Raw genomic sequence first — 57,671 nt, 5'->3', positions numbered from 1 at the left:
CTCTCCGGCAACCGGGACGAGGGCGCGCTGCTGGGGACGGTCAAGCCGCAGGCGCTGCCGCCGGGCCGGGGCGTCTACGTGTCACGCCGGGTGACCAGCGGGCAGATGGTCCAGACGGGCTGGCTGCCGGTGGCGTAGCCGCGTCGGCCGTCACGGACGGTGAGCGAAGGGGTCGGACCCGTGGGGTCCGGCCCCTTCGGCGTCCCAGGTTCCGAAACGTTACCTGGCACTTTCCGGGTGGGGGCTGCGGTTCCCGTACCCGGCCGGGGAGTTGCCGGGCGCTTCGGGGGCACCTGGGCGTGTCGCCGTCCATCCGGAGTACGGCCTTTGAATCACGCTGCTCCCCCTTTGTTCACCTTCGATTCAATTGCAATGTGGCCGAGGTAACAAGTCGGACAAAGCTCGCAATGACCGAAAGTGATCATCGGATCGCATGTCCGCACCCCTCACCGCAACGGATTCCGAAGCAGTTCCGGCGTTGACGCAATCAATACGCCCAAGGTTCCATGGCGGCCAGGGAGCGACTGGAACCGGACACCGAGCAACCAGCCAGCGGAGGCGATACCGCTCCCACTCCAGCACCGCAGAGCCGATCGGAAGCCACATGACCGACACGCTTCGTCCGCCACAGAACGTAGCCGCCCCGGCGGCCGAGGCGGCCGCGCCCCAGCAGCTCAAGCGCTCGATCGGCGTGGTGGGCGGGACCCTGCTCACGCTGTCCTGCGTCACGCCCGCCTCGACGCTCTTCGTGATCGTGCCGGAACTGTTCTCCAGCATCGGCAGCGCCACCGCACTGGCCATCGCGATCGGCACCGTGCTCTGCGTCGCGGTCGCGTTCTGCTACTCCGAGCTCGGCACCCTGATCCCCAGCGCCGGCGGCGAGTACGCGATGGTCGGCACCCTCGCCGGACGGCTGATGGGCTGGCTGGTCTTCGTGCTCTCGCTGATCGTGGTGATGATCGTCCCGTCGGTCATCGCCCTCGGCACCGCCGACTACCTCGCCCCCGTCCTGCACCTGGACAAGGCCATGACCGGCGCCGCCGTGATGCTGGCCGCCACTCTGGCCGGCCTGCTCGACCTGCGCGCCAACGCCTGGATCACCGGCATCTTCCTGGTCCTGGAGGTCATCGCGGCCGGCGTGGTCTCGGTGCTCGGCTTCGCCCACACCAACAGCGGGGCCCCCAGCCTGCTGCACGGCGTGGTCACCGGGGACAACGGCGCCACCACCACGGTCAGCGTGGGCGCCATCGTCGGCGCGCTCGGCATCGCCCTGTTCATCACCCAGGGCTTCTCCACCGCGGTCTACCTGTCGGAGGAGCTGGAGAACCCCCGCCGCAACGTCTCGCGCACCGTGCTGTGGACGCTCGGCATCTCCTCGGCCATCATCCTGGTCCCGGTCGTCGCCATCACCATGGGCGCCCCCGACCTCCAGACCCTGTCCGCCGGCGACATCTCCGGCATGGTCACCGCCTGGAGCAACTCCGCGGTCGGCACCTTCATCAGCCTCTGCGTCGCGCTGGCCATCATCAACGCCGGCATCGTCATGGTCATCCAGAACTCCCGGGTGCTGTTCGCCTCCGCCCGCGACAAGGCCTGGCCGGAGCCGGTCAACAAGGCCTTCGGCACCCTCGGCCGCTTCGGCTCGCCGTGGATCGCCACCCTCGCGGTCGGCCTGCCCGGCGCCGCGCTCTGCTTCGTCAAGGGCGAACTGCTGAGCAACATCACCGGCGTCGCCGTCACCGGGATGTACCTGCTGGTCGCGATCGCCGCGCTGCTCTCCCGCCGCGCCCACCACAAGCACGCCGCCGCCTGGCGGATGCCGCTGTGGCCGGCCGTCCCGGTCGTGCTGATCGCCGTCCTGGTCTACGTCATGACCAAGCTGGACACCGAGCCCCTGCTGTGGACCGGCGGCATCACCGCCGCCGCCACCCTCTACTGGCTGTTCTACCTGCGCCCCCGGCAGGACACCCGCTGGGTGATCAGCCTCCCCGAGGACCAGCAGGACTGACCCCCACCCCTCCCCCACACGGCGGTGCCCCGGGCCTCCCCCAGCCCGGGGCACCGCCGTGTCCCGCTACTTCCCGGGCTTCCACTGCGGGCTGGTGGCGATCGCCCGCAGTTGCGCCGCGGTCATCAGCGGATCGCCCTTCGACGCCAGCGTGACCAGGACCTCCATGCCGTCCGGCCGCATCGCGTCCACGACCAGCACTCCCTTCGGGGCGCTGGCCACCGCGCCGCGCACGAGAAGCTTCGTCCCGTCCGGCAGGGTCTCCGCGTCCTGGTACGACTCCGGTCCCGGCCGGTCGTCGGGGGCCTTCGCCCAGTTCTCGACCGTCAGCGTCAGGGTCCCGGTCCGCCCGCCCCCGGCCAGCTCGAAGTCCGCCCGCAGCTCCCGGTTCCTGCGGTCGGTCACGGTCACCCCGGAGGGCAACAGCCCGGTCAGGACGGTCTCGCGGTCCTGCAGCGACAGGCCCGGGTCGATCGCCTCGGTGTCGACGCCGTCGAACCTGAGGGCCGCGACGACCCGGTCCCAGGACTTGTCCGTGACGACGGCCTTCAGCTGGTCCAGCGTGAGCGGCGGGTTGGGCCGGCTGTCCGGCGCGTCCTTCTCCTGGGGGGAGTTCCACTCGCTGAAGCCGATCAGCCCGCCGTCCGGACGGGCCACCGAGGCGCGCCACTCCTTGGTGGTGGCCCGGTGGTCCGGATACTCGTAGCCCTGGGTGAGCATGAGCTTCGATCCGTCCGGCAGGACGGTGACGGTGCAGGAGTCCAAGGAGGCGATCTTGAGGTTCGTCGGGCAGGTCTGCGGCTGGACGTCCTTGGGGCGGTGCTTCTGGATGCTGAGGCCCATCAGCGACCGGCCCTGGCCATCGTCGAAGACCAGGTTGGCGTCCGCGTAACTCCCCCTGTTCTCGTCCGTTCCATGCCCCTTCGCGTCGGACACCTGGCCCTTGGGCAGCAGCGCCCGGAAGGTGGCCACCATCTCGTCACCGGAGACCACCGTCGGAGCGGAGGACTTCACCGAGGTCGGGGTGGCCGCGGCGGCGGCGCTGCCGGTGGCGTCGGAGGCGGTGGCGTCGGGGGTGGCGCCCGCCGGGGCGGAGGCCGCGCTCACCGAGCCCGCGTCCTTGCCGGCCGGGGCGCCCAGGAACACCGCGCCGGTGCCCACCAGGGCCAGGGCGGCCGCGCCGCCCACCACGGCGGCGGTCGAACGGCGGCGCCAGCGGCGGCGGCCGCGCCGGTAGCCGCCCGCGACCAGGTCCGCCTGTTCGGTGCGGAAGCCTTCGCCCGTACGGGTGAGGGCGTAGAGAAGATCGTCCTCGAACTTGTCCGGTTCGGACATGGGTGTTCACCGTCTCCTTGCGTCGCGGGTTGCGGGAAAGTGCCGTGTCACGGATGGCGGGAAGCGCCGCACGGCCGGGCGCCCGTCGGCCTCAGCGGGCGGCGAGCTCGGCCAGCGAGTCGCCGAGCAGGGCGCGCAGCCGGTTCAGGGCCCTGGTGGTGCGGGTGCGGACGGCGCCGGAGGAGACCCGCATCGCCTCGGCGGTCTCCTCGACGCTGCGGTCCTCCCAGTAGCGCAGCACCAGGACCGCGCGGTCCTTGGGCGGCATCCGGCCGAGCGCGTCGAGGAGGGTCAGCCGCAGGGTGCTGTCGGTGTCGCGTCCCGCCGGCTCCGGCAGGACGTCACTGGGACGCTCGCCGCTGGAACGGCGGCGCTGCTGGGCGAGGAAGATGCGCACCATGACGGTGTGGGTGTAGGCCGCCGGGTTGTCGATCCGGCCCCGGCCGGTGAAGGCGCTGCGCCGCCACAGCACGTACATCCGGCTGAGGGCCTCCTGCACGAGGTCCTCGGCGTAGTGGGTGTCGCCGCTGGTGAGCAGGCAGGCCGAGCGGTACAGGTGGCCGGTGCGGCCGGAGACGAGTTCCAGGAACTCCGCGTCCTTGGCCTCCCGGCCCGCCCCGATCCACCTCATGCGCCCTGCCCCCCGCGGTCCGCCCTCCCTGACACTTCATCGATGCGGCGGGCGGGCGGCGGTGTTACAGGGTCCCGGCGGATTTTCGGTGAGCCCGGCCCGCGCCGGGCACCGGGCGGGCACCGATCGGGCGGGCGTCGGGCGGTCAGGCGGTCAGGCGCCGGCCGGGCGTCAGTCGGCGGACTTGCGCCGGTGGTCGCGCAGCACCACGCCGCCGCCGATCAGCAGGGCCACCAGCAGTGCGCCGACGCCCACGACGTACGTCGCGGTACGGCCGTCGCGGTCGGCCTGGGTCTCGCCGAGGCCCACCGGGCGCGGCACGATCGGCGCGGCGGCGAGCTGCACCGGGGCGTCCGGGGTGGGCTCGTAGGGCGCGTCCTCGGGAGCCTTGGTGACGGCCTTGACCGGGTCCACCACACCCCAGCCGATGAACTTGTCCGGCTCGCGCTGGGTCCGCTGCGCGGTCTGCTCGATCCAGGCCCGCACCTGGGCCGCCTTCCACTTCGGGTGGGCGCTCCTCAGCAGCGCGGCGAGGCCGGAGACGTACGGGGCGGCGAAGCTGGTGCCGTTGTCCACGCACTGGCCGCTCCCCGGCACGGTGGACAGCATGTCGACACCGGGCGCGGCGACCTTCACGAAGCTGCCGTACTGGGAGAACGGCGCGCGCTCGTTGTTGCGGTCGGAGGCGCCGACGGCCAGCACGGTCGGGAAGGCGCCCGGGTAGGTGTCGCCCTCCTTGCCGTCGTTCCCGGTGGAGGCGACCACCACGACGTTGCGCGACTCCGCGTACTCGACGGCGGCCTTCAGGTCCTGGTACCCGCCGAAGCGGGCGTCGCCCGCGCCGCGCACGTCCTGGGAGATGTTGATGACCCCGGCTCCCTTGTCGACCGCCTCCCTGATCGCCTGGACCAGGGTGGAGACGTCGCCGTTGCCGTCGCTGTCGTTCTGCCGGATCGACAGGATCTGGGCGTCGGGAGCCAGTCCGACGAAACCGGTCTGCGGCCTGACCCGGGCGGCGATGATGCCGGCCACCTTGGTGCCGTGACCGACCGGGTCCTCGACGGACGCGCCCTTGACCGGCTCCTTGGTCTCCCGGTTGACCAGCAGGTTGGGGCCCGCCTGGAGCTTGTCGACGAACTTCTGACCGGAGGAGTCGGCCGGGACCTGGCCCGCCAACTGCGGGTTGCCCAGGTCGACCCCGGTGTCGATGACCGCGACCTTCACGCCCACGCCGGTGGCCTTCCCGCCCTGCCACAGCTCGTTGAGCAGCAGCCGCTGGAGCGACCACGGCACGGTCGGCACATCGGGCGCGTTCTTGGGGCAGTCGCCGGCCGCGGCCAGCGCGGGCCCGCCCTCGGCGTACGCCGGGGCGGCGAGCGGGCCGCCCAGCACCGTGAGCGCGGCGATCGCCGCGGCCGCCTTCCGGTACCCGTGTCGGGACACCCTGCCACCCCTCATGTCGTTCACCCGTGCCGCGCGTCGGGGGCGGGTGCCCGGAATCCGGGTACCCGCCCCCTGCCGTTCCTCAAGGAACCCGAACGTCAGCCCCAGAGCTTGGCGTTGGCGTCCTCGGTCGTCCGGTAGCTCTGCGCGGCGTTCTCCAGCGAGGTCGCGATCTGCGCGCAGGCCTGCTGGAGGTCGTTGGCCTTGGCGTCCCACTTGGCCTGGTGGGCCTGGTAGCCCTGCTGGGCGGCACCCTGCCAGCTGGTGGCGATGCGGGTGACGTTGCCCTTGAGGTCGTTCAGCAGGTGGTCGATGCGGCTCGCCGAGGCCTTGACCTCCTCGGCCGCCTGGTGAACGGTCTGGAAGTTGACGAGAATGTGGTCGGACACGTTGTCTCCCTTGACGAGGGTGCGGAGCGCCGCGCGGTCAGTGGCGGACGCTCCGCAGAGCGGTGGAGCGGGGCAGAGCGGCGGTCGGCGCGGGTGCGTCGATCAGCGCGAGTGCGCTGATCAGCCCTGGGCCGAGGAGAACATCGCCTTCTGCTCCTCTTCGGTGCTCGCGTAGTGCTTGGTGGTCAGCTCGATCGCGTGCTTGATCGCGTTCAGCGACTCCTTGAGCGCCGCGATGTCCTCGTTGACCCGGTTCTGCAGGCTCGCGTAGGCCGTCGCGGCCGTGCCCTGCCAACCGCCGGTGATGCCGGAGACCGTGCTGATCAGCTTGTTCTTCTCAGCCTCGATCTTGCCGATGGCCTCTTCGATCTGCTTGGCGAACGCCAGCATCTCCTGCGCGGTCATCGTGAACTGACCCTGAGCCATGCTCCACCGTCCCCCATGAGACAACATTTGCGTGTACGGAGGGCCCTGCGGGCCGACCGCCGCCATCACCGGTGTGATGTCCAGCAGCACTGTAGTCGGCACACGCAACTCGCCCAACATCGATCACCGAGTAGTTACCAGACCATGACACTGAGGCCAATTCGGTTGCCGCGCTTGGCCCGTCAGGCGTTCTGCGGCTGAACGGCGCCCGTCGCCGTCAACGGCGGGCCGGCCGGCACCAGGTTCGACCACTCCTTCGGCACCGGCAGCGGCTTGACCCCCTGGTAGCCCAACCGGGCCTGGTTGCCGCCGGGTTCCTCCGGCTGCTGGCCGGAACCCTGGGCCGTGGCCCCGGGGGTCGGCGTGGCACCGGCCGGCGGGGCCGGCGGCTTCGGGGTGCCGCTCTGACCGGGCTGGGGCGAGGCGCCGGGGCGCGGGCCGCCGTCGCCGTTGGACGGGACGGAGTAGCGCAACCCCGTCTCGGTGATCAGGAAGTCGCTTCCGGAGCCGGCGGCCGAGTGGTCCAGCGAGCGGTAGAACAGTCCGTGACCGGGGGTCACGTACGCCGCCCCGGCACCGTTGTTGTACGGCGCGGGGTACAACGTCCCGGCCCAGACACTGCGCTTGGGCGTGGTGCCGTCCTCGGCGACGCCGTCGTAGGTGCTGCACACGACCATCCGGGCGTCCTGGCGGTCCTGTTGGTTGTTCACCGGCGCGCCGGTCTTCAGCGGCCAGTCCGCCACGGTGCCCTTCAGCGGTGCGTCGACGCCCCACTGGGCGTTGTCGGCCGGGGTCATCTCGTCGCTGCGCGGCTTCTTGTCCTGGTCGTACTTGTAGAGCATCTGGTACGCCGGGTTCTGCCGGATCAGGTCCGCCTGGAACGGCGTGACCAGGTACAGCTGCTCCTTGCCGACCACGTAGTGGCGGTCCTGGTAGTGCACCAGCCGGCCGACCCGGCGGTCGGCCTGGTTGCTCAGCTCCACCTTGGAGTTGGCACCCTGGCTGTCGGCGACCCCGTCGACCGACGGGAAGGTGACCGGGGTGGCGTCCACCAGGGTCTCCAGCCATTCCCGCTTGACCCGCTGCGGCACCGCGTTGGGCCCGAACACCGCGGTGATCAGCGCCTTGCGCTCCCTGTCGTCCGACTGCGGGGTGCCGATCAGGTGCCTGCGGCCCTGCGCGTCCACCAGGTACACCGCCGCGCCCGCGGCGGCCGGCTGACCCGGCACCGGCGCGGCCGAGACCTGCTGCTCGTCGGCCTGCTGCACCAGCAGCAGCTGGTCCGGGCCGAGCATCCGGTCCTTGGCCGCCAGCACCGCCGCGTCCTCGCCGGCCGCCACGAACACCGCCTGGTTGACGGTCTCCTGCTTGTCGTCCGAGCCCGGACGGTCGCACACCGCCCACTTCATCTGCTTGCTCGCGTTGTCCGTGGTCGGCAGCTTGTCCGGCGCGTACGGGATGCCGATCGTCGGCCCGTGGTTCGGGTACCGGTCGAGCACCCCGTCGTCCACCACCACGACCTTGGCGCCCGCGGGCAGCACCAGCCGCGCCGAGGACATGTTGAGCACCTGGTGCAGCCGCTTGGTCTTCTGGTCCTGGTCGATGAGCACCACGTACCGGGTCGTCGACTGCTTGCCCTGGATGATGTTCTTGCCGTCGTCCCACTTCACCGGCGCGCTCGGCTTGAAGACCCCCCAGAGCCCGAACCCGGCCACGAACACCGCCCCGGCCAGCACACTCGGCAGCACCGCCTTCACCGGACGCGGCGCGTCCTCGTCACTGCCGCCGCCGGCGGGCAGCAGGAAGGCCCCCACCGTGCGCTTGCGGGCGAAGGTGTACGCGTTCAGCTCGTCCCGGCGCGATGCCATACCTCGTCGTCCCCCTTGTCAGACGTTGTCGGGCGTTGTCAGACCGACCGGCCCCGTGGTCACCCGCCGGGCACGAACCGGCGCGAACCCTCTACGATGCGGCAGCAGACGGTGAGTACGGTACGGGTACGGTCCGCGACACAGCCAGCCGGGCCGCGACAACGGATCAGAGAGGGCCACCGGGGGATGCCAAGCCAGACCGCTCCAGGACGCCGCCGCAGTACGGGCGGCGGGAGGCCGCGCCGGTCCGGCCGGGCGCAGCACAGCGCGCCGGCGAACGAGACGGGACCGGGGACCGGGACCGCCGGACCGCAGCCGACCGGCAGCGGGGGCGGCGGGGCCGTCCAGGTCCGGGTCAACCCCCGACCGGGGCTGCTCGCAGGGCGGTTGAAGCTCCAACAGCTCGTCCTGGTCGAGGTCGCGGCGGCCCTGGTCGCGGTCGGCTGGACGATCAGCCGACCGGTCGCGGCCGGCTTCGGCGCGGTCGCGCTGGTGCTGCTCGTGCTCGCGCTCGTCCCGGTGCGCGGCCGCACCGTCCCGGAACTGCTGCGGGTCCGCGCCGCCCTCAAGTCCCGCCGCAAGCAGGCCAGGACGCTGCTGCCGCCGGCCGGCACCGACCCGGCGCTGGCGCCGGCCCTGGAGCTCGAACCGGGGCTGCGCACCTGCACCCACGCCACCGAGGCCGAGTTCGGCGGCCGCCCGGTCCGCCGGGAGACCGGCATGGTCGGCGACGGGACCTTCCTCAGCTCGGTGCTGCTCGTCCAGGCCAAGGACCAGCCGCTGCGCCCGGTGCGCACCGCCCTGCCGCTGCCGCTGGACGTGATCTGCTCGGCGCTCACGGTGGACGACATCACCCTGGAGTCGGTGCAGCTCGTCCAGCACACCCAGCCCGCCCCGGCCCAGCACCTGCCCGAGCAGTCGCTGGCCGCCCGCGCCTACCGCGAACTGCCGGACGGCACCGCCACTCCCGGGCTGCGGCTGACCTGGATCGCGCTCAAGCTCGACCCGGAACGCGCGGCGACCGCCGTCCGGGCCCGCGGCGGCGGCGAGGAGGGCGCCCGCAAGGCGCTGCAGCGGGTCACCGACCAGCTGGCCGGCCGGCTCAACAGCGCCGGTTTCAACGCGACCGTGCTGGACGAGCGCGAGCTGATCGCCGCACTGGCCATCGCCACCTGCGCCAACCCGATCGCGGTGGCGGGCCGTCAGGGCACCGGCAGCGGCGGCGGCACCACCCGCCGCACCCAGGAGGGCAACCGGTTCTGGCGGATCGACGACCGCTGGCACACCACGTACTGGATCTCCCGCTGGCCGCAGCTGAGCCGCCCCGGCGGCGCCCCCGGCCGGGTCGCCGCGCCCGACCTGGTCAACCTGATCACCGGCTCCCCGGCCCTCGCCAGCACCTTCAGCCTGACCGCCGGACACGGCACCGGCGGCTCGGTGACGGTCAGCGGGCACGTGCGGGTGACCGGCCGCAACGAGAGCGAGGTCGGCCAGATCGGCCGCCAGGTGGAGAGCCGCGCCCAGAGCACCGGGCTCGGCCTGGTCCGGCTCGACCTGGAGCAGGCCCCCGGCATGCTCGCCACCCTGCCGCTCGGAGGGGCTTCCTGATGGCCTACCAGACCTACCCCACCGCCGGTCCCCAGCCCGGCGCCGAGCAGCGCCGGACCCGGCCGCGGATCCTGCCCGGCTTCGGGCTGCGCGGCCCGCGCCGGGAGAAGCACGTGCTGGAGCCGGCCGACCTCGCGTCGCTGGCCTTCCCGGTCGGCGACGACGGCGTGGTGATCGGCGTCGACCCGCAGGGACTGCCCGCGGTGCTCGGCCTGTTCCGCCCGACCTCGTACGACCTGGTGCTGGTCGGCGGCATGTGGACGGCGCAGGTCATCGCGCTGCGGGCGGCCGCGATCGGCGCCCGCGTCGCGGTGGAGACCGCCCGCGGACAGCTGTGGGGTCCGATGGCCCAGGCGGCCGGCGGCGGCCAGCCGTGCGTGACGGTCCACCAGGTCGGCCGGCTCGGCCCGCAGGGCGCCTCGGTGGCCTCGCCGGTGCTGGTGGTGCGCGACCTCGGCGCCCGCCCGCCGCGCAGCCGGCTCTCCGCCGCCCCCTGGCAGACCACCCTGACCCTGCTGCCCTACCTGGGCCCGAACGCCTCCCGGGTGCTGAACGCGGCCGACCTGGTCGGCGTGCAGCGGATCTCGCCGCAGGAGGCGGAACTGACCGGCCGGATCCTGTCGCTGCCGCCGGAGGACGTGGCCGCCCTGCCCACCCTCGGCGACGACCTGACCCTGTGGGCCACCAGGATGCGCCGCCAGTACGTACGGGCCGTGGCCGGGCAGGCCGAACAGCAGGTGCTCGGCGGGCCGCGCCGGATGGACTGAGCGCCGGCTCGCCGCACCGGGCGGGCCGGCGGGGATGCGAAGCCGCCTTCAACGGGGGTTGCCGTACGGCCTAGTCTTTGATGTGGCAACGGCACCGCTGAACAAGCGGCGGCGAACACGAGGGAGCCAGAGTGAGCAGCGATCGGGACGGCGTCTACGTCGGCGACAACGCGGCGGAGGACGACGACGACTGGTCGGACGCGCCTGACTACACTCCCCCGTCCTGGTACGTCCAGACCGAGCCCGCGGCGGCCGCGAACGCACCGGCGGCGGGCGCTCCGGCTCCGCACGCACCGGCTCCGAACACACCGGCTCCGCACGCACCGGAGGCGGTCGCTCCGACGGCTCCGGGCGCTGCCGCTGCGGCCGCGACCGCGGCACCCGGTGCCCCGACGCCCGCCGCCGCTCCGGCGCAGGCCCAGCAGGCCCCGGCTCCGGTGCCCGCTCCGGCGCAGCAGCAGGCCCAGGCTCCGGTGCCCGGCCAGGCCGCGCCCCCGGCGGCCGGGGCCGTACCGGCCGCGGTCCAGGCTCCGGCACCCTCGCCGGCACCCGCTCCCCTGCCCGCGGCGCCCGCCCCGCCGGTGCAGGCCGAGGCGCAGCACGTCCCCTTCCCGGCGCCCTCCCCGACTCCGCCGGTCCCCGAGCAGCCTCAGCCCGGTGCCCCGGCGTGGGCGCTGCCGGAGACCGCGGCGCCGCAGCCCGTCCCGCAGCCCTACCCGGCGCCGCCCGCCATGACCGCCGCGACCGCGGCGCCGGGACAGCCCGTCCAGCCGGGCCAGCCGCAGAACTTCGCGCAGCCGCCGGTCCACCCGGTCCAGCCGGCCCCGCCGCAGCACCCCCAGGACCCCCAGGGCCCGGCGGCGACCTGGGACCCGCAGGCCGCGTGGGCGGCCCAGCAGGCCCAGCAGGCGCAGCAGGCCGCCGTCCCGCCGCAGCCCGGTCCGGTGCCGCAGCCCGGCCCGGTGGACCCGCGCCAGGGCGGCTGGCCGCAGCCCGCCGCGTACCAGCAGCCGGCCCAGCCGCACCCAGGCCCGCCGGGCCAGCCCGTGCCCGGCCAGCCCCAGCCGCAGCCGTGGCAGCAGCAGCCGCAGGCCCCGCAGCCCAGCGCGTTCCAGCAGGCCGCCGCCCCGCAGCAGACGGCGCACGGCGCGCCGCTCGGCTACACCGCCGCCGTCGAGCTGTCCTCGGACCGGCTGCTGCGCAGCCAGCCCAAGCAGCAGCGCCAGCAGCCGCGCTTCCAGTTCGGCGGCAAGGCCGCGGCGGCCGAGAAGGCCCGCCGGCTGGAGATCATCCGCACCCCGGTGCTGAGCTGCTACCGGATCGCCGTGATCAGCCTCAAGGGCGGTGTCGGCAAGACCACGACCACCACCGCGCTCGGCGCGACCCTGGCCAGCGAGCGCCAGGACAAGGTGATCGCGATCGACGCCAACCCGGACGCGGGCACCCTGGGCCGCCGGGTCAAGCGCCAGACCGGCGCGACCATCCGCGACCTGGTGACGGCCATCCCGCACCTGCGCAGCTACATGGACATCCGTCAGTTCACCTCGCAGGACCTGAACTCGGGCCTGGAGATCCTGGCGAACGACGTCGACCCGGCGGTCTCGACCACCTTCAACGACTCGGACTACCGCCAGGTGATCGACGTGCTGGGCCGCCAGTACCCGATCATCCTGACCGACTCCGGCACCGGTCTGCTGTACAGCGCGATGCGCGGCGTGCTGGACCTGGCCGACCAGCTGATCATCGTCTCGACCCCCAGCGTGGACGGCGCCTCCAGCGCCTCGACCACCCTGGACTGGCTCTCCGCGCACGGTTACGCGGACCTGGTGCAGCGCAGCATCACGGTGGTCTCCGGGGTGCGCGAGACCAGCAAGATGATCAAGGTCGAGGACATCGTCGCGCACTTCCAGACCCGCTGCCGCGGCGTGGTCGTGGTGCCGTTCGACGAGAGCCTGGCGGCCGGTGCCGAGGTCAACCTCGACATGATGCGGCCCAAGGTCCGCGAGGCCTACTTCGATCTGGCCACCCTGGTCGGCGAGGACATCGTCCGGGCCCAGCAGGCCGCCGCCCAGCAGGCCGGCTGGCAGCAGCAGGCCCAGGCCCAGGCCCAGTCGGCCTACCAGCAGTCGAGCGGCCCGCAGCCGTACGCCGACCCGCAGCAGCAGCCCCAGCCGTACCCGCAGCAGGCCGGCCAGCCCGCCCCGGGGGCGCCGTGGGCGCCGCAGCCCGGCCAGGCCCCGCCGCCCCCGCCCGGGTACGGCTACCCGCAGCAGCCCGCTCCCGGGGCGCCCTGGGGGCAGCAGCCGGGACCGGGCTACGGCTACCCGCAGCAGGCTCCCCAGCAGTGAAACCGCGGAAGGGGCCCACCGACCTGCTGTCGGTGGGCCCCTTCCGGCGTTGCGGCGCTCAGACGCCGTCGGTCAGCTCACGGGCCCGCTTGACGTCGTCGGCCATCCGGTCCAGCAGCGCGTCGATGGAGTCGAACTTCTCCATCCCCCGCAGGTAGGCCAGGAAGTCCACGGCCACGTGCATCCCGTACAGGTCCAGGCCGACCCGGTCGATGGCGTAGGCCTCCACGGTGCGGGCGGTGCCGTCGAAGGTCGGGTTGGTGCCGACCGAGATCGCCGCCGGCATCCGCTCGCCGTCCGCGGTCAGCCAGCCCGCGTACACGCCGTCGGCCGGGATCGCGCTGTGCGGCACGGTCTCGACGTTGGCCGTCGGGTAGCCCAGCTCGCGGCCGCGCTGCGCGCCGCGCACCACCACGCCCTCGACCCGGTGCGGGCGGCCCAGCACCTCGCCCGCGCCGGCCATGTCCCCGGTCTCGACCAGCCGGCGGGTCAGGCTGGAGGAGAACGGCTCGCCGGCCCCGGCCGTACCGCACACCTGGAGGTCGACCACCTCGACCTCGAAGTCGTCCGCCCGGCCCAGCTCGCCGAGCAGCGCGACGTTCCCGGCGGCCCGGTGGCCGAAGCGGAAGTTGGGGCCCTCGATGACGACCCGCGCGCGCAGCGCGTCCACCAGCACCTGCCGGACGAAGGTCTCCGGGGACTCCTGGGAGAACTCCGTGGTGAACGGCAGCACCAGCACCGCGTCCACGCCCAGCTCCGCGATCAGCTCGGCGCGGCGCGGGTGCGGCGCGAGCAGCGGCGGGTGGCTGCCCGGCCGGATGACCTCGCGCGGGTGCGGGTCGAAGGTCACCACGACCGCCGGGAGACCGAGTTCGCGGGCCCGCTCGACCGCCCGCCCGATGATCAGCTGATGCCCGCGGTGCACCCCGTCGAACGAGCCGATGGTGACGACGCTGCGTCCCCAGTCCCCGGGGATCTCCTCCAGGCCACGCCAGCGCTGCACCTGACCGCTCCTTGTTCCGTACGGCGCGTACCCTCTGTACGCTCAAACGCTCAAAACCCGAACCCCTATAGCGTGCCATGCGCCTGCCCCGGCTCAGGCACCGGAATACGGGTTGAGCCCGCCGAGGGCCCCGCCGACCGCCCGGACACGGCCCGCTCGGCCTCGGCGGCGGCGTACTGAGGGTCCCGTCCGGCCGCCGTCAGGGCCCGCATCCGGGCCAGTCGGGGGCCGTCCGGGGCGGTCGGCGCGGCGCCGGACGGCCAGCGGGCGAGCAGCCGGGCGAAGGCCGCCGACCGCCCGGCGCAGCGCACCAGCAGCTCGTCCGCGCCCGGCAGCCCCGGGATGGCCCGGGCCAGCACCGCCCGGGCCCGGGCGGGATTCTCGGCCGCGCAGTGCTCGGCGAGCCCTTCCACGGCGGCGGTCAGCACCACCGGGTCGGCCTCGGTGGCGAGCAGGGTGTCCAGCAGCTCGCAGCGCAGCGCGTCCGCCGCCGGGTCGGCCACCGGGACGGACAGCACCTCGGCGAACGGCCGCCGGACCTCCGCCCCGCGGGCGGCCAGCGCGACGCCGAGCAGCACCCGCAGCTCCAGCCGGTCGGCCGGGCCGACGGCGCCGGCGCGCCCCAGCCGGCGGCCGAGGTAGTCGACGGCGACCGGCCCGGCCGGCGCCGGGTCCGTCCGCAGCAGCCCGGCGGCCAGCTCGGCGCCCCGCCGCACGGCCGCCGGGGCGGTGGCGTCGGCGAGCACCCGCAGCGTCTCGGCGAGGGCCGCGCCGGGGCCGGCCGAGCGGTCGGCGAACGCGGCCAGGACGGGCTCCGGGTCGCTCTCCAGGGCCGGGGCGAGCGCCCGCGGGGTGAGGAAGGCGTCGCCGCCGGCCCGGAGCCGGGCGAGGGCGGCCGGCAGGTACGCGGAGCGGGTCGCCGGGTCACCGACCAGCAGTGCCAGCGCGGCCCCGTGCAGGCCGGGCTCGTCCTCCCGGGCGAGCAGGGTCAGCGCGGTGTACCGCAGCAGCTCCGTCCCGGCACCGGAGGCGTACGGGGCGGTCCGCAGCGCGTGCACGGCGGCCGCGACGTGCCGTTCGGGCCTCCGGTCGTGGCTCCAGCGGTCCACCGCTCGGCAGAGCGCGGACGGCTCCTCGGCGGCGAGCACGGTCAACAGCGCGTCCGCCCTCGGGTGCGCGGCCGCGGCCAGCGCGTCGGCCAGCTCGTCCAGGGCGAGCCGGCGGTGGGCGCGCAGCAGGTCGTGGGCGACGTCGGCGACGGTGCGGCCGGGCCGCCCCGGCAGGCCGCGCACGTCCTCGAACCAGGCGCAGAGCAGCGGGAACACCGCGACCGGGTCGGCGCGCAGCCGCTCGGCCACCGCGGCGAGGTAGCGCTGCCCGGGGCCGTCGGCGGGCATCAGGCGGCGCAGCAGGTCGAGTTCGGCCTCGACGGGCAGGCCGAGGCCGGTCCAGAAGCCCGGCCCGAAGCGGCCGAGCCCGGCCGCCCGGAGCCCCGCCGGGCCCGCCCGTTCGGCGATCCGGGACGCCAACTGGTCGAGCAGTGCCCGGTGTTCGGCCGGGTCCGGGCCGACGGCCAGACCCGCGGCGAGCAACCCGGCCGCCCACCAGGCGGGTTCACTGCCCGGCGGGCGGAGGTCCAGGGCGCGCCAGATCCGGTGCAGCCACGGGTCGAGGGCGCCGGCGCCCCAGGTCTCGGCCACCCGGCGCAGCGCGGCGACGACCGGGCCGATCCGGTGCCGGGGGACGGCGCTCGCCCCGGCGGCCGGCTCCCCCGCGCGGTGGCCGCCGGGCTCCTCCGGCTCGTCGGCCGGCCAGGGCGGGGTGTCCTCGGCCTCGCCGAGCAGCAGCCGCAGCGCCGCGTCCAGGTCCAGGTGCCGGCCCTGCAGCCAGTCCGCGAACTCCCCGTGCGCGAAGCGGAATCCGGGCCCGGCCGGGACGAACAGGCCCTCGGCGAGCACCGCCGCGGCCCAGCCGCCCTCGACCGGGAACAGCTCCTCGAAGACGGCGTGGTCCAGCCCGCCGTCCGACCGGTCGCCGAGCATCCGCCGGGCCGCCTCGTGCACCCGCCCGGCCACCGCCGCCGCGAGCCGGCGCACCCGCCGGTGCCGCGGCGTGCCGGGCCGCACCGCGCCCCGGCGGTGGGCGCCCGGGCGGCGCGGCCGAGCGTCCTCGGCCAGCCGCTGGGCCACCCGCAGGCAGCGCAGGTCCAGGAAGGCGCCGAACAGGTCGCCCCGGCGCACCGGCCCGTCGTGCAGCCCCTGGGCCCACAGCTCCCCGGCCAGCCGGACGGCCAGCGGGTGCCGGGCGTCCTCGGCGGCGGCCGGGTGCCCCGGGGGCAGCCCGTACCGGCGGCGGACCCGCTCGGCCGCCTCGGGGGGCAGCGGGCCGAGCCGCTGTCCGGCCAGGCTCGGCCCGCCGTGGCCGCGGCCGTCCATCCGCACGGTGGGGGCGCTGCCCAGGTCCCCGTGCGGGTGCGGCTCCTCCGTCCGGCGGGGGCCCGGGGTGCCGCTGCCCCAGGTCTCGGCCGCGAGCAGTTCCCACAGCTCCTCCCCGCAGGCCGTCACCAGCCGGGCCCCACAGCCGGTCAGCCACTGGCCGGCGCCGCGCAGCCAGCGCGCGTCCACCGGCAGCGGGGCCTCCTCGGGGCCGTCCAGGACCACCAGCAGCGGCCGGCCGGCCGCCGCGCACAGCGCGGCCACCGGCTCGGGCGCGGGCGCCGGGGTGCCGAGTCCGGCCGCCGCGGCGGCCAGCGCCCGCTGCACCGGCTCGGCGAGCGACCGGTCGTCGGCGTGCAGGTCGGCGCCGCGCAGCCAGAGGGTGGGCAGCGGGTGGGCGCCGCCGTGGCGGCGGGCGGCGAGGGCGGCCAGTTCGGTGGTGCGCCCGCTGCCGGGGGCACCGACCAGCACGGTGACGGTCGCGGCCGGAGCGTCCCCGGCCAGGCCGTCCGGCCGGTCCACCCGGTCGGCGGCCAGGTGGGCCACCCGGCCCGGCCCGGCACCGGCCGCCGTCACCTGGGCGGCGGTCAGCCGCAGAACCCCGGCCAGGTTGAGCGCCGGGCCGTAGCCGGGCACCGCGGCCGCGTTGCCCGCCAGCAGCCCGGCCAGCGCCTCGGCTCCGCCCGTCCGGTCCGACGGGCCCGCCCCCACCCCCACCGCCACGGCCCCCACCGCCACGGCCGGCAGCGCCCCGCCGTGCCGGGGCCCGCCCAGGGCGGGCGCGGCCAGGGCGACCACCGCCCCGCTGCGGGCGTCCAGCACCGGCGAGCCGGCCGGTACCGCGACCCCGCCGACCACCGGCACGTCCAGCAGCAGCACCCCGCCCAGCCGGTGCCCGCGGTACGCCGCCGCAGTGACCCCGAGCAGCCCGCAGCGCAGCGCGACCACCCGGCCGTCCTCCCCCGCCAGCGCGGGCAGCAGCACCTCCCGCGCGGCCGCGGCGGGGGCCAGCGGCAGCGGCGGCACCGGCAGCCCGCCGACCGCCTCGGTGCGCAGCAGGGCGAGGCCGTACCCGGGCAGGGGCAGCACGGCGTCCGGGCCGAGCACCCTGGTCTGCCCGCCGGGGGTGTGCAGCACGATCCGGTCCAGGCCGGCCACGCTCTCGTGCACCGTCAGCACGCTCCCCTGCGGGTCGGCGACGAACCCCAGGCCGTGCAGCCGCCCGTCGAGGTCGCGGATCCGCAGCAGGTACCGCCCCGGATCGCCCTCCGGAAACCCCGGCATCCCGTACCCCTTCGGCCGTCGCTCGCTCGCCGTCGGGAGCCTGCCCGCCGGAGCGGCGCCCCGACCGCGCCCGCGCCGCTCACCACGGGCGTTCGCTCCGCGCGCTCCCTCGTGCGGGTGAAGGTGCGGCGGGAACGGCGGAGCCCCCGTCGGGATGACTCCCGACGGGGGCTCCGAACAGCGATGGCTCCGAACAGCGATGGGGCCGAACAGCGGTGGGGCCGTCAGCCGACGAAGACCGCGACCGGCTTCGCCTGCCCGCCCTTCTCCTCGACCAGCGCGAGGAAGCGCCCGTCCGGCCCGTACACCGCGATCGGCCCGTCCACGCCCATCCCGGGCGCCTTCAGCCGGGCGCCGTGCGACAGCTTCTGCGCCGAGGCCTCGTCCAGGTCCCAGCGCGGGAAGGCGGCCGCCGCGGCCTCCGCGATCGGCAGCACCTCCAGCCCCTTGGCGTCCTCGCCGGTGACCTCGGCCTCCAGCTGCTCCAGGGTGCGCGCCGACTCCACCCCGTACGGCCCCACCTTGGTGCGCCGCAGCGCGGTCAGGTGGCCGCCGACGCCGAGCCCGGCGCCCAGGTCCCGGGCCAGCGCCCGGATGTAGGTGCCGGAGGAGCACTCGACGGTGACGTCCAGGTCGATCACCGGCGTGCCGTCCTCGGCGACCGCCGCGCGCTGCTCGTGCACGGTGAAGGAGTGGATCGTGGTCGGCCGGGCCGCGAGCTCGAAGTCCTCGCCCTCGCGCACCCGGGCGTACGAGCGCTTGCCGTCGATCTTGATCGCGCTGACCTTGGACGGCACCTGCATGATCTCGCCGGTGAGTGCCGCGATCCCGGCGTCGATCGCCTCCCGGGTGACGGCGTCGGCCGGGGCCGAGGAGGTGACCTCGCCCTCGCGGTCGTCGGTGACGGTGGTCTGGCCGAGCCGGACGGTCGCCTCGTAGGTCTTGGCGGTGAGCATCAGGTGGCCGAGCAGCCGGGTGGCCCGCTCGATGCCGATCACCAGCACGCCGGTGGCCATCGGGTCCAGGGTGCCGGCGTGTCCGACCTTCCGGGTTCCGGCCAGCCACCGCAGCTTGGCGACGACCCCGTGCGAGGTGATGCCCTCGGGCTTGTCGACGATCACCAGGCCGTCCGGGCCGGTGCCTTTGCGCTTCATCGGGTTCTTTCTCTCAACAACATCAGCAGAGATGATCAACGTACCGGTCGCAGCGCGCCCCGGAACCGCTCGACCACCGCGGCCACGTCCTCCCGGACGCTGAATCCGGCCGCGTGGACGTGCCCACCGCCGCCCAGTTCGGCGCAGGCCGCGGCGACGTCCACCACGCCCCGGGAGCGCGAGGAGCCGCGCAGCGTGCCGTCCGGGTCCTGCTTGAGCACCAGCGCCACCTCGGCCTCGGCCGGGCGGCGCAGGATGTCGATCAGTCCCTCGATCTCCTCGACCGTGACGCTGAACAGCGCGAGGTCCTGGTACGGCACCCAGGTCCACACCAGCCCCAGCCCGTCGGCCGCCTCCGGCTCGTAGACGGCCCGGTCGAGCGCGCCCGCGAGCACCTTGAGGTAGCCGAAGGACGAGGTGTCCCACAGCTGCCGGGAGATCAGGTCGTGCCGGATGCCGGTGGCCAGCAGCCGGGCGGCCAGCTCGTGGGTGGCGGGCGTGGTGGCCCGGTACTTGAACGAACCGGTGTCGGTGGCCACACCCGTGTAGAGGCAGGTGGCCAGCTCCTCGTCCAGCTCGACGCCGAGCCGGCGCAGCAGCTCGTCGACCAGCACGGCGGTGGCCGGAGCGGTCGGGTCGATCAGCTGGTGGGTGCCGAAGCCCGGGTTGGAGGCGTGGTGGTCGAACACCACCAGCACGGGCGCGGCGAAGGCCTTGTCGTGCAGCAGGCCGAGCCGGCTCTCCGCGGCCACGTCGAAGCAGAGCACCAGCTCGGGCACGTCCGGCACCGCGGCGGCCGGCACGATCAGCTCCTGGCCGGGCAGGAAGACCAGCGACTCGGGCACGATCTGCGGGTCGTCGCCGAAGGAGACCCGCACCTGCTTGCCGAGCGCGCGCAGCGCCAGCGCGGCCGCCAGCGAGGAGCCCAGCGCGTCGCCGTCCGGGCAGATGTGGCAGATCAGGTCGATCGAACGGGCCCGCCCGATCTCCGCCACCACCTGCTGCCAGATCAGCTCGAACCCGCTCTCCTCGGTGCGCGGGCCCGGGAGCGCCGCGAGGGCACCCTCCACCGTGCTGGTGGAGGACGCCCCCGTGGTCGATCCGGCTCGCGGGGCGGCCCGCGCCGGCTCACCCGCCATGACTACTCGTCCTCGTCGTCACGCTCGGACGCCGGAACCCGGTACGGGTCCGCGCCGCCGGCGTAGTCCGCCCCCGCGGCCTGGGTGCGCACGGCCGCGTCCGAGGTGCGGGCCCGGTCGAGCAGGTCGTCGATGTTCCGGGCGTTGTCCGGCAGCGCGTCCGCGACGAAGGTCAGCGTCGGCGTGAAGCGCACGCCGATCTTGCCGACCTCGGAACGGATCACGCCCTTGGCGCTCTCCAGCGCGGCCGCGGTGGCCTCGCGCTCGGTCTCGTCACCGAAGACGGTGTAGAAGACGGTGGCCTCGCGCAGGTCTCCGGTCACCCGGGTGTCGGTGATGGTCACGAACCCCAGACGGGGGTCCTTGATCCGCCGTTCCAGGGTCTGGGCGACGACCACCTGGATGCGGTCGGCGAGCTTGCGCGCCCTTGCGGTGTCGGTCACGTTGCCTCCTCGTGCAGTGGGCCCGGTACCCGGGTGAGCTGCGCACCCGTCGGGGCCCACGCCCCAAAGTACCGGCCCGCGCCCGGCCTTGCGGGCGCTCTCGGTCCTGATCCGTGTGAGAACGGCGACTTCCGCCGGCCGGCTCCACGGGCCTCATTCATCGTCGTCGTTGTGGTAGCGCCTCCTCGCGGAGAGGAGTTGCACCTCGGGGCGGCCGGCGACCAACCGCTCACAGCTGTCCAGGACCTCGGTGACGTACCCGGCTTCGCCGGCCACCACCGCCAGACCGATCTCGGCCCGGCGGTGCAGGTCCTGGTTCCCGGTCTCGGCAGCGCACACGCTGTACTTGCGCTGCAGTTCGGCCACGATGGGCCGCACGATCGAACGCTTCTCCTTGAGCGAGTGGACGTCGCCCAGCAGCAGGTCGAAGGTGAGTGTTCCCACGAACATGTATGACAGGTCTCGCCGACCTGGAAGGCCTCGGGGAGCAGCCCGGAACCGGGCCGGCTCCGCTGTGTCCGACTACTCCCCGGACCCTACACAGCGAGACCGGGGCCGGTCGACGGAAATACCACCCGTCGACCGGCCCCGGCTGACACCGACTAGGCGCGCGGCTTCTCGCGCATCTCGTAGGTCTCGATGATGTCCTCGACCTTGATGTCGTTGAACGACCCCAGGGTGACACCGGCCTCGAAGCCCTCGCGGACCTCGGTCGCGTCGTCCTTGAAGCGGCGCAGACCCTCGATCGAGAGGTTCTCCGCCACGACCTTGCCGTCGCGGATGAGGCGGGCCTTGGCGTTGCGGCGGATGATGCCGTCGCGGACCAGGACACCGGCGATGTTGCCGAACTTGGAGGAGCGGAAGACCTCGCGGATCTCCGCGGCGCCGAGGCGCACCTCCTCGTACTCCGGCTTGAGCATGCCCTTGAGGGCGTTCTCGATCTCCTCGATCGCCTGGTAGATGACCGAGTAGTACCGGACGTCCACGCCTTCCTTGTCGGCCGCGGCGCGCGCACGGCCTTCGGCGCGCACGTTGAAGCCGATGATGATGGCGTCCGAGCCCATCGCCAGGTCCACGTCGGACTCGGTGATGGCACCCACACCGCGGTGCAGGACCCGGAGCTCGACCTCCTCGCCGACGTCCAGCTTGACCAGGGCGTCCTCAAGGGCCTCGACCGAACCGGAGACGTCACCCTTGATGATGAGGTTGAGCTGCTCGATGGAGCCGGCGGCGATGGCCTTGTCCAGGTCCTCCAGGGACACCCGGACCCGACGCTGCGCGAAGGCGGCGTTGCGGTCGCGGGCCGAGCGCTTCTCGGCGATCTGACGGGCGGTGCGGTCCTCGTCGACGACGATGAAGCTGTCGCCGGCACGGGGCACCGAGGTCAGACCGAGCAGCAGCACCGGACGGGACGGGCCGGCCTCGGCGAGGCTGTTGCCGTTCTCGTCCAGCATCGCGCGGACGCGGCCGTAGGCGTCGCCCACGACGATCGAGTCGCCGACGCGGAGGGTACCGCGCTGCACGAGCACGGTCGCCATGGCGCCGCGGCCCTTGTCCAGGTGCGCCTCGATGGCGATACCCTGCGCGTCCTGCTCGGGGTTGGCCCGCAGGTCCAGCGAGGCGTCCGCGGTCAGGACCACGGCCTCCAGCAGCTGGTCGATGTTCAGGCCCTGGCGCGCGGAGATGTCGACGAACATGGTGTCGCCGCCGTACTCCTCGGCCACCAGACCGAACTCGGTCAGCTGGCCGCGGACCTTGGTCGGGTCGGCGCCCTCGACGTCGATCTTGTTGACGGCGACCACGATCGGCACACCCGCGGCCTTGGCGTGGTTCAGCGCCTCGACCGTCTGCGGCATGACACCGTCGTTGGCCGCGACCACCAGGATCGCGATGTCGGTGGACTTGGCACCACGGGCACGCATGGCGGAGAACGCCTCGTGACCCGGGGTGTCGAGGAAGGTGATCGGGCGCTCTTCGCCGTTCACGACCGTCGCCACCTGGTAGGCACCGATGTGCTGGGTGATGCCACCCGCCTCACCGGCCACCACGTTGGACTTGCGGATCGCGTCCAGCAGGCGGGTCTTACCGTGGTCGACGTGACCCATGACGGTGACGACCGGCGGGCGCGGGGCCAGCTGGTCCTCGTCGCCCTCGTTGGCACCGAAGTCGATGTCGAACGACTCCAGCAGCTCGCGGTCCTCGTCGTCCCGGCTGACGATCTCCAGGACGAAGCCCATCTCGTCCGCCAGCAGCTGCAGCGTGGCGTCGGAGACCGACTGGGTCGCGGTGACCATCTCACCGAGGTTGAACATGACGGAGACGAGCGCGGCCGGGTTGGCGTTGATCTTCTCCGCGAAGTCCATCAGCGAGGCGCCGCTCGACAGGCGAACGGTCTGGCCGTTGCCGCGAGGCAGCATCACACCGCCGACGGACGGGGCCTGCATGGCCTCGTACTCCTGGCGCTTCGCCCGCTTCGACTTGCGACCGCGAGCCGGGCGACCGCCCGGGCCACGACCGAAGGCACCCTGCGTGCCACCACGGGCACCCGGGCCACCGGGACGACCGCCGAAGCCGCCGGGACGCGGGCCGAAGCCACCGCCACCGCCGGGGGCGCCGCCACCGGGACGCGGACCGCCGAAGCCACCGCCACCGGCCGGACGCGAGCCCGGACCGGCCGGACGGCCCTGGAAGCCCGGACGGGCACCGCCGGCACCCGGACCACCCGGACGGCCGCCGGGGCCACCCGGACCACGGCCACCCGGACCCGGACGCGGGCCGGCCGGACGCTGCGGCATCATGCCCGGGTTCGGGCGAGGCATGCCGGACGGGGTCGGACCACCGGGACGCGGCGCGGCCGGACGCGGCATGCCGTCGGGACGCGGGGCACCACCCGGACGGGGGGCACCGGCACCCGGAGCACCGGCGGGACGCGGACGGTCGCCACCGGGACGCGGGGCACCACCCGGACGGGGAGCACCGGCACCCGGAGCACCACCCGGACGGGGGGCACCGGCACCCGGAGCACCGGCGGGACGCGGACGGTCGCCACCGGGACGCGGACGGTCGCCGCCCTGGGCGCCGCCCGGACGCGGAGCACCGCCCTGACCGCCCTGACGGCGGTCACCGGGGCGGCCCATGCCGGTCGCGCTGCCCGAGGTGAACGGGTTGTTGCCCGGACGCGGACCGGCCGGACGCGGGCCCGGACGGGCACCGCCGGTGGCCTGGCCACTGGGGCGCGGGGCCTGGGCGGCCGGACGCGGGGCGTCACCGGCCGGAGCCGGCGAGGAGAACTCGGCCGCGGGCGCGGCCGGGGCCGCCGGAGCGGCGGGACGTGCGGCCGGGCGCGGGCCCGGAGTCGGCGCACCCGGAGCCGGCGTGGCCGGCTTCGGGGCGGCGGGGGCGGCCGGCGCGGAAGGCGCGGCGGCAGCCGGGGTCGGACGGGGACCAGGGGTCGCGCTGGGGCGCGGACCCGGGGTCGGGGCCCCCGGCTTCGGGGAACCCGAGCCGGCAGCGGGGGAGGGCGCCGCGGACTTCCGCGGGCCCGGCTTGGCGGCGGAACCACCAGTGGGGGCCACACCAAGCGCGTCAGTCAGCTTGCGCACGACCGGCGCCTCGATCGTCGAGGACGCCGAACGGACGAACTCACCGAGCTCGGTGAGCTTGGCCATGACGGCCTTGCTCTCCAAGCCAAGCTCCTTGGCGAGTTCATAAACCCGGACCTTAGCCACTTCACTCCTGTCTATGAGTCCGGGGGTCTCGTCCGCCGGACTGTCGCTACTTCATGGGCGTACCCATCGCGTACTCATCGCGTACTCATCGAGAGCTCATCGCAATCTCGACCTACTTCCACATCGCGAGGTACCTGACTGGTGCACGGCGCGCGGCTTCCCGAGCGCTGTGCTTGTTGCGGTGGTTCTCCGCCGCGCGAGCGGCGGCCGTCGCGGGAGGCGGCCCTGCTACGAGGCTTCGCCCGCCCGCTCCCCGATGAACCCGCGGAGCCGCTCGGTGTCGAGCGTGCCCTGGAGCCGGAAGGCCCGGGGGAACGCCCGACGGCGGACCGCGAGGTCGAGGCAGGTCGGATCGGGGTGCAGATGAGCGCCCCGGCCCGGGAGTGCGCCACGGGGATCAGGGACGCACTCGCCCTCGACCGCCGTGACACGCAACAGCTGGTGCTTGGCCGCGCGCTTGCGGCAGCCCACGCAGGTGCGTTCCGGGCGTGCTCGGACATGCGTCCGGCCAGACGAAGGCAAGTCTACCCCTCCGAAGCGACATGGCGCCGCCCCGCCGAACCCGGAGGACCGGCGGGGACGCCGACGACGACACTGATTACCGGGCCTGCGCTTCCTCGGCCTGGCCCTCGGTGTCCGGACGGATGTCGATCCGCCAGCCGGTCAGGCGCGCGGCCAGGCGGGCGTTCTGCCCCTCCTTGCCGATCGCCAGCGACAGCTGGTAGTCCGGCACGATCACCCGGGCGGAGCGCTGGGCGGCGTCCACGATCTCCACGCTGGTCACCCGCGCGGGCGACAGGGCGGCGGCCACCATCTCCCGGGGGTCCTCGGACCAGTCGACGATGTCGATCTTCTCGCCGTGCAGCTCGCCCATCACGGCGCGCACCCGGGAGCCCATCGGGCCGATGCAGGCGCCCTTGGCGTTCAGGCCCTGGCGGCGCGACCAGACCGCGATCTTGGTCCGGTGGCCGGCCTCACGGGCGATCGCCGCGATCTCCACGCTGCCGTCCGCGATCTCCGGGACCTCCAGCGCGAACAGCTTCTTCACCAGGCTCGGGTGGGTGCGCGACAGCGTCACCGAAGCACCGCGCACACCCCGGCGCACGGCCACCACGTAGCACTTCAGCCGGGTGCCGTGCCGGTAGTCCTCGCCCGGGACCTGCTCCTGCGGCGGCAGGATGGCCTCCAGCTTGCCGATGTCGACCAGCACGTTCTTCGGGTCGTTGCCCTGCTGGACGACACCGGTGACGATGTCGCCCTCCTTGCCCGCGTACTCGCCGAAGGTCTGGTCGTCGGCGGCGTCGCGCAGACGCTGCATCATCACCTGGATGCCGATGCTGGACGCGATCCGGCCGAAGCCGTTCGGGGTGTCGTCGAACTCCTTCGGCTCGACGCCCTCGTCCAGCTCCGCCGGGTCCTCCATGGCCCACACGGTGACGTGGCCGCTCTTGCGGTCCAGGTTCACCCGGGCCCGGCGGCGCGAGCCCTCGGTGCGGTGGTACGCGGTGAGGAGGGCGGACTCGATGGACTCGACCAGCAGGTCGAAAGGGATGTTCTTCTCGTTGACCAGCGTGCGCAGGGCACTCATGTCGATGTCCACGGCTACGCCTCCTCGTCTTTCGTCACGTTCGTCATGGTCGTACGGCACCCGGGGGTCACTCGGCGCCGTCCTCCCCCTCGTCGAAGTCCGCGGCCTCGTCCAGGAGCTCGTCGTCCTTGCGGTTGAACTCGACCTGGACGCGCGCCCGGGTCACCTCCGCGTACGCCAGACGGCGCTCCTTCGGACGGCCTCGCCCCTTCACCGGCTGCACCTCGACCAGTGCGCCGTCCTCGTCGGCCTCCAGCACCCGGGCGACGATCTCCCCGCCGTCCACCAGGTGGATCCTGGCCAGCCGACCCTCGGCGCGCTGCCAGTGCCGGGGCAGGACCAGCGGACGCTCCGCACCCGGCGAGCCGACCTCCAGCAGGTACGCGTCGTCCCCCATCAGGTCCGACTCGTCCAGGGCCTCACCGACCACCCGGCTGAACTCGGCGATGGCGTCCATGTCCACACCGCCGTCGGTGTCGACGTCGATCTGCACCTGCCGGCGGCTGCCCGCCCGAGTGACCCTGACGTCCTCCAGGTCCAGTCCGGCCTGCTCGGCCAGCGGCTCCAGCAACGCTCGCAGCCGGTCGGTGTGGGTGGTGCTCATCCGGGTGGACTCCTCGGCCGCGTCTGCTGTTGTCAGAAGGTCGCCGCGCACCCCCGGTGCCACACCGGAATCACGGCAGCTCGGCCCAAAGCCTATCCGGTCAAGCCCCCAACCACCGATTCCTGACCTCCCCCGGCCGCCCGCACACCACCCACTGCGAGCAACCTCACACCCGGCCCGGCATCCCCGAAGCGGACCCGGGAACGTGGGGATTCTGTAATCATTCACGCCAACGAGGGCTGGCGGGGAGGCCGTCCTCCCGTACCCGCCCGGAGCGCCCCCGATGCAGCCGCCCAGCCGACGGTCCCTCCTGACCCTCGGACTGCTCACCACCCTCACCGCCTGCACCGCCTCCGTCGGCGACCGGCACGCCGACCCCACCCCGCCCCGCGACCCGGACACCCCGGTCCGCCTGCGCGCGATCGCCGCCACCGACCTCCTGCTCGGCGCCTACGACAACCTGCTCACCGTCCCGGGCGCCCGGACCGCCCTGCTCCAGCCCCTGCGCGACGACACCGTCCAGCACCGCGCCGCCCTCGCCCAGGGTCTGCCGAGCGCGAGCCCCTCCCCCACCAGCACCCCGTACCGCTCCCTCCCCACCCTCCCCGAGCTGGCCCTCATGGAGCACCGGACCGCCGAGGCCCACCTCCACGACCTCGACGAGGTCGGCCCGCCCCTGGCCCGGCTGCTCGCCTCCGTCTCCGCCTCCAACGCCCTGCACGCCGCGGCCCTCGGCGACACGACCCCCGTCCTGACCCCCGACGCCGACACCGAAGGCACCCCCGCCGGCAGAGCCGCCGCCGTCCCCGCCCTCCAGGCCGCCCTCGGCGCCGAACACGCCGCCGTCTACGGCTACGGCGTCGTCGGCGCCCACTTCCCCGACGACCCCCAACGCGCCGACGCCCGCACCACCCACGCCGCCCACCAGGCCCAACGCGACGCCTGGCAACGCCTCCTCGGCACCCTCACCGCCGCCCCCACCCCCGCCGCCGGCGGCTACCGGCTCCCCTTCCCCGTCACCTCGCCCACCGACGCCGCCAAACTCGCCGTCCACCTGGAAACCCGCCTGACCACCGCCTACGCCGACCTGGTCCCCGCCGTCCCCGCCCCCTACCGCCTCCTCGCCGCCACCGCCCTCCGCGAAGCCGCCCTGCGCGCCCACCACTGGGGCGCCCCCGCCACCCCCTTCCCCGGCACCCCCGGCTGACACTGAGCCCCCGCGCCCGCCTCCCGCACCGCCTCCCGCCCGGAAGCCGGCACCCTCCCGAGCGCCCCCGCCCTCCCAAACCCCGACAATGGACCCATGTCGGGAGCCGAACCCACCATCACCGTCCCCACCTGGCTGACGAACACCGTCACCGCCACCCACGGCGAGGCCGGCCGCCAATGGCTGGCCGACCTCCCCGCGAAGGCCGCCACCCACCTCGCCGCCTGGAACCTCACGCTCGAACGGATCCTCGACCCCGGCGGCAGCCGCAGCCTCGTCGCGTACGTCCACCGCGACGACCTCTCCCCCGCCGTCCTCAAGATCGGCCTGCCCACCCCCGAGACCGCCCAGGAGCACACTGCCCTCGCCCACTGGGCGGGCCGCGGAGCCGTCCTCCTGCTCGACGCCGTCCCCGCCGAGGGGGTCCTCCTGCTCGAACGCCTCCACGGCGAGATCCCGCTGCGTTCCCTCGCCGAGCCCAAGGCCGCACTGGAGGCCACCAGCCTGCTGCACCGGCTCTGGACGGAACTCCCCGAGGGCCACCCCTTCCCCGCCGCCGCCCAGCGGATCGCCGCCGCCGCCCGCCTCGCGGAACACCCCCACCCCGCCGTCGCTGAAGCGCGGCAGCTGATCGCCGAGGCCCTGGACACCGCCCGGAGCCTGGCCGACTCCGCCGACGAGTCCTTCCTCCTGCACGGCGACTTCCACCACGGCAACGTCCTGGCCGCCGACCGGGCCCCCTGGCTGGCCGTCGACCCGAGCCCACTGGCCGGCGAGCGCGCCTACGACCTGGCCCGTCTCGCCCTGGACCGCGCCGACACCCTGCTCGGCTCCCCCGGCGTCCCCGCGGCCGTCCGCCGCCGTCTGGGCCGGCTCGCCGAGTCCCTCGAGGTCGACCGGGAGCGCCTGCGCGGCTGGACCCTCTTCCGGGCCGTCGACCTCGCCCTGCGCGCCCTCGCCGCGGACCGCCGCGAGGACGCCGAGCTCCACCTCGAATTCGCCGACTCCCTCTGACCCCAAGGCCCTTGGGATCAGAGGTACTTGGGCCGCTGGCCCCCGGTTCCCCGCAGGGGCAGCCGGGCCCCCATCACCGCGTACAGCCGGTCCGTCGCCGGGAACCGCACCGCCCGCGCCAGGTCCTGGTACCCCAACGCCCGGTACAGCCGCCGCGCCGGCGTCTCCGCGTCGATCGCCGACAGGATGCTCCGGTCCAGGCCCGACGCCTCGCACAGGGTCCGGATGATCCGCGAGCCGACCCCCTGCCCCTGGAACTCCGGCAGCACGTGCAGCTCGGTGACGGCGAAGACCCTGTCCAGCCAGTCCCCGTACCCGCGGGCGGCCAGGTAGGGCTCGATCACCGTGCTCCACCAGTGCTCCCGCTGGTTGGGCATCCCGTACCCGAACCCGACCAGCTGCCCCCCGCTCATCGCCCCCAGCGCGATCACCCCCGGCTGCTGGGCGTGCCGCCCCACGATGTGCAGCCGTACCGCGACCTCTTCGGGCGTCAGCCCGAACGCCACCGCCTGGACCTCCAGCGCCTGCGGCGCCCAGGCCGCAAGGTCGATGGCCTCGATCGTCACCCCGGTCAGCTGATCCATGCTCCGGACGTTACTACCCGTGGCCCTGCGGCGCGGCCGAAGATCCCAACAGCACCTCGCCACACCGCGCCCGCCCCGCCCGGGGCCTCCCCCTCAGAACAGCACGCTCATGAACGCCCCGACCTCCCGGAACCCCACCCGCCGGTACGCGGCCCGGGCCCGCAGGTTGAAGTCGTTGACGTACAGCGACGCCACCGGCGCCACCTCCCGCAACGCGACGTCCAGGACCGCCGCCATCCCGGTCTCGGAGAGCCCCTGCCCCCGGTGCTCCGGAGCGACCCAGACCCCCTGGATCTGACAGGCCCCCTCCGTCACCGCCCCGATCTCCGCCTTGAAGACGACCTGCCCGTCCTCCCCGAACCGCGCGAACGACCGCCCGGCGGACACGAGTTCGGCCACCCGGGCCTGGTAGAGGAGCCCGCCGTCCCCCGCCAGCGGCGACACCCCCACCTCCTCGGTGAACATCGCCACGCAGGCCGGCATCAGCGCCTCGACCTCGTCGCGCCGCACCCTGCGCACCAGCGGATCCGGCGCGATCTCCGCCGACGGCACCGAGGTCGCCAACAGCGGCTGGTGCGCCCGCACGTCCCGGGCCGGCCCCCAACTGCGCTCCAGCAGCGCCCAGAAGGCCGCCGTGGCCGCCGCCGGCCCGACGATCGAGGAGCAGCGCCGCCCCTGCCGGCGGGCCCGCTCCGCGAACGCCGCGACCGCTTCCGACCCGGCGTCGACGAGGACCAGGTTCGCCCCGGCGTAGCAGAGCGCGTCCAGCACGCCGTCCCCGTCGTACCAGCCCCACAACTCCCCGCCGAGCCGCCACGGGTCCAGCCCGACGGCCTCGACCCTGGTGGCGACGAACGCGTTGGCGACCGGGTCGCGGTGGAGGATCTCCAGGGCGTCCGGGAGGTCCGGCGGCTCCAGCACGCGGGTGGTGGCCAGGGCCCGGGCGGCCTGGAAGGAGCTCGGGAGCATCACACCTCGATCGAGCATCGAGACAGCACCTCACTGAGACGACTCTGGCCGCACCCTACTCCGTGGCCCCACCCGGCTACGGCCGCGGGGCCGTCCGCGAACGGACGGCCCCGCTTCCGGAATGCACCGCACGGGTGCTCCCGTACGGTCAGGACAACCTACGGCTGTCAGAACAAGCTACGCGGGGTTCGCTCCCGCACAAGCCGCGCGGGGGTCACTCCCCGGCGACCACCGTCGGCGCACCCGCCTCGACGCCCGCCGCCTGCATCTGCTCGGCGAGCTTGAGCGCCTCCTCGATCAGGGTCTCGACGATCTTCGACTCCGGAACGGTCTTGATGACCTCGCCCTTGACGAAGATCTGCCCCTTGCCGTTGCCGGAGGCGACCCCGAGGTCGGCCTCGCGGGCCTCGCCCGGACCGTTCACGACGCAGCCCATGACGGCCACCCGCAGCGGCACCTCCATGCCCTCCAGCCCGGCGGTGACCTCCTCCGCGAGCTTGTAGACGTCGACCTGGGCGCGTCCGCAGGACGGGCAGGAGACGATCTCCAGGCCGCGCTCGCGCAGTCCGAGCGACTCCAGGATCTGGTTGCCGACCTTGATCTCCTCGGCCGGCGGGGCGGAGAGCGAGACCCGGATGGTGTCGCCGATGCCCTCGGCCAGCAGCGCGCCGAAGGCGACCGCCGACTTGATGGTGCCCTGGAAGGCCGGCCCGGCCTCGGTCACGCCGAGGTGCAGCGGGTAGTCGCACGCGGCGGCGAGCTGGCGGTAGGCGTTGATCATCACGACCGGGTCGTTGTGCTTGACCGAGATCTTGATGTCGCGGAAGTCGTGCTCCTCGAACAGCGAGCACTCCCACAGCGCCGACTCGACCAGCGCCTCCGGGGTGGCCCGGCCGTACTTCTCCATCAGCCGCTTGTCCAGCGAGCCGGCGTTGACGCCGATCCGGATCGGGACGCCCGCGTCCTTGGCGGCCTTGGCGATCTCGCCGACCTTGTCGTCGAAGGCCTTGATGTTGCCCGGGTTCACGCGCACCGCCGCGCAGCCGGCGTCGATCGCCGCGAAGACGTACTTGGGCTGGAAGTGGATGTCCGCGATGACCGGGATCTGCGACTTCCTGGCGATGATCGGCAGCGCGTCGGCGTCGTCCTGTGAGGGCACGGCGACCCGGACGATCTGGCAGCCGGACGCGGTGAGCTGGGCGATCTGCTGGAGCGTGGCGTTGATGTCCGAGGTCACGGTGGTGGTCATCGACTGCACCGAGACCGGCGCGTCGCCGCCGACCGGCACATTGCCGACCATGATCTGCCGGGAGTAACGGCGCTTGGCCAGCGGCTTGAGCGGCAGGGACGGAATACCGAGCGAGATCGCGGTCATGTGCGCAGGGTTCCCCGGGGTTGAGGTGTGGTCGACCGCCCGGCCGTGACACGGCCGAGGCCGGGCGCGCTGACGATCGCGCACCCGGCCTCCACGGTACGGCACCGTCATGGCGCCCAGCACACCCGTGGTACCCGAACGCCCTAACTGATCTTCACCGGGTTCACCAGGTCGGCGACCATCACCAGCAGGGTGAAGCCGATGAAGATGCTGGCCACCACGTACGCCACCGGCATCAGCTTGGCGACGTCGAAGGGGCCCGGGTCGGGCCGCCGGAACAGTTGTGCGAACCGGCGCCGGACCGCCTCCCAGGCCGCGCCGGCGATGTGCCCGCCGTCCAGCGGGAGCAGCGGCAGCATGTTGAAGAGGAAGAGCGACAGGTTGATGCCGGCCAGCAGGTTCACGTAGAACGCGATCCGCTGGGTGCCGGGGATGTCGAGCGAGAAGACCTCGCCGCTGACCCGGGCGGCGCCGACCATGCCGATCGGCGAGTCCGGATCGCGCGGGGCGTCGCCGACGACCGCGTTCCACAGCCCCGGGATCTTGCCCGGCAACGCGATCAGCGACTTCACCCCGTTCTCGGTCATGTCGTACATCCGGTCGACCGACTGCCCGAATCCCAGCCGGACCACACCACTCGCGGGAGTGAATCCGAGGAACCCGGCCTGGACGCTCTGACCCTTGAGCGGGACACCGTTGCCGTCGTACTTCTGGACGTCGTTGACCGCGATGGTCGGGGTGAGGGTGAGCTGCTCCCCGGCCCGCTCGACCACGACCGGCACGCTCCGGCCGGCCGACTCCCGGATGTCCGCCTGGAGCTGGTCGTAGCTGTGGATCCGGTCGCCGTCGAAGGAGAGGATCCGGTCGCCCGCCCTGAGTCCGGCCTGGGCGGCCGGGGTCTGCGGGGCGCCCTCCGGGCAGGTGTCCCGGGGCTGGCCGACCTTGACCACGCACTTCTCGACCGAGCTGACCGTCGGCACGCTCATGTTGACGCCGAAGCCCATCATGACGGTCAGGAAGAGCCCGAACGCCAGGATCAGGTTCATGAACGGACCGGCGAACATGACGATCATGCGCTTCCAGGGCTTGCGGGTGTAGAAGAGCCGGCTCTCGTCACCCTCCTGGATCTCCTCGTAGGAGGCCTCGCGGGCGTCCTCGATCATGGTTCGCCAGGGCGAACTGCTGCGCTTGGTGATCCGGCCGTCCTCGCCCGGCGGGAACATCCCGATCATCCGGATGTACCCGCCGAACGGGATCGCCTTGATGCCGTACTCGGTCTCGCCCTTCCGGCGCGACCAGAGGGTCGGGCCGAAGCCGACCATGTACTGCGGCACCCGGATGCCGAACAGCTTGGCCGTGGAGAGGTGGCCGAGTTCGTGCCAGGCGATCGAGATGAGCAGCCCGATGACGAAGACCAGGATGCCGACCACCGTCAAAACCGTTGCCACCGTTGGTCCTCCGTCATGCCGCTCCGCTCATCGTCTCGTCCTACCGCTATCGGGGCCATTGGCCGACCGTCGGCCGACCGTCAGCCGGCCGCCAGCTCGCGGGCCCGGGCGCGCGCCCAGTCCTCCGCGTGCAGGACGTCCTCCACCGTCAGGGAAGTTCCCGGCGCCGCGGCGCCGTCCCGCTGACCGTGCTCGGCCACGACCTTGGCAACAGTGTCCACGATTCCGGTGAAGGCGAGGCGGCCCTTCAGAAATGCCTCCACGCACTCCTCGTTCGCCGCGTTGAAGACCGCCGGGAAGGTGGCGCCCAGGGAGCCCACCTCGCGGGCCAGCTCGACCGCCGGGAAGGCCTCGTCGTCCAGCGGGAAGAACTCCCACGTGGCGGCCTTGGTCCAGTCGCAGGCGGGAGCGGCGTCCGGCACCCGCTCCGGCCAGCCCAGGCCCAGCGCGATCGGCATCCGCATGTCCGGCGGGCTCGCCTGGGCCAGGGTCGAACCATCGGTGAACTCCACCATCGAGTGCACCACCGACTGCGGATGGACGACGACCTCGATCCGGTCGAACGGCACGTCGTACAGCAGGTGCGCCTCGATCACCTCCAGGCCCTTGTTCACCAGGGTGGCCGAGTTGATCGTGACGACCGGGCCCATCGACCAGGTCGGGTGCGCCAGCGCATCCTGCGGGGTCACCCCGGCCAGCTGCTCCCGGGTGCGGTTGCGGAACGGGCCGCCGCTGGCGGTGACCACCAGCTTGCGCACCTCGGCCCGGGTCCCGCCGGCCAGCGCCTGGAACAGCGCGGCGTGCTCGGAGTCCACCGGCACGATCTGGCCCGGCTTCGCCACCGCCTTCACCAGCGGACCGCCGACGATCAGCGACTCCTTGTTGGCCAGCACCAGCACCCGGCCCGCCTCCAGCGCGGCCAGCGTCGGCCGCAGGCCGATCGAACCGGTGATGCCGTTCAGCACCGAGTGGCACTCCAGGGCGGCCAGCTCAGTCGCCGCGTCCGGGCCCACCAGCACGGTCGGCAGCGGACCGCCGGCCGCCTTCGCGGCCAGCGCCTCGCGCAGCACCGGCTCGGCCGCCGGATCGGCCACCGCCACGGTGTGCACGCCCAGCCGCACCGCCTGCTCGGCGAGCAGCTCCACCCGGCCGCCCGCCGCCGACAGCGCGACCACCCGGAAGCGGTCCGGGTTGCGGAGCACCACGTCGATCGCCTGGGTGCCGATCGAACCGGTGGAACCCAGGATCACCAGCTCCCGGGGGCCGGAGGGGTCCGCCACGGTGGGCGTGAAGCGCAGCTGCGGGTGGGCGAGCGAAGTCATGCGCCCATTGTGTCCTGTCCGCGGCACCACCCCGGACTTCCCCGGGCCGCCCCGGACTTCCCAGGACGACCTCCCCGGGCCGCCCGGCCCGTCCCGGGCTACCGTCGGAACCATGCGTACCGTCATCGCCGGGGGCCACGGACAGATCGCGCTCCGACTGGAACGGCTGCTCGCCGCCCGCGGCGAACGCCCCGCCGGCATCATCCGCCGCCCCGAACAGGCCCGGGACCTCGTCGACGCCGGCGCCGAACCACTGCTGCTCGACCTGGAGGCCGCCACCGCCACCCAGCTCGCCGGACTGCTGACCGGCGCCGACGCGGTCGTCTTCGCCGCCGGCGCCGGACCGGGCAGCGGCGCCGCCCGCAAGAACACCGTCGACCGGGACGCCGCCGTACTGCTCGCCGACGCCGCCGAACTCGCCGGGATCCGCCGGTACCTGATGGTCTCGGCGATGGCCGCCGACGCCGACGCCCGCTTCCCCGCCGACGAGGTCTTCGAGACCTACCTGCGGGCCAAGGGCGCCGCCGACGACGCCGTCCGGGCCCGCACCGGCCTGGACTGGACCGTGCTGCGCCCCGGGCGGCTCACCGACGGCCCCGGCACCGGCCTGGTCCGGCTCGCCCCCTCGGTCGACCGCGGCGCGGTCGACCGGGCCGACGTCGCCGCCGTCCTGGCCGCCCTGCTGCACGAGCCCGGCACCGCCGGACTGACCCTGGAACTGGTCTCCGGGAACGTCGCCGTCGAGGAGGCCGTCGCCGCGGCCGCCGGGCACGACGGCTGAGCCCGCGCGGGGGCGCGAAACGCCGGGAGGGCCCGGTTCGGCGAACCGGGCCCTCCCACCGCAGCGCTACGGCACTGCCACGACGCCGCTCAGAGGTCGAGGCCGGTCAGGACCATGACCTTCTCGACGGTGTAGTCGTCCATCGCGTACTTGACGCCCTCACGGCCGACACCGGAGTCCTTGACGCCGCCGTACGGCATCTGGTCGGCGCGGTAGGACGGCGCGTCGCCGATGATCACACCGCCGACCTCCAGCTCCCGGTGGGCGCGGAAGGCGGTCTGCAGGTCGTGGGTGAACACACCCGCCTGGAGGCCGAACGCGGAGTCGTTGACCGCCGCGAAGGCCTCGTCCACGCCGTCCACCTTGTGCAGCGACAGCACCGGGCCGAACACCTCGGCCTTGGCCAGGATGGCGTCCCCGGGCAGGTCCGCCAGCACGGTCGGGGCGTAGGTCGCACCCTCGCGGGAGCCGCCGGTGAGCACCTTGGCGCCCTTGGCGACCGCGTCCTCGACCCAGGACTCGACGCGCTTCGCGGCGTTCTCGTCGATCAGCGGGCCGACGTCGGTCGCGTCGTCGGCCGGGTCACCGGTGACCTGCGCCTTGACCTTCGCGACGACCTTCTCCACCAGCGCGTCGTACACCGAGGCGTCGGCGATCACCCGCTGCACCGAGATGCACGACTGGCCGCCCTGGTAGTTCGCGAACATCGCGATCCGGGTGGCCGCCCAGTCCAGGTCGGCCTCCGAGGACCAGTCGGCGAGCACCACGGCCGCGGCGTTGCCGCCGAGCTCCAGGGTGCAGTGCTTGCGCGGCACCGAGTCCATGATCTGGTAGCCGACCTTGTCCGAACCGGTGAAGGAGATCACCGGCAGGCGCTCGTCCTGCACCAGGGCCGGCATCCGGTCGTTCGGCACGGTCAGGATCGACCAGGAACCGACCGGCAGATCGGTCTCGGCCAGGATCTCGCCCAGCACCATCGCCGACAGCGGGGTCGACGGAGCCGGCTTCAGGATGATCGGCGCACCGACCGCGATCGCCGGGGCGACCTTGTGGGCGACCAGGTTCAGCGGGAAGTTGAACGGGGCGATCCCGAGCACCACGCCGCGCGGGAAACGGCGCACCACCGCGAAACGGCCCACGCCGCCCGGGTCGGTGTCCAGGCGCATGGTCTCGCCGTTGGTGCGACGCGCCTCCTCGGCGGCCCAGCGGAAGACCGACACCGCACGGCCGATCTCACCGCGGGCCCACTTGATCGGCTTGCCGTTCTCGGCGCTGACCAGCTGGGCGAGCTCCTCGGTGCGCTCGGTCAGCCGCTTGGCCACGTGGTCCAGGGCGGCGGCACGCTGGTGCGCCGGAGTGGCGGCGAACACCGGCAGCGCGGCGACAGCGGCGTCCAGCGCCTCCTCGACCTGCGCCTCGGTCGGGATGCTCACCTTGCCGACCAGACGGCCGTCCCAGCTGTTGTGCACCTCGAAGTCGGCGTCACCGCTCGCCCGGCGGCCGGCGAGCCAGAAATCGTACGTGGTGGTCACCGTGGTACCCGCCCTCTCCTCGTCTGTCCTACGGCCCACGGACGTGGGACCCGGATTTGAGGGTAGGCGGGGCGGCGCGCCGACCGGATTGGCCGACTAGGAGCGTTCGCCCCCGGGGCCACTCCACCACGTCCTACCGGGGCGCGGTCCGCGCACCGCCGGAGCCTCGTCCGCCGTCCGCCACCGGCCGCCCTCCGCCCGCCGCGTGAACCGCCTGTGCCACCCCGCCCGTGCCACCCCGTACGTCACTCCTCGCCGGAACGCAGCGCCAGCCACAGCTCCATCCGCACGTCCGTGTCATCCAGCGAGCGCCCCAGCAGCTCCTCGACCCGGCGCATCCGGTAGCGCAGCGTGTGCCGGTGCACCCCCAGGTCCGCCGCCGCCGCGTCCCACTGGCCGTGCCGGGACAGCCACGCCCGCAACGACGCCACCAGATCCCCGCGGGCCGTCCGGTCGTGCTCCCGCAACGGCCGCAGCAACCCCTCCGCGAAGGCCGTCACCGCGTCCTCGCCCAGCAGCGGCAGCAGCGACCCCGCGCCGACCTCCTCGTGGTCCACCGACCGGCGGCCGCCGCGCAACGCCACCGCCAACGCCCGCTCGGCCTGCGCGTGCGCCGTCCCGGCCTCCTCCAGCGCGGCCGGCGCCGAGACACCCAACGACAGGCCCTCGTGCTCCTCCACCGTGCCCAGACAAGCCCGGTGCACCGCGCCGTTGTCCAACGCCAGCACCATCAGCCGCTGCCCGTGCGCACCGTCCTCCCGCGCCACCAGCAGCTTCTCCCCCACCCGGGCGCCCGCCTGCTCGGCCCGGTCGCCCAGCTCCCCGAGCGCCTCCACGGCATCCGCGTTCGCCGGCCCCGCCCCGGCCACCAGAACCCGTATCGTCCCCTCCGGAAGCCCCCCGAACAGCCCCACCGCCACCTGGCGGGCCGTCGCCACCTCACCGGCCAGCACCATCCGCAGCAGCGCCGCGCCCATCCGCTCCTCGGCCTGCCGCAGCTCCCGCGACCGCTCCAGGGTGAGAGTCAGCAGCGCCACCGCCGCGTTCAGCACATACCGCTCGGTCGGCGTGATCCGGTCCTCGGTCCCGACCGCCAGGAAACCCCGGGCACGCCGGTCCGCCCCCAGCGACTGGACCACCACGTAGTCCTCGTCCGCCGTGTCTATCCCCGGCGCGCGCCCCTGCAACGCCGCACTCGACGGCGCCGGCCGCCGACGCAGCCGGTCCACCTCCGCCGCCAGCCGCCCCGCCCGGCGCGCCGCCCAGTCCGGCGCCACCACCGACAGCGCGCCCGACCCGTCGTACAGCGCCGCCCAACCCCCCAGCCGGGCCGCCAGCCGACGCACCACCGCCGTCGTACCGTCCTTGCCGAGCGCCGCCCGCGTCAGCTCCTCCTGCGCCTCGAAGCTGGTCGTCACCGCCTCGTACTGCTCCGCGGCCAGCGCCGCCGACACCACCTTGCTGATCGCGATGAACGGCGTCGGCTCCGGCACCCGCAACAACGGCAGCCCGCGCTGCGCCGCCGCGTCCACCAGCGGCTGCGGCACCTCCGTGTGCGACAACCCCACCCCCAGCCCCAGCCCGACCACCCCCGCGTCGGCCAACCGGTGCACATACGCCTGCAACTGCGCCGCCGTACGACCCAGCTTGATACCGGTGGTGAGCAGCAGCTCGCCACCCTCCAGGAACGGCGTCGGGTCGTCCAGCTCACTGGTGTGCACCCAGCGGACCGGACGTTCCAGGTGATCCGCACCGGCGAGAACCGTCAGATGGAGCGACGTATTACGGACGACGGAGGCGAGTGTGGGGGGCATGGCACCTTCGAAGGATCGACCTGACCGCGCCATTGCGGCCGGGCGAGGAGAGGGACGTGGGACTGGTGAGGGTCTCTCCCCTTCATTATGGACGCCCCGGACAACCCGCACTGCCGAATCCACCTCGAAGGCGGCTTCCCCGGCAGCCCGCCGTCAACCCCGGAGATCCACCAGCAACGGCGGCACCTGCTCCCCCGACACCGCCGTCAACGACACCACCGCATGCCCCGCCGGCAGCGCGTGCGCCAGATCCGACGGCGACCACCGCAGCCGCTCCACGTCCCGCGTCGTCACCGACTCCGTCTGCGCCGTCGTCCCCGACAACGCCTTCCGCCCGACCCGCCCGGCCCGCCGTATCACCCCACCGGAGGTGTCGGGGGTGTGGGTGACCGCGGTCTCCTGCACCAGGTGAGTCCCCCAGGCCTCCGAGAACAGCTTCCCGTCCCACGGCGCGATCCCCGGGAACGCCATCCGGCAGCCGACCGCGCCGAACAGCGGAGCCCGCAGCGCCTCCGGCAGGTCCACCAGCGTCCGCAGCAACAGCACCGCGCCCGCGTTCGCCCCGCGCATCCGCTGCAGGCCGCGCACCGCGGTGGCGTCCAGCGCCGCCGAGGCGTCGTCCACCACCAGGCCCGCGAACAGCGAACGGTCCTCGCGGACCCCGGCCGCCTGCACGAACTGCCCCACCACCAGCCGGGACAGCATCCGCGCCGCCTCCGGGTGACTCCGCTCGGGCAACTTCACCCGCACCCGCAGCGGATGGTCCAGCACCCGCATCGCGAACGGGGGCCGGCCGGTCCCATCGGTCGCGAAAGCCCCCTCGAAGGCGGGCCGCTCCAACAGCGCCAGCCGGTCCGCCAGCAGTGCCCCGGGGTCGTCCGCCCGGTCGCGCTGCCGCTCCCGGTGCTCCAGGTCCCGCTCGTGGACGGCCAGCCGGCCGGCCACCCCGAGCGCCTTCACCAGGGGCGCCAGCACATCCGGCTCGCCCGCCAGCATCGCCCGCAGCTCCCGCACCCCCGGGTAACGGCCGTACGCCGCGTGGAACGGGCCCACCACCTGCTGCAACGCGGTCCGGGCGTGCTCCGCGCGGGCGGTCAGCTCGTCCGGCAGCAACGCCTCGGCCAGCCGGGCGGCCGCCTCGTCGGGGTCCCGTGCGACGCCGTAGAGGTCCAGCCCGTACAGCGAGGACGGATCGCCGGGCGCGATCACAACGTCGTACCAGGCGTCCGGGCCGAGATCGGCATCCGCCGCCCCGACCACCACCGCACAGGCCGTACCCGACAACGCCTGCAGGCACAACGCCTCCGCCACCGGCCGGGCCAGCCGCGCCGTCTTCCCCGTACCGGCCGGGCCCACCGCCAGCAGCGAGGTGCCCAGCACCGCCGGGTCCAGCGCGAAACCAGCCGCCCGGTGGCCCAACGGGTTCTTCGGGACGTCCTGCGCGGTGCCCAGCCGGACCTGGCCGAGCAGCAGATCGTGCCGCTCGGCACGGCCGGGCAGCTCGCGCGACTCGGAAGGATGAGCGAAGGCCGCCGCACCGCGCGAGGCCACCTGCTCGGCGAAGGCGGGCACGAACACCGGGTCCGCCTGCGCGGACTCCCAGGCACGCCGGATCCGCACGTAGTCGACGTCCCCCACGGCCTCGCCGTCCAGCCGGGCCGCCGCCCCGACCGCACCGCCCCGGCGCAGCCCGTCCCACGGATCCTGCCCCCGCACGCCCTCGGCCGCCCCCGGGGCGTCCTCCTCGACGGGCCGCTCCTGCGTCACCGTGCGCGACAGCAACGGCGTGACGTAGCGGCGCCACACCTCGGGCCAGCGGCCCATCCGGCCGAAGAACTTGATGACGGCCGCAGCCACCAACACGTTCACCGACAGCCCGACAGCAGTCACGAGGGTCTCGCTGGGGTGTTCGACCCAGACGGTAATCACGATCAGGTGGAGCACGAGCTGAGTGCCGTAGACGAAGGCCGGCCACGCCACCACCGCGTTCAGCCCCGCCCGCAGCAGCAGCGGCCAAGTGGCCACCTTGGCCGCCTCCGCCCGCTCCGGGTCGAGGCGGTGGTAGCCGAGCCGGTAGACGCCCGGTTCGGCGTCGGGGCGCGGGGCGCAGGCCCAGGCGGCGAGGTCGAAGGGGGTGGTGCCCCCGCCGGGGCGTTGGTGGGGCAAGGGGCTCGGGGGGCTGGTGGTGGTGTGCTCGCCGTGGTGGTGTGCCCCGTCCTGTGCCATGTACGGCCCCGCTCCCTCGCCCGCCCGCCCGGCCCGACCGCCGTCGGTGCCGCCATACCCATGCCGCCGTACCGGCGACACGCCCGCGCTCAGGGTAGTGGAGCGTGGCCTGCGGGTAGTCGTGCCGCCCGCGCTGGCCGTGCCGGACAAGTCGGACGGCGCACTGCTACCGAGTGGCGCGTGCCCGGGTGGGGAGGGCGGCCGTAGCCTGCGAAGCACCGAGCCGAGAAGTCTGGAGAAACCCCATGAGCGCCGCAACGCCGCTCCCGCAGGAGCGCCGCCTGGTCACCGCGATCCCCGGTCCGAAGTCGCAGGAGCTGCACGCCCGCAAGCTGGGTGCGGTGGCGGCCGGTGTCGGCACCACCCTGCCGGTGTACGTGTCCCGTGCCAACGGCGGCGTGCTGGAGGACGTGGACGGCAACTCGCTGATCGACTTCGGTTCCGGCATCGCCGTGACGAACGTCGGCAACAGCGCCGAGGCCGTGGTGGCCCGGACGACCGAGCAGCTGGGCAACTTCACGCACACCTGTTTCATGGTGACCCCGTACGAGGGTTATGTGGCGGTCGCCGAGCAGCTGAACGAGCTGACCCCGGGTGACCACGAGAAGCGCACCGCGCTGTTCAACTCGGGTTCCGAGGCCGTCGAGAACGCGGTGAAGATCGCCCGCGCCTACACCAAGCGCCAGGCCATCGTGGTGTTCGACCACGGCTACCACGGCCGCACCAACCTGACGCTGGCGCTGACGGCGAAGAACATGCCGTACAAGCAGGGCTTCGGTCCGTTCGCCCCCGAGGTCTACCGGGTGCCGGTCGCCTACCCGTACCGCTGGCTGACCGGTGCGGAGAACGCCGCCGCCGAGGCCGCGGCGCAGGCGATCGACGCGATCAACAAGCAGATCGGTGCCGAGAACGTCGCCGCGATCATCATCGAGCCGATCCAGGGCGAGGGCGGCTTCATCGAGCCGGCCAAGGGCTTCCTGCCGGCGATCGTGGAGTTCGCGAAGGCGAACGGCATCGTGTTCGTCGCGGACGAGATCCAGACCGGTTTCTGCCGTACCGGCCAGTGGTTCGCGTGCGAGGACGAGGGCATCGTCCCGGACCTGATCACCACCGCGAAGGGCATCGCCGGCGGTCTGCCGCTGTCTGCGCTGACCGGCCGCGCCGAGATCATGGACGCCGCGCAGACCGGTGGTCTGGGTGGCACCTACGGTGGCAACCCGGTGGCCTGTGCCGCCGCACTGGGTGCCATCGAGACCATGAAGGAGCTGGACCTCAACGGCAAGGCGCAGCGGATCGGCGAGATCATGCTGGGCCGCCTGCGGGCCATGCAGGAGAAGTACGAGATCATCGGTGAGGTCCGCGGCCGCGGTGCGATGATCGCCGTCGAGCTGGTGCTGCCGGGCGGCAAGGAGCCGAACGCGGAGGCCACCGCGGCCATCGCCAAGGCCTGCCACGCCGAGGGCCTGGTCGTGCTGACCGCCGGCACCTACGGCAACGTGCTGCGCTTCCTGCCGCCGCTGGTCATGCCGGAGCACCTGCTGACCGAGGGCCTGGACATCCTGGAGGGTGCGTTCGCCGCCCTCTGAGCGGTGTCGCCCGTCAGGTCGTGAACCCCCGCCGGAGGGTTGTCCGGACAGCGCTGAACGGCCCGTGGGGACCTCTTGGTCCACACGGGCCGTTCGGTTTCCGGCGTGCCGCGCGGGCGGTCCGGGCATGATCGACGGGGTGCCCCGGAGGCTGCCCGGCGCGGGGTGAAGATGGTGTGCGGAATCGCTGAAGGCGCTCGGCGCGGAAGGGCTGTTGACGTAGTGTCATCGCAGATGGACAGCGAGCCTCAGCCGTTGGCGCGGCCGTCCGCGGGGCCCCTTCCGGGGCCGGTCGCGCGGGTGCCGCACGAGGACGACCAGGCCGGCCCGGGAGGGTCGGCGCCCACCGAAGGCCGATCGACCGACCGTCCGACCCACACCCCCCGGGGCGCGCGGAACGGCGATCATCAGAGCCGCCCCGGAGCTCTCCCCCCTGCTCCGGGGCGGCTGTCCGCCGTTCCGGGCCGGGTGGCGCGGTCGGTGGCGGTGCCGGTGGTCGCGGCGGTGCTGCTGGTGGTGGTGTCCTGGCAGGTCGCGGCGGAGGGGCCGCTGCTCGGCGTGGACCGCTGGGTCCGCCGGACGATCCGTTCGGCGCACCGGGACTTCCCGAACGCCTTGCTCGACCGGCTCGGTCATCTCCTGTCGGACCTGGGCAGCGGCGTTCCGGCGGTCCCGGTGCTGCTGCTGGCCGGTGCTCTGGCCGCGTGGCTCGGGCGCCGGGCCGGGGCCGGGCGCTGGTGGCTGCCGCTGCCGGTGGCGGCGCTGACGGCGGTGCTGATCCCGTTGCTGGTGGTCCCGGCGAAGTCGGCCTTCGCCCGGCCGGGTCCGCTCGGGGAGCCGCTGGCGGCGGGCCAGTGGGGCTGGTACCCGTCCGGGCACACCGCGACCGCGGCGGTCTCGTACGGGGTGGCGGCGCTGTTGCTGGCCCGGGTGGCGGGGCCGCGCGCCGTCCGGGGGTTGACGGCGGGTGCGGTGCTGTTGTCGCTCGGGGTGGGCGCGGGGCTGGTGTGGAGCGATTTCCACTGGCTGCTGGACGTGGTGGCGAGCTGGTGCCTGGCCGTCCTGGTGCTGTGGTCGTTCGCCCGGTGGCTGCCCCGGCCGGGTTCCGGGGGTCGTCAGGCTTCGGGGGCCTCTTCGTTGCGGTGAACGAGGCCGGGCTCGCCGTTGTCCCGGTGCCATGCGATGACGAGTTCGTCGCGGGCGCCGAAGCGGACGAGGTGGCGGCCGACGACGTCCTCCAGGCCGGGCAGGTTCTCGCGCTCGCCCTCGACGGTGAGCAGCAGCGCGTCGGGCTGTGCCTCCAGGGTGGCGGTGCCGGCGCCGAAGACCATCGTGCCGCGGCCGGTCTCCTCCGAGTAGACGGCCTCGATCTTGCGCCCCATGTGGGCGGTGAGCTGCTTGGCGTAACGGCCCGGGCGGTCGGTGGCGACGCGGGCTTCGGAGCGGGGCATGGGTCCTCCAAGGTCGGGAGGGGAACTTAGGGTCCCCTCACTCGGGGCAACGCTAACCCAGATACTGAGCTAAGCTCAACATATTTCCGCGATCACCCTCCGCCGCCGGCCGCGGGCCCCGGACCGACGGCTACCCTTGGGCGGACGCCAGCCGAGGAGACCGCCGATGACCACCACGCCGACCGACGAACCGGCGGACCCCTCCTCCGGCCCCCGGTCCGGCACCCCGGACACCGCCGCCGAACTGGCCGACGCGATGACCAGGGCGATCAAGCGGATCCGCCGTCAGACCGGCTGGCGGCTGGAGCCGTACGGCATCACCCCCGGCCAGGCCCGGGCACTGCGCACGCTCGCCCACGTGCCCGGCTGCGAGACGCCGGACCACGCGATGCGGCTGAGCGACCTCGCCGACAAGCTGCACATCGCCCCGCGCTCGGCGACCACCGTGGTCGACGCGCTGGAGGAGGCCGGCCTGGTCGAGCGCAGCCCCGACCCGGCCGACCGGCGGGCGGTGCGGATCCTGCTGACCGAGGCCGGCCGGGCGGCGGTGGAGCGGATCGGGCAGGTCCGGGACGAGGTGGCGCAGGAGTACTTCGGCGAGGTCAGCCCCGCCGACGAGGAGGTGCTGCTGCGGGTGCTGCGCTCGGCCGAGGCCCGCTTCCTCGAAGCCGGGCCACCACGCCGGTAGCGGCCCCCGGGCGCAGCGCGGTGATCCCGATCCCAGCGATCACCAGCAGCGCGGCCGCGGCGGCGGTCGGGCTGATCCGCTCGCCCAGCAGCAGCCAGGCCGAGGACATCCCGAACACCGGGACCAGCAGCGAGTAGGGCGCGACGGCGGTCGCGTCGTAGTTGCGCAGCAGGAAGCTCCAGGCGACGAAGCCGAACAGGGTGGAGACCAGCCCGACGTAGCCGATCGCGCCCAGTCCGGCCGGGGTGATCCCGCGCAGGGCGCGCAGGTCCGCGTCGGGCCCCTCGACCAGCAGGGACAGGCCCAACAGCGGCAGCGGCGGGACGGCACTGACCCAGACCATCCAGCGCAGGGCGTCCGGCGGCGCGGCCTTGCGGGTCAGCACGTTGGCCAGACCCCAGGCGACGGCGGCCAGGACGACCAGGGCGAAGGCCCCGAGCGGTCCGCCCGCGCCCTGGTCCCAGGCGCTCAGCGCGATGCCGGCGAAGGCGACCGCCAGGCCCGCCAGCCGCTGCCGGCCGGGGCGCTCGCGCAGCAGTACGGCGGCGAACAGCGCGGTGAAGCCGGCCTGCCCCTGGAGCACCAGGGAGGAGAGTCCGGCCGGCATCCCGGCGTGCATGCCGAGGAAGAGCAGCCCGAACTTGACCACCCCGAGGACCAGGCCGACCGCCACCACCCAGCGCCGGGCCACCCTGGGCGGGCCGACGAAGAAGACCGCCGGCACCGCGACGACGGCGAACCGCAGGGCGCAGAAGAGCAGCGGCGGGAAGCTGTCCAGGCCGACGTGGATCAGGACGAAGTTGAGGCCCCAGACGGCGGCCACCAGGACGGCCAGGGCGATGTGGCGCGGGCTCATGCCGCCCGGACCGTTGCCACCCGTGTCACCCGTGCTGCCGGTGCTGCCCGTGCTGGTGCGGCCGCTCGGGGCGGCGGCGGTTGTCGCGGTCATGGGTCGAGCATGGCGACCCCGGACCGTGTAGCACCAGCGATGAATACTGAAGCAAACCCTTTAGGATCACTGCATGATGGATCTGGGACGCCTGCGGGCGCTGCACGCGGTGGCGGTGCACGGCTCGGTCGGCGGGGCGGCGGCCGCACTCGGCTTCACGCCCTCGGCGGTCTCGCAGCAGATCGCCAAGCTGGAGCGGGAGACCCGCACGGTACTGCTGGAGCGGCAGGGCCGCGGCGTGGTGCTGACCGACGCGGCGCGCGAGCTGGCCGTCACCGCGCGGACCGTGCTGGGGCTGGTGGAGCAGGCCGAGGTGCGGCTGGAGGAACAGTGCGGCCGGGCCGTCGGGCGGCTGCTGGTGGCCGCGTTCCCGTCCGGTGCCCGCGGACTGATGCCCGGGGCGCTGGCCGATCTGCGGCGGCGCTGCCCGGAGCTGGACGTCCGGCTGCTGGAGCGCGACCCCTACCCGGCGGCCGAGCTGGTGGCCCGGGGCGAGGTGGACCTGGCGCTGGTGCAGGACTGGCCGACCGTGCCGCTGCCGGTGCAGGAGGGGGTCTCCCGGATGGACCTCGGCACGGACCCGGTGGACCTGCTGCTGCCCGCCGACGACGATCTGGCCGCGCTCGACCCGGTGCCGGTGGAGCGGCTGTGCGGGCAGCGCTGGATCAGCGTGCCGCCGGGCAACATCTGCCACGACTGGCTGGTCCGCACCCTGCGCGAGGCCGGCGAGGAGCCGGACGTGCGCTACCAGGTCGGGGAGTTCGAGACGCAGATCGCCCTGGTCGCGGCCGGTCTGGGCATGGGTCTGGTGCCCAGGCTCGGACGGGGCCCGCTGCCGCCCGGGGTGGCGGTCCGCCGGGTGACGCCGGAGCCCGGCCGCCGGGTGTTCGCACTCTGGCGCTCCCAGGCCTCCCGGCGTCCGGCCATCACCGAGGCGCTGGCCTCGATGCGGGAGTGTTGGGGGCGGCTTCCGGTCTGAGGACCGCCGTGTTCGGGGCATCGCGGGGGCCCGGGCCTCGTACGGGCCTCCTACGGGCCTCAGCCGGCGAAGCCGATCACCAGCCACATGAAGCCGACCCCGGCCACGGTGCAGAGCAGGGTGGTGCGCGAGGGGTGCGGGCTGTGCGCCTCGGGGAGGATGTCCGAGGTCGCCAGGTAGAGCAGGAAGCCGGAGAAGAAGCCCAGGTAGAGGCCGAGCAGGTGCGCCGGGATGGTGAACGCCAGGGTGATCGCCGCGCCGGACACCGGGGCCAGCGCGTCGGCGGCGAGCAGGGTCAGCGCCCGCCTCCGGTTGTTCCCGTACAGCCGGGTGATCGTGTACGTGTTGAAGCCATCGGCGAAGTCGTGCGCGACCACCGCGATGGCCACCACCGTGCCGACCGTGGTGCCGGCCTGGAAGGCGGCGCCGATCGCGAAGCCGTCCATCACGCTGTGCCCGACCAGGGCCAGTGCGGCGGTCATCCCGACGCCCTGGTGCCCGACGGAGTGGGTGTGCCCGTGCTGGTGGCCGTGGGAGTGCGCGGCGTACTCGCCCTCGTGGCCGCGGTGGATGGCGACCGCGCGCTCGATCACGTGGATGGTGAGGAAGCCGGCCGCGAACATCAGCAGCGCCTGCGGGACGCCGTGCAGTTCGTTCGGGGCCTGGTGGATCGCCTCGGGCAGCAGGTCGAAGGCGACGACGCCGAGCATCAGCCCGGCGGCGAAGCCGAGCACCAGGTGGCGGCGGTCGCGGGTGCGCTGGGCCACGAAGCCGCCGATGAGGGTCATCAGGAACGCCGCGGCGGCGACCAGTACCGCGGTCATCGGGCCGGCTCCGTCTCGGGTCCGGCCTGGTGGCCGGGGCCTTCACCGGGTGGTCCGCCGAGCGTTCTGCCCATTCCTCTCCCCCTGGGATCCGCCCGTGACCGGGCCGACCGCCGACCGTACCGGACGCCCGTTCGGCCGTGATCACCCGGGGTGCCGGGCCCGACCGGGAGCCGTGCCCCCAGCCTCGGCCCGGGCCCGCTCGGGCGCCCCCGGATGGGCCGCCGGTTGGGCTGTCGGAGTGAGGCCGCCCGCCGGGGCGGGGAGCCTCAGCCGCCGGTGGCGAGCGGCAGGCCGAGGTGGGTGCGGGCGAGTTCGCGGACGCCGTCGCCGTCGATCAGGTGGATGTGGCGGTGGCTCTCCTCGGCGGTGAGGTCCAGCACCTCCTCGGTGAACCGGCCGGTGGTCAGCCGCAGCCCGCGCTCGGCGGACTCCTCCCCGACCGCCTCGGCCAGGGTCTCGATCTGCTCGGCGCCGACCGACGCGGTGTCCCGGGAGGCCCAGACCACCCAGCGGCCGGGCAGCGCGGTCCCGGGCGCGCCCTCACCGGTGGCGACCAGCCCGGCCGGGCCGCGCAGCCGGACGCTCCACTGCCCGATCCCGCCCCTGGTCAGCAGGTCCCGCACCAGCTGGGCGAACTCGTTGGCGGACAGGTCGGAGGCGGCCGGCACGGTGGCCCCGGCCCGGGCGGCCGGCTGGACACCGGCCCGGTCGTACGGGTCCGGGGTGACGGCGGCGCCGAGCTGGCGCAGCCGCACCAGGGCCTCGTCCTGCTCGGCGTCGGCGTAGACGCCCTCGTCGTCGCGTTCCTCGTACGGGGTGCCCGGCGGCAGCAGCCGGGTGCGGGCCAGTGCGTCGCGGTCGGCGTCCACGCTGACCAGGCAGAGCGGCTCGGCCGCGGCGGGGTCGCGCAGCCAGCCGTTGAGGACGACGCCGGCGAGTATCTCGTCGGTGTCGACGGCGTCGGCGGCCTGGAGGGCGCGCAGGGCGAGCCGGGCGACCAGCCGCAGGTAGTCGGTGGCCCGGTCCGCGGGCGGGCGCGGCACCGGACGGATGTCGCCGTCCGGGTCGAGCCGGTAGCCGGTGAGCGAGGGCACCAGGTCGAGCGGCGGCAGGTCGAGGTCCAGCACGGCGGTGCGGGTGAGCGGGCGGAAGACCGCCCGGCAGGGGGCGGGCAGGTCCTGGGTGGCGGTCTCGGCGGCGGCCAGCGCCCGTTCCAGCAGCGATTCCACCGCGGCCGGTTCGGCCAGCCGGTAGGCCCGTCGGCACTCCTCCAGGCTCTCGTTGTACTCGCGCACGGCGCGGGCCCGGGCCTCCTCGGCCGCCTCGTGGGCGCGCCGGGACTCGTCGGCGGCCGGGCTTCCGGCCTCGGCCCGGCGGGTGCGCCACTCGCGCAGGGCGCGCTGGTGGGTGAGCCGGGCCTGGGCCAGCTCGCGCTGGTAGCCGGAGTCGAGCAGCCGGCGGGACGGGCCGCTGTCCGGGTCGGCCGCGGGCGGCTCGGCGGGAGCGTAGTCCTCCCAGCGGGGCTCGGAGTCTTCGGCCGCGGCGGGACCGTCGGCCGGGTAGGGGCGGGGCTGGTAGTGGCGCAGCTGACTCTCGAAGTCCATGGCCGAGACGGGCAGCGCGGCCCGTCGCAGCAGGTCGGCCAGCCGGTCGTGCTCGGCCTGGACGGCGCGGGTGCGGTGGTGGGTCAGGGTGGCGGCCCGGGCGTGCGCCGCCACGGCCTCGTCCTGGTCGGCCTCACCGGGGCCGGAGTGGTCGGAGTGGCCGGTTCCGTGGTCGGCTCGGCCGGGGCCGCGGCCGACGGGATCCGGGTCCGACTGACCGGCACCGGTCGGACCGCGACCTGCCGGATCGCCACCTGCCGGGCCGTCGCCGGACGGACCGTCACCGGCCGTGCCCCCACCGGGGCGGCCGGCGACGGCGTCGCCCGGCTCCTGCTCCCCCTCGGCTCCGAGGTCGCGGAAGACCGAGGCGAGGAAGCCCGGCCGGGGGAACTGGACGGTGGCGGTTCCGTCGGACTGGCCGTCTGCTGGGTACTGCATCGGTCGTCGTTCCCCCATGCTCGTCCGGCGCCTGCCCGGGGCGATCGGCGAACCTGTGGACCCGCCGCTGCCGGACATTGTCCCCCGAACGGACGCAGCGGTCAGCCAAGCCGCTCAGTTGGTCCGGGTGTTGGTGAGGTGCAGACCGATGTAGCCGACGTAGATCCGGCCGCTGCCGGAGCAGTCGTCCAGGTAGTGCAGCCGGGGCGCGGTGCGGCCGCCGCCGATCCGCAGGTGCGCGCCCATGAACGCGCGCCGGGAGGAGTCGACGCATTCCGGCACCGGCAGCATCCGCTCGCGCTTCCACTTGGTGTGGCTGAACACCGTCCTGGACTCCCCGCGGACCGCTTTGCGGGGCGGGAAGCGGTGGCAGCCCTCGGGGGTGCGCTCGCACCACTGTTTGAAGTCCCCGCCGGCCGCGCCGCGGACGGCCGCCTCGGCGTACTCCTGGAGGGCGGTCAGCCCGTCCCAGGCGAGCCGGGCCCAGCCCGCGCCGGCACACTGCAGCTCGTCCAGGGCGAGCGCGTTCTTCTGGTCCCCGGTGAAGGTCACCAGCGGGAACTCGCCCAGTCTGGCCATGAGTTCGGAGAAGGTCTCGGGCGTGCCCCGGCGGTCGTGGAGCTGGGCCACGGAGTGCGGCCCGACGACCGGACCACTGCCCGGTGCGACGCAGTGGCGTCCGGTCAGGGCTCGGGTTCCGGAGCGGAGGCGGCCCTCCCGGATGTCCCGGCCGTCGCGGCCCTCCCGGCCCTGGCCCCGGTCCCGGTGCTCGCGGCGTTCCAGGCGCAGGGTGTGCCGGACCCGCTCCAGCTCGTCGGCCCGGGCCTGCTGCTCCGCGCGGTCCTGCTGCTCCTCGCGGACGAGCGCGGCCAGGTCCTCGCCCTGGTCCGGGGCGGCCCGTTCGGCGACCTGTTCGCAGGCCTGCCCGACGACGTGCCCAGCCGTCCGCCCGGCCTGCTCGGATGCCCGCTCGGCCGACTGCTCGGCGGACTGCTCGGCGGGCTCGCGGAGCTGCGGCGGCGGGACGCGCAGCACCGGGACGGCCGCGAGCGGCGGCGGCAGCGGCTGCTCCGCGGCCAGGCGGCGCGGCTCGCGGGAGAGCAGCCCGGCGGCGCGGCGCAGGTCCTCTTCTATTCGGCCCCGGGCGAGCACCGGATGTCGGGCGCTGTCCTGCCGGGAGGCCGGGTCGACGTCGGGCAGGTAGGTGCGCACCGCTCCGCCGTAGACGGTGTGGTACTCCAGCGCGACGTTGAACCCGGTGCGGGCGCCGGGGTCCAGCACGTAGGTGGTGGCGAGGCCGGGCAGCTGCTGGCAGAGCGGGGCCACCACGTCCTCCACCCAGCGGTCGAGCGGGAGGTTCACCGGGACGCTGGCCACCACCGTGGGCAGCCTGCGCTCGGGGTCGCACAGCTCGTCGATCAGGGCGTCGACCTCGTCGGCCGTGATCACCCGGGGGGCGGAGCGGACGGCGGACGGGCCGTCGGTGGCGTCGAGCAGCGGGAGGAGCGAGCGGGCGAGTTCGGGCACCGGCACCCGGCACGGGGTGCGCACACCGCTGCCGGTGCTGTGTGTCTCGGCCTCCAGCCGGACCCAGGTGGGGCCGTCCGCGGCGGTGGCCACGGTGAGGGTGAGCTGCTGGGTGCCGTGCGGGGCCGGGGTGCGCAGGCGGCGGCGGTCGTAGCGGCCGCCGCCCGGACCCTCGCGCAACGGGCCCAGGTCGCGGTCGAGCAGGACGCGCTCGCCCAGGCGGAGGCGCTCGGCGGTGGGAGCCGGTTCGGCGATCTGCCCGACGGGGGCACGGTGGGCCGGTGGAGGCTCCTCGTAGCCCTCCTGCTTCAGCCAGGAGGCCAGCTGTTCGTCGGCCAGGGCGACGGCCTCGGCGTGCCCGAGGAGCGTGGTGACCGTCATCCGGTAGGGCGTCGCGGGACCGCGGGGGCCGGGCAGGTCGGCGGCGGCGTGCGCGCGGACGCGGTTCGGGGCGGGGCGGTTCGCGATCGGGTGGTTCGAGGTCGGGTGATGCGAGGTCGGACGGTTCGAGGTCGGGCGGCTGGAGATCGGGTTCGTCGCGGACAGGGGATTCGAGGTCGAACGGTCTGAGGTCATGCGCATACCTCCGCGGTGCGGGGTCGGGTCCTGTGTCCTCCATCGACGGTTTCGTCCGGTTCTGCCGGAACCTTGCCCAGGAAACGCCACGGCCCGGAGCGGAAGTTCCAACTCCGGGCAACGACACTACGTTCGGGTGAATCTGCTCAAGCGTTCTTCCGCGTGGCGCAAGGCCTGGGCTACCGGAAACGGCCGGTCACGGGCCGTCCGACGAGCCGTTCCGCGGATCGTCCGTCCCCCCGGGACCCACGAGGTACCACCCGCCCCGCGGCCGGACCGGTGCCGCTCGGAGCGGCACCGCTCAGACCGGCACCTCGACATAGGTGCGGCCGGCCGGGACCGCCACCGCGGTACCGCCGGTCGCCTCCGCCAGCCAGGTGTGGAACTCCGTCACGTCCGGCTCCGGCACGCCCACCTCGATCCGCACCCCGGTGGCCTCGTAGGCCAGATCGCTCACCGTGTACCCGGCCGCCCGCAGGTCGTTCTCCACCCGCCCGGCCCGGACGTGGTCCACCGTCACGGCGAGCAGCGCGACCGGCCGCCGCTCCAGCAGGCCGATCCCGTCCACCGCCGCCGAGACCGCGTTGCCGTACGCCCGCACCAGGCCGCCCGCACCGAGCTTGATCCCGCCGAAGTACCGGGTGACCACGGCGACGGTGTCGGTCAGCCCGCGCCGACGCAGCACCTCCAGCATCGGCACCCCGGCCGTGCCGCCGGGTTCGCCGTCGTCGCTGGAGCGCTCGCGGCGCTGCTCGTCGCCGACCACGAAGGCGGTGCAGTTGTGCCGGGCGTCCCAGTACTGCTTGCGGATGCCGGCGATGAACGCCTGCGCCTCCTCCTCGTCGGCGACCCGGGCGAGGTGACAGATGAACCGGGACTTCTTGATCTCGGTCTCGTGGCTGCCGGCCCGCCGGATGGTGAGGTACGGCCTGGCGGTGGGCTCCGGCGTGGCGGACATGGCGGGGAGGTCCTCCCGAGGACGGCGAAGGCTGGCGGCGCCCGCCCCGGGACACCGGGGCGGCACCGCCAGCCTAGTTGGCGCACGACGGGAGGAGCGGCCACCGGCCGCCGACCGCCGGCCGCCGACGGGTCAGCGCCCGGCCAGGGCGTTCAGCCGCGCGCGGTCCAGACCGGTCAGCGCGGCGACCTCGGCGAGGTCGACGGCGCCGCAGTCCAGGCCGCGCAGCAGGTAGCCGCTCAGCGCCCGGGCGGTGGCCGGCTCGTCCATCACGTCACCACCCGCCTTCGCCACGTACGCGGCCAGTCGGGCGGCGGCGGCCGCCAGGCCCTCGCGGTAGAAGGAGTAGACCGCGACGTAGCGGGTGGGCAGGTGCGCCGGGTGCATGTCCCAGCCCTGGTAGTACGCGCGGGCCAGCGAGCGGCGGACCAGGCCGTGGTGGAGCTTCCAGGCGGCGTGCACCTGCTCGGTGGAACCGGTCGGGACGACGTTGGTCGAGCCGTCGGAGAGCCGGACCCCGGTACCCGCGGCCGCCACCTGCATGACCGCCTTGGCGTGGTCGGCGACCGGGTGGTCCATGCTCTGGTGGGCCGCGCTGACGCCGCAGGCGGCGCTGTAGTCGAAGGTCCCGTAGTGCAGGCCGGTGGCGCGTCCCTCGGCGGCCTCGATCATCCGGGCGACGGTGGCCCTTCCGTCCGGGCCGAGGATCGCCTGGGTGGTCTCGATCTGGATCTCGAAGCCGATCCGGCCGGCGGGCAGCCCGGCCCGGCCCTCGAAGTCCTCCAGCAGCCGGACCAGCGCGGTGACCTGCTCGGCGTAGGTCACCTTCGGCAGGGTCAGGACCAGGCCCTCCGGCAGCCCTCCGCGGGCCATCAGGGTGGCCAGGAACAGCTCCAGGGTGCGGATGCCGCGGGCCCGGACGGCGGCCTCCATGCACTTGATCCGGATGCCGAGGTACGGCGGGGCGCCACCCCCGGCCACCGCGGCGGCCACCAGCCCGGCGGCGCGGACGGCGGCCGCGTCCTCCTCGGCGTCGGGGCGGGGGCCGTAGCCGTCCTCGAAGTCGATCCGCAGGTCCTCGATCGGCTCGCGCTCCAGCTTGGCGCGGACCCGGGCGTGCACGTCGGCGAGCAGTTCGTCGTCCGCGACGCCGAGGGCGCGGGCTAGTTCGGCGGGGGTGGCGGCGTGCCGGTCGAAGGCGTCCAGGGCCCGGCGGCCCCACTCCCGCACGGTGTCGGCACCGAAGGCGTCGGCCGGGACGTAGACGGTGTGCACCGGCTGCCTGGTCCCGGGTTCGCCCGGGTAACGGCGTGTCAGATCGGCGTCGACGGGGGCGAGCAGCGCCTCCACGGCGGCGCGGGCCGCGGTGGAGAAGGAGGCCGCGTCCGTCGGCCCGTTTCCGTCGGCTCCGACCCGTGTCATCCGCACTCCTCCATGCCGAACCAGCGCTTCAACAGTTTGTTGAGGCGAAGGTAGCTCCGGCGGGTACGGGCGTCAATGGCCGACCCGGCACCGGACGGTGGCGGCCGCGGTCAGTCCCTCCCGGCGGCGGCGTAGCGCTCGTTCAGCTCCGGGTACAGGTCGGCGACCTCCTTGGGGTGGACCGAACCGTCCGGCCCCTTGCCGGTGACGCCGAACTCCCTGGTCAGCCAGTCGGCGAGGCGCTGGGGGTCGGGCTGGTGGCCGTAGCTGTCCATGTACGAGACGAGCGCCTCGTAGGCGAGGTCCGGGTCGAGGCGCGCGGGCACCGGAGCAACCGCGCGCTGCTCGGCGTGGACCTGCTGCTCGGCGTGGACGCGTTCCTCGGCCGGGACCTGCTGCTCGGGCTCGGCAGGCTGCTCAAGCCGCTCGGAGTGCTCGGGCTGCTGCTGCGAGCCGGCCACGTGCTGGGCCTGCGGACCGGGCGCGGGGGCGGAGGTGGAGGCGGGGGCGGTGGCGGTGGCGGCGAGGGCGGTGGGCTCCTCGGCGACCGGGCGCGGGGGCTTGAACCAGGGCGAGGCCTGGCCGGGCACCCGCCCACCCGGGGCGGCGTCGGCCGGGTGGCCGGTGGTGCGGACCGGGCGCTCGGTCCAGACGTTCAGCTCCTCGCCGCGCGGCTGCGGGGCGGCGTCCGCCGCCTCGTCCGGCTCCTGGGCGGCCCGCAGCCGGACGGCGGCCAGCTTCGCGAGCATCGGCGCGGCGACCTCGGCGGACAACGGCGCGACGGCCGCGGGTGCCTGTGCCGCAGCCTGTTCGGGCTGGGCCTGCTGAACCTGCTGGACCTGGGGGGCGGCCTGCTGGGCGGCCTGCGGTTCCTGCTGCGCGTGTTGCGGGGGCTGGGGCTGCTGCGGCTGCTGGGGCTGGGCCTCGGCGACCGGGGCGATGGCCGCGGCAGCGCGGTTCTCCTGGCCGGGTATCCCCTGCGCCTCCTGCTCCGGCAGCGCCTCCGGGGCCTCGCGCACACGGCCCTCGTCATCCAGCCGGTCGAGCAGCGCCGGGTCCAGCGGCACGCCGAACTTGGCGAGCTTGAGCGGCAGCAGTGCCTGGATCGGCGCCGAGCGGCGCCAGCCGCGACCGTACCGGAAACGCAGCTGCGCCCGGTAGACCAGACGGTTCTGTTCCAGTCGGATGACCTCGTCGTAGGAGCGGAGCTCCCAGAGCTTCATCCGCCGCCAGAGCCGGAAGGTCGGCACCGGCGAGAGGAGCCAGCGCATCACCCGGACCGACTCCATGTGGCGGTCCGCCGTGATCGCCGCTATTCGGCCGACCGCGTGCCGCGAGGCCTCGACCACGACGACGAAGAGCACCGGAATGACCGCGTGCATCCCCATGCCGAGCGGGTCGCCCCAGGACGCGGCCGCGTTGAAGGCGATGGTGGCGACGGTCAGCAGCCACGCGGTCTGCCGCAGCATCGGGAAGGGTATCCGCAGCCAGGTCAGCACCAGGTCGAGCGCGAGGAGCACGACGATGCCGGCGTCCACGCCGATCGGGAAGGCGTAAGAGAAGGCTCCGAAGCCCTTCTCCTCGGCCAGCTCGCGCACCGCGTTGTACGAGCCCGCGAAGCCGATGCCCGAAATGATGCAGGCACCGGCCGCGACCATGCCGAGCAGGCCACGATGGGCCTTGGTGAGCGTTGGGCGTGCCATTACGTCTATCAACCCCTGGATGTCGGCCGCTGGCGTACAGTGCCTCGGCTGCCGGGTCCCGTTGGTCGGGCCGCCGGACGGCTGAGCAGCCTCCGGGCTCGGCCCACCGGAGTTTACTCGTACGCATGTTTAAGCGTTCCCACAGCCTGGGGTGTCACAGTGCGGCGGCCGAACGCCGGCCCCGGCCCCGTGCGGATCGGCACCGGGGGCCGGCCGGACCGTCAGCGGGTCTGCCTCGCCGTGCCGTTGAGGTAGGCCAGTACGGCCAGCACCCGGCGGTTGGCGTCCTCGTCCGGGGCGAGGTCGAGCTTGCTGAAGATGTTGGCGATGTGCTTGGCCACCGCACCGTCGCTCACCGACAGCCGGGCGGCGATCGCCGAGTTGGAACAGCCCTCGGCCATCAGTTCCAGCACCTCGCGCTCCCGCGGGGACAGCCGCAGCAACGGACCGGGCCTGCGCGCGCTGGTCTCCATCAGCTTGGCGATCACGTCCGGGTCCATCGCCGTGCCGCCGGCCGCCACCCGGCGGACCGCGTCGATGAACTGCCCGGCGTTGAACACCCGGTCCTTCAGCAGGTAGCCGATCCCCCCGGTGCCGTCGGCCAGCAACTCCCGCGCGTAGAGCTGCTGGACGTGCTGCGACAGCACCAGCACCGGCAGGCCCTGGATCTCCCGCCGTGCCCTGAGCGCGGCCTGCAGGCCCTCGTCGGTGAGCGTCGGGGGCAGCCGGACGTCGACCACGGCAACGTCCGGCCGGTGGGTCAGAAGCGCCTCCAGCAGCTCGGGACCGGTCTCCACCGCCGCGGCGATGGTGAAGCCGTGCGCTTCCAGCAGCCGGATCAGGCCTTCGCGAAGGAGGTAGAGGTCCTCGGCGAGGACAACTCGCACGGCAACTCCAAGGTGATGGTGGTGGGTCCGCCCGACGTGCTGTCGATGGAGAGGACACCGTCGAAGGTACCCAATCGCTTCTCGATACCACGCAGTCCGGTCCCCCGCGAAGGGTCCGCCACCCCCACCCCGTCGTCCGTCACCGTGATCCGCAGGAGGCCGGCCCGGTACAGGATGTCCACCCAGACCTGCTCCGCCTCCGAGTGCTTGGCCGCGTTGGCCAGCAGCTCGCAGATGCTGAAGTACACGGCGGCCTCCACCGGCGCCGGCGGACGGTCCGGCAGGCTCACGCACACCTCGGTCGGCAGCGCGCTGTCCAGCGCGAGGGCCCGGACGGCATCGCCGAGTCCGCGCTCGGCGAGCACCGGCGGGTGGATGCCGCGCACCAGGTCCCGCAGCTCCTGGAGGGCCCGGGCCGAGGACTGGCGAGCCTCGGCCAGGAGCTCCCGCGCGGCCCCCTGGTCGGTGTCCATCAGGTGCTCGATGGTGCCCAGCGTCATCCCGATCGCGACCAGTCGCGCCTGGGCGCCGTCGTGCAGGTCCCGCTCGATCCGTCGCAGCTCGGCCGCCTGGCTGCCCGCCGCGTCCGCCCGCGTCTCGGTCAACTCGACCACCCGCCTGGTCAGCTGGGCGCGCGTCGCCCGGCCGTCCTGGTCCAGCACCCGGCGGGCCGCCTCCACGTACATCCGCACCGCGAACGGTGCCAGGAGTATGCCGCCGACGACCATGGCGGCTCCGAGCACGACGCTCAGCAGCATGGACGCCATCCGGCCGCTCAGCGGGCCGAAGTCGTCCGCCGGCACCGGCGAGGACAGGGCGTAGGCGACGCCCAGCCCGAGCAGGACGGCCAGCGGGCCGGCCAAGGCCACCACGAGGAACGGGTTCACCAGCAGCCAGAGCAGCTCGCCACGGGTGGTCCGGTCCCGCAGGCCCCAGTGGACCACCTGGGCGTACTTCGCCACCGTCCGCGAACGGTGGTAGGTGTAGCCCGTCCACCAGTGCCCCCGGCCGTCCAACTCCAGCTCCGGCCAGGGCTCGTAGACCGCCGGCAGCCGTATGCCGATCCAGCGCTCCAACTGGCCGCGGGTGCGGTTCGCAGTACGGCGGACGCTGGCTGCGGCCACCACACCGCCGGCAGTCGCTGCTACCAGAAGCGCGAGGAAGAGCCCCAGGTCGTACGACTGCAGGAGCCGGGCCGTTATCGCCCCCGCGAAGATCGCCGCGCCCACCGGCAGCACCACCCCCGGCACCGCTGCCAACACCACCACACCGAGCCGCGCCAGCCCCTCACCGCCGGCCTTGAAGGCCGCCTGGGCCTGAGCACGTACGGACGCGCCGCTCGTACGACTCACTGTTGTCACGGGAAGCTCCTGATGCCGGTACCGATCGTCCTCCATCAGTCTTCACGAACCGTCCATCACCCACACTGGCCATGGCACCCCAATCCCGAGGTAGACCTAGGACCACCTGCGAGTGGAGGAAGTGACACCGACCGATGAGACAGTCCGGAAATGCGAAAAACCCCCATCCGGATCCCGGATGGGGGTTCTTCTGAATAATTGTTCGGCGGCGTCCTACTCTCCCACAGGGTCCCCCCTGCAGT

46 protein-coding genes (1 of these 46 running past the window's edge) are annotated in these 57,671 nt (G+C 74.1%); 12 read left to right on the top strand and 34 right to left on the bottom strand.

Annotated elements, in window-relative coordinates:
- Together eccCa and ACFVVA_RS36700 are read left to right on the top strand one after the other, a co-directional pair.
- Window positions 1-138 carry the final stretch of a type VII secretion protein EccCa gene (eccCa, locus tag ACFVVA_RS36705; RefSeq protein ID WP_387695033.1) on the top strand. The gene continues 3,807 nt to the left of window position 1, outside the view, so 138 of the gene's 3,945 nt are visible here — the last part of the coding sequence; its start codon lies off the left edge, out of view; its stop codon occupies window positions 136-138.
- Between the two features lie 466 nt (window positions 139-604).
- Window positions 605-2,008 carry an APC family permease gene (locus ACFVVA_RS36700; protein WP_380544936.1) on the top strand — a complete coding sequence of 468 codons (1,404 nt, stop codon included), beginning with the start codon at window positions 605-607 and terminating at the stop codon, window positions 2,006-2,008.
- Between the two features lie 66 nt (window positions 2,009-2,074).
- Here the strand turns inward: ACFVVA_RS36700 and ACFVVA_RS36695 are convergent, their stop codons facing one another.
- From ACFVVA_RS36695 to ACFVVA_RS36670, 6 genes are all read right to left on the bottom strand, one after another.
- Complete coding sequence (locus ACFVVA_RS36695) at window positions 2,075-3,343, bottom strand: hypothetical protein (protein ID WP_387695032.1); 1,269 nt, start codon at window positions 3,341-3,343, stop codon at window positions 2,075-2,077.
- Window positions 3,344-3,434: 91 nt separating this feature from the next.
- Complete coding sequence (locus tag ACFVVA_RS36690) at window positions 3,435-3,974, bottom strand: SigE family RNA polymerase sigma factor (protein ID WP_387695031.1); 540 nt, start codon at window positions 3,972-3,974, stop codon at window positions 3,435-3,437.
- Between the two features lie 171 nt (window positions 3,975-4,145).
- Complete coding sequence (gene mycP, locus ACFVVA_RS36685) at window positions 4,146-5,417, bottom strand: type VII secretion-associated serine protease mycosin (RefSeq protein WP_387695030.1); 1,272 nt, start codon at window positions 5,415-5,417, stop codon at window positions 4,146-4,148.
- 98 nt (window positions 5,418-5,515) lie between these two features.
- Entirely contained in the window at window positions 5,516-5,806 is a 291-nt protein-coding gene (locus ACFVVA_RS36680; RefSeq protein ID WP_380544948.1) for a WXG100 family type VII secretion target, read from the bottom strand.
- Window positions 5,807-5,926: 120 nt separating this feature from the next.
- Window positions 5,927-6,232, bottom strand: coding sequence for a WXG100 family type VII secretion target (locus ACFVVA_RS36675; protein WP_387695029.1), 306 nt, complete (start codon window positions 6,230-6,232; stop codon window positions 5,927-5,929).
- Between the two features lie 182 nt (window positions 6,233-6,414).
- The gene (locus ACFVVA_RS36670) at window positions 6,415-8,100 is read right to left on the bottom strand and encodes a type VII secretion protein EccB (RefSeq protein WP_387695028.1); all 1,686 of its coding nucleotides are present in this window, start codon (window positions 8,098-8,100) and stop codon (window positions 6,415-6,417) included.
- A 387-nt stretch (window positions 8,101-8,487) separates the two neighbouring features.
- Here ACFVVA_RS36670 and eccE point away from each other — a divergent pair, with 387 nt between their 5' ends.
- From eccE to ACFVVA_RS36655, 3 genes are all read left to right on the top strand, one after another.
- Window positions 8,488-9,708 carry a type VII secretion protein EccE gene (gene eccE / locus ACFVVA_RS36665; protein WP_359911633.1) on the top strand — a complete coding sequence of 407 codons (1,221 nt, stop codon included), beginning with the start codon at window positions 8,488-8,490 and terminating at the stop codon, window positions 9,706-9,708.
- The gene (locus ACFVVA_RS36660; RefSeq protein WP_359911636.1) at window positions 9,708-10,475 is read left to right on the top strand and encodes a hypothetical protein; all 768 of its coding nucleotides are present in this window, start codon (window positions 9,708-9,710) and stop codon (window positions 10,473-10,475) included. Before eccE ends, ACFVVA_RS36660 begins: the two co-directional genes overlap by 1 nt.
- Window positions 10,476-10,606: 131 nt before the next feature.
- Window positions 10,607-12,823, top strand: a complete 2,217-nt coding sequence (locus ACFVVA_RS36655; protein WP_387695027.1) for an AAA family ATPase — start codon at window positions 10,607-10,609, stop codon at window positions 12,821-12,823.
- A 58-nt stretch (window positions 12,824-12,881) separates the two neighbouring features.
- Here ACFVVA_RS36655 and ACFVVA_RS36650 read toward each other — a convergent pair whose 3' ends face one another.
- The 10 genes from ACFVVA_RS36650 to rimP all read right to left on the bottom strand — a co-directional run bounded on the left by ACFVVA_RS36650 (window position 12,882) and on the right by rimP (window position 26,201).
- Entirely contained in the window at window positions 12,882-13,826 is a 945-nt protein-coding gene (locus ACFVVA_RS36650) for a bifunctional riboflavin kinase/FAD synthetase (protein WP_387695026.1), read from the bottom strand.
- A gap of 65 nt (window positions 13,827-13,891) precedes the next feature.
- Window positions 13,892-17,545, bottom strand: a complete 3,654-nt coding sequence (locus ACFVVA_RS36645; protein WP_387695024.1) for a serine protease — start codon at window positions 17,543-17,545, stop codon at window positions 13,892-13,894.
- Window positions 17,546-17,769: 224 nt separating this feature from the next.
- Window positions 17,770-18,699: a tRNA pseudouridine(55) synthase TruB gene (gene truB, locus ACFVVA_RS36640; protein WP_359909139.1), complete on the bottom strand. Its 930-nt coding sequence runs from the start codon at window positions 18,697-18,699 to the stop codon at window positions 17,770-17,772.
- 35 nt (window positions 18,700-18,734) lie between these two features.
- Window positions 18,735-19,838, bottom strand: a complete 1,104-nt coding sequence (locus ACFVVA_RS36635) for a bifunctional oligoribonuclease/PAP phosphatase NrnA (protein ID WP_387695023.1) — start codon at window positions 19,836-19,838, stop codon at window positions 18,735-18,737.
- Between the two features lie 2 nt (window positions 19,839-19,840).
- Window positions 19,841-20,281, bottom strand: a complete 441-nt coding sequence (gene rbfA, locus ACFVVA_RS36630; protein WP_359909144.1) for a 30S ribosome-binding factor RbfA — start codon at window positions 20,279-20,281, stop codon at window positions 19,841-19,843.
- 153 nt (window positions 20,282-20,434) lie between these two features.
- A complete protein-coding gene (locus ACFVVA_RS36625; RefSeq protein ID WP_030311386.1) occupies window positions 20,435-20,731 on the bottom strand; it encodes a DUF503 domain-containing protein in 297 nt (98 codons plus the stop codon).
- Between the two features lie 152 nt (window positions 20,732-20,883).
- Window positions 20,884-24,009 (bottom strand): translation initiation factor IF-2, encoded by a 3,126-nt coding sequence (gene infB / locus ACFVVA_RS36620; RefSeq protein ID WP_387695022.1) that lies wholly within the window; start codon window positions 24,007-24,009, stop codon window positions 20,884-20,886.
- 228 nt (window positions 24,010-24,237) lie between these two features.
- The gene (locus ACFVVA_RS36615) at window positions 24,238-24,480 is read right to left on the bottom strand and encodes a YlxR family protein (protein WP_387695021.1); all 243 of its coding nucleotides are present in this window, start codon (window positions 24,478-24,480) and stop codon (window positions 24,238-24,240) included.
- A 127-nt stretch (window positions 24,481-24,607) separates the two neighbouring features.
- The gene (gene nusA / locus ACFVVA_RS36610) at window positions 24,608-25,609 is read right to left on the bottom strand and encodes a transcription termination factor NusA (RefSeq protein WP_359909154.1); all 1,002 of its coding nucleotides are present in this window, start codon (window positions 25,607-25,609) and stop codon (window positions 24,608-24,610) included.
- Between the two features lie 55 nt (window positions 25,610-25,664).
- Window positions 25,665-26,201 carry a ribosome maturation factor RimP gene (gene rimP, locus ACFVVA_RS36605; protein WP_359909157.1) on the bottom strand — a complete coding sequence of 179 codons (537 nt, stop codon included), beginning with the start codon at window positions 26,199-26,201 and terminating at the stop codon, window positions 25,665-25,667.
- 283 nt (window positions 26,202-26,484) lie between these two features.
- Between rimP and ACFVVA_RS36600 the strand changes: the two genes are divergently transcribed.
- Both ACFVVA_RS36600 and ACFVVA_RS36595 read left to right on the top strand, forming a co-directional pair.
- Entirely contained in the window at window positions 26,485-27,408 is a 924-nt protein-coding gene (locus ACFVVA_RS36600; RefSeq protein ID WP_387695020.1) for a ferritin-like domain-containing protein, read from the top strand.
- Between the two features lie 96 nt (window positions 27,409-27,504).
- Complete coding sequence (locus tag ACFVVA_RS36595) at window positions 27,505-28,422, top strand: aminoglycoside phosphotransferase family protein (protein ID WP_387695019.1); 918 nt, start codon at window positions 27,505-27,507, stop codon at window positions 28,420-28,422.
- A 17-nt stretch (window positions 28,423-28,439) separates the two neighbouring features.
- On the opposite strand, the gene ACFVVA_RS36590 is transcribed toward ACFVVA_RS36595, so the two are convergent.
- The 5 genes from ACFVVA_RS36590 to dxr all read right to left on the bottom strand — a co-directional run bounded on the left by ACFVVA_RS36590 (window position 28,440) and on the right by dxr (window position 34,120).
- Window positions 28,440-29,006: a GNAT family N-acetyltransferase gene (locus ACFVVA_RS36590; RefSeq protein WP_387695018.1), complete on the bottom strand. Its 567-nt coding sequence runs from the start codon at window positions 29,004-29,006 to the stop codon at window positions 28,440-28,442.
- Window positions 29,007-29,099: 93 nt separating this feature from the next.
- On the bottom strand, window positions 29,100-29,975 hold the full coding sequence (locus ACFVVA_RS36585; RefSeq protein ID WP_380545025.1) for a GNAT family N-acetyltransferase: 876 nt from the start codon (window positions 29,973-29,975) through the stop codon (window positions 29,100-29,102).
- 214 nt (window positions 29,976-30,189) lie between these two features.
- On the bottom strand, window positions 30,190-31,350 hold the full coding sequence (gene ispG, locus ACFVVA_RS36580; RefSeq protein ID WP_359909168.1) for a flavodoxin-dependent (E)-4-hydroxy-3-methylbut-2-enyl-diphosphate synthase: 1,161 nt from the start codon (window positions 31,348-31,350) through the stop codon (window positions 30,190-30,192).
- 143 nt (window positions 31,351-31,493) lie between these two features.
- Entirely contained in the window at window positions 31,494-32,798 is a 1,305-nt protein-coding gene (locus ACFVVA_RS36575; RefSeq protein WP_387695017.1) for a M50 family metallopeptidase, read from the bottom strand.
- Between the two features lie 80 nt (window positions 32,799-32,878).
- Window positions 32,879-34,120, bottom strand: coding sequence for a 1-deoxy-D-xylulose-5-phosphate reductoisomerase (gene dxr, locus ACFVVA_RS36570; protein WP_387695016.1), 1,242 nt, complete (start codon window positions 34,118-34,120; stop codon window positions 32,879-32,881).
- A 112-nt stretch (window positions 34,121-34,232) separates the two neighbouring features.
- On the opposite strand from dxr, the gene ACFVVA_RS36565 reads away from it, so the two are divergent.
- On the top strand, window positions 34,233-34,901 hold the full coding sequence (locus tag ACFVVA_RS36565) for an NAD(P)-binding oxidoreductase (protein ID WP_387695015.1): 669 nt from the start codon (window positions 34,233-34,235) through the stop codon (window positions 34,899-34,901).
- Between the two features lie 89 nt (window positions 34,902-34,990).
- Here ACFVVA_RS36565 and ACFVVA_RS36560 read toward each other — a convergent pair whose 3' ends face one another.
- The 3 genes from ACFVVA_RS36560 to ACFVVA_RS36550 all read right to left on the bottom strand — a co-directional run bounded on the left by ACFVVA_RS36560 (window position 34,991) and on the right by ACFVVA_RS36550 (window position 40,473).
- Window positions 34,991-36,433, bottom strand: a complete 1,443-nt coding sequence (locus tag ACFVVA_RS36560; protein WP_387695014.1) for an aldehyde dehydrogenase family protein — start codon at window positions 36,431-36,433, stop codon at window positions 34,991-34,993.
- A 245-nt stretch (window positions 36,434-36,678) separates the two neighbouring features.
- On the bottom strand, window positions 36,679-38,247 hold the full coding sequence (locus ACFVVA_RS36555; protein WP_387695013.1) for a PucR family transcriptional regulator: 1,569 nt from the start codon (window positions 38,245-38,247) through the stop codon (window positions 36,679-36,681).
- Between the two features lie 153 nt (window positions 38,248-38,400).
- On the bottom strand, window positions 38,401-40,473 hold the full coding sequence (locus ACFVVA_RS36550; protein WP_387695012.1) for an ATP-binding protein: 2,073 nt from the start codon (window positions 40,471-40,473) through the stop codon (window positions 38,401-38,403).
- 245 nt (window positions 40,474-40,718) lie between these two features.
- On the opposite strand from ACFVVA_RS36550, the gene gabT reads away from it, so the two are divergent.
- Both gabT and ACFVVA_RS36540 read left to right on the top strand, forming a co-directional pair.
- Window positions 40,719-42,059, top strand: a complete 1,341-nt coding sequence (gene gabT, locus ACFVVA_RS36545; RefSeq protein WP_387695011.1) for a 4-aminobutyrate--2-oxoglutarate transaminase — start codon at window positions 40,719-40,721, stop codon at window positions 42,057-42,059.
- A 480-nt stretch (window positions 42,060-42,539) separates the two neighbouring features.
- Complete coding sequence (locus tag ACFVVA_RS36540) at window positions 42,540-43,205, top strand: phosphatase PAP2 family protein (RefSeq protein WP_387695010.1); 666 nt, start codon at window positions 42,540-42,542, stop codon at window positions 43,203-43,205.
- On the opposite strand, the gene ACFVVA_RS36535 is transcribed toward ACFVVA_RS36540, so the two are convergent.
- Window positions 43,175-43,510, bottom strand: coding sequence for a DUF2218 domain-containing protein (locus tag ACFVVA_RS36535; RefSeq protein ID WP_359909195.1), 336 nt, complete (start codon window positions 43,508-43,510; stop codon window positions 43,175-43,177). The genes ACFVVA_RS36540 and ACFVVA_RS36535 overlap by 31 nt on opposite strands.
- Before the next feature lie 166 nt (window positions 43,511-43,676).
- Here ACFVVA_RS36535 and ACFVVA_RS36530 point away from each other — a divergent pair, with 166 nt between their 5' ends.
- Window positions 43,677-44,198, top strand: coding sequence for a MarR family transcriptional regulator (locus ACFVVA_RS36530; protein ID WP_359909198.1), 522 nt, complete (start codon window positions 43,677-43,679; stop codon window positions 44,196-44,198).
- Here ACFVVA_RS36530 and ACFVVA_RS36525 read toward each other — a convergent pair.
- Window positions 44,113-45,054 (bottom strand): EamA family transporter, encoded by a 942-nt coding sequence (locus ACFVVA_RS36525; protein WP_387695040.1) that lies wholly within the window; start codon window positions 45,052-45,054, stop codon window positions 44,113-44,115. The genes ACFVVA_RS36530 and ACFVVA_RS36525 overlap by 86 nt on opposite strands.
- Before the next feature lie 166 nt (window positions 45,055-45,220).
- On the opposite strand from ACFVVA_RS36525, the gene ACFVVA_RS36520 reads away from it, so the two are divergent.
- A complete protein-coding gene (locus tag ACFVVA_RS36520) occupies window positions 45,221-46,126 on the top strand; it encodes a LysR family transcriptional regulator (RefSeq protein WP_387695009.1) in 906 nt (301 codons plus the stop codon).
- 59 nt (window positions 46,127-46,185) lie between these two features.
- Here ACFVVA_RS36520 and ACFVVA_RS36515 read toward each other — a convergent pair whose 3' ends face one another.
- From ACFVVA_RS36515 to ACFVVA_RS36480, 8 genes are all read right to left on the bottom strand, one after another.
- Entirely contained in the window at window positions 46,186-46,950 is a 765-nt protein-coding gene (locus ACFVVA_RS36515) for a ZIP family metal transporter (RefSeq protein ID WP_387695008.1), read from the bottom strand.
- A gap of 269 nt (window positions 46,951-47,219) precedes the next feature.
- Entirely contained in the window at window positions 47,220-48,995 is a 1,776-nt protein-coding gene (locus ACFVVA_RS36510) for a restriction endonuclease (protein ID WP_387695007.1), read from the bottom strand.
- Between the two features lie 114 nt (window positions 48,996-49,109).
- The gene (locus ACFVVA_RS36505) at window positions 49,110-51,098 is read right to left on the bottom strand and encodes a hypothetical protein (RefSeq protein WP_387695006.1); all 1,989 of its coding nucleotides are present in this window, start codon (window positions 51,096-51,098) and stop codon (window positions 49,110-49,112) included.
- A gap of 301 nt (window positions 51,099-51,399) precedes the next feature.
- A complete protein-coding gene (locus ACFVVA_RS36500; protein WP_387695005.1) occupies window positions 51,400-52,056 on the bottom strand; it encodes a YigZ family protein in 657 nt (218 codons plus the stop codon).
- A 132-nt stretch (window positions 52,057-52,188) separates the two neighbouring features.
- Window positions 52,189-53,478, bottom strand: a complete 1,290-nt coding sequence (locus ACFVVA_RS36495; protein WP_387695004.1) for a DUF6986 family protein — start codon at window positions 53,476-53,478, stop codon at window positions 52,189-52,191.
- Window positions 53,479-53,588: 110 nt separating this feature from the next.
- Window positions 53,589-55,181 carry a DUF2637 domain-containing protein gene (locus tag ACFVVA_RS36490; protein ID WP_387695003.1) on the bottom strand — a complete coding sequence of 531 codons (1,593 nt, stop codon included), beginning with the start codon at window positions 55,179-55,181 and terminating at the stop codon, window positions 53,589-53,591.
- Between the two features lie 221 nt (window positions 55,182-55,402).
- On the bottom strand, window positions 55,403-56,068 hold the full coding sequence (locus ACFVVA_RS36485) for a LuxR C-terminal-related transcriptional regulator (RefSeq protein ID WP_387695002.1): 666 nt from the start codon (window positions 56,066-56,068) through the stop codon (window positions 55,403-55,405).
- Entirely contained in the window at window positions 56,020-57,429 is a 1,410-nt protein-coding gene (locus ACFVVA_RS36480) for a sensor histidine kinase (protein ID WP_387695001.1), read from the bottom strand. Before ACFVVA_RS36480 ends, ACFVVA_RS36485 begins: the two co-directional genes overlap by 49 nt.
- Window positions 57,430-57,671 lie beyond the last annotated feature (242 nt).

Source organism: Kitasatospora sp. NPDC058048, from assembly GCF_042885555.1.
In the GTDB taxonomy this organism is placed as follows: Bacteria; Actinomycetota; Actinomycetes; order Streptomycetales; family Streptomycetaceae; genus Kitasatospora; species Kitasatospora lactacystinica.
The sequence above is the reverse complement of the archived record's forward strand: the minus strand, read 5'-3'. Positions and strand labels throughout refer to the sequence as shown.

Excerpts from the sequence above, each read along its gene's own strand:
- ACFVVA_RS36525 (WP_387695040.1), bottom strand. The coding sequence starts at position 45,054 with ATGAGCCCGCGCCACATCGCCCTGGCCGTCCTGGTGGCCGCCGTCTGG.
- ACFVVA_RS36490 (WP_387695003.1), bottom strand. The coding sequence starts at position 55,181 with ATGGCACGCCCAACGCTCACCAAGGCCCATCGTGGCCTGCTCGGCATG.
- ACFVVA_RS36690 (WP_387695031.1), bottom strand. The coding sequence starts at position 3,974 with ATGAGGTGGATCGGGGCGGGCCGGGAGGCCAAGGACGCGGAGTTCCTG.
- ACFVVA_RS36505 (WP_387695006.1), bottom strand. The coding sequence starts at position 51,098 with ATGACCTCAGACCGTTCGACCTCGAATCCCCTGTCCGCGACGAACCCG.
- ACFVVA_RS36520 (WP_387695009.1), top strand. The coding sequence starts at position 45,221 with ATGATGGATCTGGGACGCCTGCGGGCGCTGCACGCGGTGGCGGTGCAC.
- ACFVVA_RS36515 (WP_387695008.1), bottom strand. The coding sequence starts at position 46,950 with ATGACCGCGGTACTGGTCGCCGCCGCGGCGTTCCTGATGACCCTCATC.
- ACFVVA_RS36670 (WP_387695028.1), bottom strand. The coding sequence starts at position 8,100 with ATGGCATCGCGCCGGGACGAGCTGAACGCGTACACCTTCGCCCGCAAG.
- ACFVVA_RS36600 (WP_387695020.1), top strand. The coding sequence starts at position 26,485 with ATGCAGCCGCCCAGCCGACGGTCCCTCCTGACCCTCGGACTGCTCACC.
- ACFVVA_RS36645 (WP_387695024.1), bottom strand. The coding sequence starts at position 17,545 with ATGCCGGGGTTTCCGGAGGGCGATCCGGGGCGGTACCTGCTGCGGATC.
- ispG (WP_359909168.1), bottom strand. The coding sequence starts at position 31,350 with ATGACCGCGATCTCGCTCGGTATTCCGTCCCTGCCGCTCAAGCCGCTG.
- ACFVVA_RS36585 (WP_380545025.1), bottom strand. The coding sequence starts at position 29,975 with ATGCTCCCGAGCTCCTTCCAGGCCGCCCGGGCCCTGGCCACCACCCGC.
- ACFVVA_RS36495 (WP_387695004.1), bottom strand. The coding sequence starts at position 53,478 with ATGACACGGGTCGGAGCCGACGGAAACGGGCCGACGGACGCGGCCTCC.
- ACFVVA_RS36700 (WP_380544936.1), top strand. The coding sequence starts at position 605 with ATGACCGACACGCTTCGTCCGCCACAGAACGTAGCCGCCCCGGCGGCC.
- ACFVVA_RS36565 (WP_387695015.1), top strand. The coding sequence starts at position 34,233 with ATGCGTACCGTCATCGCCGGGGGCCACGGACAGATCGCGCTCCGACTG.
- ACFVVA_RS36550 (WP_387695012.1), bottom strand. The coding sequence starts at position 40,473 with ATGGCACAGGACGGGGCACACCACCACGGCGAGCACACCACCACCAGC.
- ACFVVA_RS36510 (WP_387695007.1), bottom strand. The coding sequence starts at position 48,995 with ATGCAGTACCCAGCAGACGGCCAGTCCGACGGAACCGCCACCGTCCAG.
- ACFVVA_RS36625 (WP_030311386.1), bottom strand. The coding sequence starts at position 20,731 with ATGTTCGTGGGAACACTCACCTTCGACCTGCTGCTGGGCGACGTCCAC.
- ACFVVA_RS36500 (WP_387695005.1), bottom strand. The coding sequence starts at position 52,056 with ATGTCCGCCACGCCGGAGCCCACCGCCAGGCCGTACCTCACCATCCGG.
- ACFVVA_RS36695 (WP_387695032.1), bottom strand. The coding sequence starts at position 3,343 with ATGTCCGAACCGGACAAGTTCGAGGACGATCTTCTCTACGCCCTCACC.
- ACFVVA_RS36675 (WP_387695029.1), bottom strand. The coding sequence starts at position 6,232 with ATGGCTCAGGGTCAGTTCACGATGACCGCGCAGGAGATGCTGGCGTTC.
- ACFVVA_RS36530 (WP_359909198.1), top strand. The coding sequence starts at position 43,677 with ATGACCACCACGCCGACCGACGAACCGGCGGACCCCTCCTCCGGCCCC.
- ACFVVA_RS36590 (WP_387695018.1), bottom strand. The coding sequence starts at position 29,006 with ATGGATCAGCTGACCGGGGTGACGATCGAGGCCATCGACCTTGCGGCC.
- gabT (WP_387695011.1), top strand. The coding sequence starts at position 40,719 with ATGAGCGCCGCAACGCCGCTCCCGCAGGAGCGCCGCCTGGTCACCGCG.
- ACFVVA_RS36595 (WP_387695019.1), top strand. The coding sequence starts at position 27,505 with ATGTCGGGAGCCGAACCCACCATCACCGTCCCCACCTGGCTGACGAAC.
- ACFVVA_RS36535 (WP_359909195.1), bottom strand. The coding sequence starts at position 43,510 with ATGCCCCGCTCCGAAGCCCGCGTCGCCACCGACCGCCCGGGCCGTTAC.
- dxr (WP_387695016.1), bottom strand. The coding sequence starts at position 34,120 with ATGACTTCGCTCGCCCACCCGCAGCTGCGCTTCACGCCCACCGTGGCG.
- truB (WP_359909139.1), bottom strand. The coding sequence starts at position 18,699 with ATGAAGCGCAAAGGCACCGGCCCGGACGGCCTGGTGATCGTCGACAAG.
- ACFVVA_RS36555 (WP_387695013.1), bottom strand. The coding sequence starts at position 38,247 with ATGCCCCCCACACTCGCCTCCGTCGTCCGTAATACGTCGCTCCATCTG.
- ACFVVA_RS36660 (WP_359911636.1), top strand. The coding sequence starts at position 9,708 with ATGGCCTACCAGACCTACCCCACCGCCGGTCCCCAGCCCGGCGCCGAG.
- rimP (WP_359909157.1), bottom strand. The coding sequence starts at position 26,201 with ATGAGCACCACCCACACCGACCGGCTGCGAGCGTTGCTGGAGCCGCTG.
- ACFVVA_RS36635 (WP_387695023.1), bottom strand. The coding sequence starts at position 19,838 with ATGGCGGGTGAGCCGGCGCGGGCCGCCCCGCGAGCCGGATCGACCACG.